Annotated in this window: 48 protein-coding genes and 6 pseudogenes (2 of these 54 cut by a window edge); 43 read left to right on the forward strand and 11 right to left on the reverse strand. The window is 63.4% G+C overall.

The annotated features are described in order from the left end of the window. The 9 genes and pseudogenes from PSPA7_RS32030 to PSPA7_RS13290 all read left to right on the forward strand — a co-directional run. A protein-coding gene (locus PSPA7_RS32030) for a MafI family immunity protein (RefSeq protein ID WP_138009455.1) crosses the window boundary here: on the forward strand, positions 1-26 show its 3' portion. Its footprint begins 223 nt before the window's first position; only the last 26 of its 249 coding nucleotides appear in the window; the start codon falls outside the window, past its left edge; its stop codon occupies positions 24-26. 287 nt (positions 27-313) lie between these two features. Continuing rightward, entirely contained in the window at positions 314-787 is a 474-nt protein-coding gene (locus PSPA7_RS32035; RefSeq protein ID WP_138009456.1) for a hypothetical protein, read from the forward strand. 470 nt (positions 788-1,257) lie between these two features. After that, positions 1,258-2,319 (forward strand): annotated as a pseudogene (locus tag PSPA7_RS13285) (DUF637 domain-containing protein); the annotation flags it as partial. Positions 2,320-2,654: 335 nt separating this feature from the next. After that, entirely contained in the window at positions 2,655-3,014 is a 360-nt protein-coding gene (locus PSPA7_RS32040) for a hypothetical protein (RefSeq protein ID WP_138009457.1), read from the forward strand. 601 nt (positions 3,015-3,615) lie between these two features. Then, on the forward strand, positions 3,616-4,149 hold the full coding sequence (locus PSPA7_RS32420; RefSeq protein WP_171941895.1) for a hypothetical protein: 534 nt from the start codon (positions 3,616-3,618) through the stop codon (positions 4,147-4,149). 233 nt (positions 4,150-4,382) lie between these two features. After that, positions 4,383-5,219, forward strand: coding sequence for a VENN motif pre-toxin domain-containing protein (locus PSPA7_RS32870; RefSeq protein WP_012075602.1), 837 nt, complete (start codon positions 4,383-4,385; stop codon positions 5,217-5,219). Beyond that, positions 5,220-5,732 carry a hypothetical protein gene (locus tag PSPA7_RS31045; RefSeq protein ID WP_071534148.1) on the forward strand — a complete coding sequence of 171 codons (513 nt, stop codon included), beginning with the start codon at positions 5,220-5,222 and terminating at the stop codon, positions 5,730-5,732. Positions 5,733-5,956: 224 nt separating this feature from the next. Further along, positions 5,957-6,163 carry a hypothetical protein gene (locus PSPA7_RS32045; RefSeq protein WP_123809523.1) on the forward strand — a complete coding sequence of 69 codons (207 nt, stop codon included), beginning with the start codon at positions 5,957-5,959 and terminating at the stop codon, positions 6,161-6,163. 180 nt (positions 6,164-6,343) lie between these two features. Further along, a pseudogene (locus PSPA7_RS13290) lies at positions 6,344-9,262 on the forward strand (DUF637 domain-containing protein); the annotation flags it as partial. A 368-nt stretch (positions 9,263-9,630) separates the two neighbouring features. Here the strand turns inward: PSPA7_RS13290 and PSPA7_RS33000 are convergent. Then, entirely contained in the window at positions 9,631-9,726 is a 96-nt protein-coding gene (locus tag PSPA7_RS33000; RefSeq protein WP_071535427.1) for a SymE family type I addiction module toxin, read from the reverse strand. 246 nt (positions 9,727-9,972) lie between these two features. Between PSPA7_RS33000 and PSPA7_RS33005 the strand changes: the two are divergent. From PSPA7_RS33005 to PSPA7_RS13320, 12 genes and pseudogenes are all read left to right on the forward strand, one after another. Further along, a pseudogene (locus PSPA7_RS33005) lies at positions 9,973-10,656 on the forward strand (hypothetical protein); the annotation flags it as partial. Positions 10,657-11,117: 461 nt separating this feature from the next. After that, positions 11,118-11,486: a ribonuclease toxin immunity protein CdiI gene (gene cdiI, locus PSPA7_RS31055; protein ID WP_058135072.1), complete on the forward strand. Its 369-nt coding sequence runs from the start codon at positions 11,118-11,120 to the stop codon at positions 11,484-11,486. A gap of 307 nt (positions 11,487-11,793) precedes the next feature. Further along, positions 11,794-12,477, forward strand: a pseudogene (locus PSPA7_RS33010) (hypothetical protein); the annotation flags it as partial. A gap of 424 nt (positions 12,478-12,901) precedes the next feature. Next, positions 12,902-13,375: a hypothetical protein gene (locus PSPA7_RS32070; protein ID WP_126523640.1), complete on the forward strand. Its 474-nt coding sequence runs from the start codon at positions 12,902-12,904 to the stop codon at positions 13,373-13,375. A gap of 334 nt (positions 13,376-13,709) precedes the next feature. Beyond that, positions 13,710-13,877, forward strand: a pseudogene (locus tag PSPA7_RS33130) (DUF637 domain-containing protein); the annotation flags it as partial. A 78-nt stretch (positions 13,878-13,955) separates the two neighbouring features. Then, positions 13,956-14,675: a ParB N-terminal domain-containing protein gene (locus tag PSPA7_RS32820; protein ID WP_187152834.1), complete on the forward strand. Its 720-nt coding sequence runs from the start codon at positions 13,956-13,958 to the stop codon at positions 14,673-14,675. Between the two features lie 494 nt (positions 14,676-15,169). Next, a pseudogene (locus PSPA7_RS13305) lies at positions 15,170-15,658 on the forward strand (transposase); the annotation flags it as partial. Positions 15,659-15,756: 98 nt separating this feature from the next. After that, positions 15,757-16,233 (forward strand): hypothetical protein, encoded by a 477-nt coding sequence (locus PSPA7_RS32080; protein ID WP_071535417.1) that lies wholly within the window; start codon positions 15,757-15,759, stop codon positions 16,231-16,233. 369 nt (positions 16,234-16,602) lie between these two features. Beyond that, entirely contained in the window at positions 16,603-17,199 is a 597-nt protein-coding gene (locus PSPA7_RS32430) for a hypothetical protein (RefSeq protein WP_170323390.1), read from the forward strand. A gap of 106 nt (positions 17,200-17,305) precedes the next feature. Next, positions 17,306-17,656, forward strand: a complete 351-nt coding sequence (locus PSPA7_RS13315; RefSeq protein ID WP_041025340.1) for a DUF596 domain-containing protein — start codon at positions 17,306-17,308, stop codon at positions 17,654-17,656. 124 nt (positions 17,657-17,780) lie between these two features. Next, entirely contained in the window at positions 17,781-17,996 is a 216-nt protein-coding gene (locus tag PSPA7_RS33015; protein ID WP_071535428.1) for a DNA/RNA non-specific endonuclease, read from the forward strand. Further along, positions 17,914-18,486 carry a transposase gene (locus tag PSPA7_RS13320; RefSeq protein WP_041025475.1) on the forward strand — a complete coding sequence of 191 codons (573 nt, stop codon included), beginning with the start codon at positions 17,914-17,916 and terminating at the stop codon, positions 18,484-18,486. Before PSPA7_RS33015 ends, PSPA7_RS13320 begins: the two co-directional genes overlap by 83 nt. A gap of 162 nt (positions 18,487-18,648) precedes the next feature. On the opposite strand, the gene PSPA7_RS13325 is transcribed toward PSPA7_RS13320, so the two are convergent. From PSPA7_RS13325 to PSPA7_RS13335, 3 genes are read right to left on the reverse strand one after another with little or no spacing between them, the layout of a single operon-like run. Continuing rightward, positions 18,649-19,188, reverse strand: a complete 540-nt coding sequence (locus PSPA7_RS13325) for a GNAT family N-acetyltransferase (protein ID WP_012075612.1) — start codon at positions 19,186-19,188, stop codon at positions 18,649-18,651. Beyond that, a complete protein-coding gene (locus PSPA7_RS13330) occupies positions 19,185-20,036 on the reverse strand; it encodes a class I SAM-dependent methyltransferase (protein ID WP_012075613.1) in 852 nt (283 codons plus the stop codon). Before PSPA7_RS13330 ends, PSPA7_RS13325 begins: the two co-directional genes overlap by 4 nt. Positions 20,037-20,088: 52 nt before the next feature. Then, entirely contained in the window at positions 20,089-20,310 is a 222-nt protein-coding gene (locus PSPA7_RS13335) for a YgdI/YgdR family lipoprotein (protein WP_003157706.1), read from the reverse strand. A 156-nt stretch (positions 20,311-20,466) separates the two neighbouring features. Between PSPA7_RS13335 and PSPA7_RS13340 the strand changes: the two genes are divergently transcribed. The 3 genes from PSPA7_RS13340 to gcsR all read left to right on the forward strand — a co-directional run bounded on the left by PSPA7_RS13340 (position 20,467) and on the right by gcsR (position 24,768). Next, positions 20,467-22,047 (forward strand): alpha/beta hydrolase, encoded by a 1,581-nt coding sequence (locus PSPA7_RS13340; RefSeq protein ID WP_012075614.1) that lies wholly within the window; start codon positions 20,467-20,469, stop codon positions 22,045-22,047. A 186-nt stretch (positions 22,048-22,233) separates the two neighbouring features. Then, a complete protein-coding gene (locus PSPA7_RS13345) occupies positions 22,234-23,151 on the forward strand; it encodes a hypothetical protein (RefSeq protein ID WP_012075615.1) in 918 nt (305 codons plus the stop codon). A gap of 81 nt (positions 23,152-23,232) precedes the next feature. Continuing rightward, on the forward strand, positions 23,233-24,768 hold the full coding sequence (gcsR, locus tag PSPA7_RS13350) for a transcriptional regulator GcsR (RefSeq protein ID WP_012075616.1): 1,536 nt from the start codon (positions 23,233-23,235) through the stop codon (positions 24,766-24,768). Between the two features lie 7 nt (positions 24,769-24,775). On the opposite strand, the gene PSPA7_RS13355 is transcribed toward gcsR, so the two are convergent. Continuing rightward, positions 24,776-26,518 carry an amidohydrolase gene (locus tag PSPA7_RS13355; protein WP_012075617.1) on the reverse strand — a complete coding sequence of 581 codons (1,743 nt, stop codon included), beginning with the start codon at positions 26,516-26,518 and terminating at the stop codon, positions 24,776-24,778. Between the two features lie 117 nt (positions 26,519-26,635). On the opposite strand from PSPA7_RS13355, the gene PSPA7_RS13360 reads away from it, so the two are divergent. From PSPA7_RS13360 to gcvT, 6 genes are all read left to right on the forward strand, one after another. Next, positions 26,636-27,559 carry a LysR family transcriptional regulator gene (locus PSPA7_RS13360; RefSeq protein WP_003157858.1) on the forward strand — a complete coding sequence of 308 codons (924 nt, stop codon included), beginning with the start codon at positions 26,636-26,638 and terminating at the stop codon, positions 27,557-27,559. Positions 27,560-27,817: 258 nt separating this feature from the next. Beyond that, a complete protein-coding gene (gene gcvH / locus PSPA7_RS13365; RefSeq protein WP_012075618.1) occupies positions 27,818-28,201 on the forward strand; it encodes a glycine cleavage system protein GcvH in 384 nt (127 codons plus the stop codon). A gap of 10 nt (positions 28,202-28,211) precedes the next feature. Continuing rightward, a complete protein-coding gene (gene gcvP / locus PSPA7_RS13370) occupies positions 28,212-31,091 on the forward strand; it encodes an aminomethyl-transferring glycine dehydrogenase (RefSeq protein ID WP_012075619.1) in 2,880 nt (959 codons plus the stop codon). Between the two features lie 142 nt (positions 31,092-31,233). After that, entirely contained in the window at positions 31,234-32,490 is a 1,257-nt protein-coding gene (gene glyA / locus PSPA7_RS13375; RefSeq protein WP_012075621.1) for a serine hydroxymethyltransferase, read from the forward strand. Between the two features lie 47 nt (positions 32,491-32,537). Next, positions 32,538-33,914 carry an L-serine ammonia-lyase gene (locus tag PSPA7_RS13380; RefSeq protein ID WP_041025476.1) on the forward strand — a complete coding sequence of 459 codons (1,377 nt, stop codon included), beginning with the start codon at positions 32,538-32,540 and terminating at the stop codon, positions 33,912-33,914. Positions 33,915-34,006: 92 nt separating this feature from the next. After that, a complete protein-coding gene (gene gcvT / locus PSPA7_RS13385) occupies positions 34,007-35,128 on the forward strand; it encodes a glycine cleavage system aminomethyltransferase GcvT (protein ID WP_012075623.1) in 1,122 nt (373 codons plus the stop codon). A 110-nt stretch (positions 35,129-35,238) separates the two neighbouring features. Here gcvT and PSPA7_RS13390 read toward each other — a convergent pair whose 3' ends face one another. After that, positions 35,239-36,111, reverse strand: coding sequence for a hypothetical protein (locus PSPA7_RS13390; RefSeq protein ID WP_041025341.1), 873 nt, complete (start codon positions 36,109-36,111; stop codon positions 35,239-35,241). Next, positions 36,108-37,082: a polysaccharide deacetylase family protein gene (locus tag PSPA7_RS13395; RefSeq protein WP_012075625.1), complete on the reverse strand. Its 975-nt coding sequence runs from the start codon at positions 37,080-37,082 to the stop codon at positions 36,108-36,110. The genes PSPA7_RS13390 and PSPA7_RS13395 overlap by 4 nt, the downstream gene beginning before the upstream one ends. 684 nt (positions 37,083-37,766) lie before the next feature. On the opposite strand from PSPA7_RS13395, the gene hflK (PSPA7_RS13400) reads away from it, so the two are divergent. The 6 genes from hflK (PSPA7_RS13400) to PSPA7_RS13425 all read left to right on the forward strand — a co-directional run bounded on the left by hflK (PSPA7_RS13400) (position 37,767) and on the right by PSPA7_RS13425 (position 44,967). Then, positions 37,767-39,764 (forward strand): protease modulator HflK, encoded by a 1,998-nt coding sequence (hflK, locus tag PSPA7_RS13400; RefSeq protein WP_012075627.1) that lies wholly within the window; start codon positions 37,767-37,769, stop codon positions 39,762-39,764. Between the two features lie 11 nt (positions 39,765-39,775). Continuing rightward, positions 39,776-40,795, forward strand: a complete 1,020-nt coding sequence (gene hflC / locus PSPA7_RS13405) for a protease modulator HflC (protein ID WP_012075628.1) — start codon at positions 39,776-39,778, stop codon at positions 40,793-40,795. Continuing rightward, positions 40,792-41,832, forward strand: coding sequence for a protease modulator HflK (gene hflK / locus PSPA7_RS13410; protein ID WP_012075629.1), 1,041 nt, complete (start codon positions 40,792-40,794; stop codon positions 41,830-41,832). The genes hflC and hflK (PSPA7_RS13410) overlap by 4 nt, the downstream gene beginning before the upstream one ends. A gap of 147 nt (positions 41,833-41,979) precedes the next feature. Beyond that, positions 41,980-42,414, forward strand: coding sequence for a hypothetical protein (locus tag PSPA7_RS13415; protein ID WP_012075630.1), 435 nt, complete (start codon positions 41,980-41,982; stop codon positions 42,412-42,414). 28 nt (positions 42,415-42,442) lie between these two features. Beyond that, on the forward strand, positions 42,443-44,425 hold the full coding sequence (locus PSPA7_RS13420) for a heavy metal translocating P-type ATPase (protein WP_012075631.1): 1,983 nt from the start codon (positions 42,443-42,445) through the stop codon (positions 44,423-44,425). Then, positions 44,422-44,967 carry a DUF4946 domain-containing protein gene (locus tag PSPA7_RS13425; RefSeq protein WP_012075632.1) on the forward strand — a complete coding sequence of 182 codons (546 nt, stop codon included), beginning with the start codon at positions 44,422-44,424 and terminating at the stop codon, positions 44,965-44,967. Before PSPA7_RS13420 ends, PSPA7_RS13425 begins: the two co-directional genes overlap by 4 nt. 152 nt (positions 44,968-45,119) lie before the next feature. On the opposite strand, the gene PSPA7_RS13430 is transcribed toward PSPA7_RS13425, so the two are convergent. Together PSPA7_RS13430 and PSPA7_RS13435 are read right to left on the reverse strand one after the other, a co-directional pair. Beyond that, positions 45,120-45,389 carry a PA2433 domain-containing protein gene (locus PSPA7_RS13430; protein WP_003156891.1) on the reverse strand — a complete coding sequence of 90 codons (270 nt, stop codon included), beginning with the start codon at positions 45,387-45,389 and terminating at the stop codon, positions 45,120-45,122. Positions 45,390-45,505: 116 nt separating this feature from the next. Then, positions 45,506-46,420 (reverse strand): LysR family transcriptional regulator, encoded by a 915-nt coding sequence (locus PSPA7_RS13435; RefSeq protein WP_003156892.1) that lies wholly within the window; start codon positions 46,418-46,420, stop codon positions 45,506-45,508. A gap of 400 nt (positions 46,421-46,820) precedes the next feature. Here PSPA7_RS13435 and PSPA7_RS13440 point away from each other — a divergent pair, with 400 nt between their 5' ends. From PSPA7_RS13440 to PSPA7_RS13450, 3 genes are read left to right on the forward strand one after another with little or no spacing between them, the layout of a single operon-like run. Beyond that, on the forward strand, positions 46,821-48,995 hold the full coding sequence (locus PSPA7_RS13440; protein WP_012075633.1) for an FUSC family protein: 2,175 nt from the start codon (positions 46,821-46,823) through the stop codon (positions 48,993-48,995). Then, positions 48,985-49,194, forward strand: a complete 210-nt coding sequence (locus PSPA7_RS13445; RefSeq protein WP_012075634.1) for a DUF1656 domain-containing protein — start codon at positions 48,985-48,987, stop codon at positions 49,192-49,194. Before PSPA7_RS13440 ends, PSPA7_RS13445 begins: the two co-directional genes overlap by 11 nt. Further along, the gene (locus PSPA7_RS13450) at positions 49,191-50,195 is read left to right on the forward strand and encodes an HlyD family secretion protein (RefSeq protein WP_012075635.1); all 1,005 of its coding nucleotides are present in this window, start codon (positions 49,191-49,193) and stop codon (positions 50,193-50,195) included. The genes PSPA7_RS13445 and PSPA7_RS13450 overlap by 4 nt, the downstream gene beginning before the upstream one ends. 43 nt (positions 50,196-50,238) lie before the next feature. Here PSPA7_RS13450 and PSPA7_RS13455 read toward each other — a convergent pair whose 3' ends face one another. Then, positions 50,239-50,484 carry a hypothetical protein gene (locus PSPA7_RS13455; protein WP_003156704.1) on the reverse strand — a complete coding sequence of 82 codons (246 nt, stop codon included), beginning with the start codon at positions 50,482-50,484 and terminating at the stop codon, positions 50,239-50,241. Positions 50,485-50,744: 260 nt separating this feature from the next. Here PSPA7_RS13455 and ppk2 point away from each other — a divergent pair, with 260 nt between their 5' ends. Continuing rightward, positions 50,745-51,659, forward strand: coding sequence for a polyphosphate kinase 2 (gene ppk2 / locus PSPA7_RS13460; protein WP_012075636.1), 915 nt, complete (start codon positions 50,745-50,747; stop codon positions 51,657-51,659). A 155-nt stretch (positions 51,660-51,814) separates the two neighbouring features. Beyond that, the gene (locus PSPA7_RS13465) at positions 51,815-52,828 is read left to right on the forward strand and encodes a GNAT family N-acetyltransferase (protein WP_012075637.1); all 1,014 of its coding nucleotides are present in this window, start codon (positions 51,815-51,817) and stop codon (positions 52,826-52,828) included. Positions 52,829-52,906: 78 nt separating this feature from the next. On the opposite strand, the gene pvdS is transcribed toward PSPA7_RS13465, so the two are convergent. Beyond that, positions 52,907-53,470 carry a pyoverdine signaling pathway sigma factor PvdS gene (gene pvdS, locus PSPA7_RS13470; RefSeq protein WP_003156700.1) on the reverse strand — a complete coding sequence of 188 codons (564 nt, stop codon included), beginning with the start codon at positions 53,468-53,470 and terminating at the stop codon, positions 52,907-52,909. Positions 53,471-54,103: 633 nt separating this feature from the next. Between pvdS and PSPA7_RS13475 the strand changes: the two genes are divergently transcribed. Together PSPA7_RS13475 and pvdL are read left to right on the forward strand one after the other, a co-directional pair. Beyond that, entirely contained in the window at positions 54,104-54,868 is a 765-nt protein-coding gene (locus tag PSPA7_RS13475; protein ID WP_012075638.1) for a thioesterase II family protein, read from the forward strand. 91 nt (positions 54,869-54,959) lie between these two features. Next, positions 54,960-56,906: the 5' end (the start) of a pyoverdine non-ribosomal peptide synthetase/polyketide synthase PvdL gene (pvdL, locus tag PSPA7_RS13480; RefSeq protein ID WP_012075639.1), read on the forward strand. The gene runs 11,082 nt beyond the window's last position; only the first 1,947 of its 13,029 coding nucleotides appear in the window; it begins with the start codon at positions 54,960-54,962; its stop codon lies off the right edge, out of view.

Here is a 56,906-nt window from a genome sequence, read left to right on the forward strand (position 1 = left end):
AATTGCAAGATTTAAAGTCCTTGTAGTTCCTTTGGTGCAAAAACGACAGGTGAAGCTGTCACTCAGATCCCCGGCCGAGTACAGTCGCGGATAAAGAATAAAGGGGGCAGATTTATTTTCTCTACTTTAATCTTCTGAGCAAAGGCTCCAGCGCAGATGCCGTAAAAAACTTCACGATGCCTAGGTAAGGGCGCATGGTTTAGCGAATTATTTGCTTTGAGCGTTTCAGCGCGGGCGCAGTCGCCGAAATTAGAGTAGTAAAAATAAATCTTTCCCCTTTTCTACTGATTTCTGACAAGCTGGAGGGGTTGCGATGAGCGCTTCTGCTGCTAAAAAAGAGAGTATGCCACTGCTTGATTTTATCGAGTCTCTTGGTGAAACGGAGTGGCGGAAATGCGTAAATAGCCAGTACACCAATAAAGAGCACGGAGTATGGGTGATAAAAGATCAGTCGGGCCACCCACCAATAGTTTCGTTTCGATTTAAAGAAGAAGACCTTACAGTAATTTCTCGCTTGCGGGTGGCGATAGAAAGTTACCAGGGGAAGATTAAGTGGGCTCTTGATGAACATAAGCGCGATGGTCTTCCTGGTACAAATTGGACCATAACTCCTAACCGTTTGCTTGAGGTCTGGGATCGTGCCCGTGAGTTGAATTTGGCGCCTAACCAATATATGGAAAAATATGAGCCTGATTTTGGCCCGATTGCCTATGAGGATATCCTCGGTTTGACAGAGCACATCCGGCGAGCCTTTCCTGAAGTTACAAATGAAAACCCCAGCCAATGAGCTGGGGTTTTTATTGTCTGTAAATTAAAGGGGACAGATTTATTTTCGCCACTCTAAATCTAAAAAGCAGGTAGGCTTCCTCCTTTCAGTAACTTCCTGCTCTTTAACAATTTGCCTTTTCTGTTTTAAGAAGAGCGGTGGGCGGCAGCGGGGTTTCGGTGGTCGTGCCGCTGACCTCGCAACTGCCGCCCGACCTGGCGCGCCGGCAGGTCAACCCGGTCACCCTGCCCGGTTTCAGCCTGCCGCAGGGCGACAACGGCCTGTTCCGCCTCAGCTCGCGCTTCGCCGAGGACGGCAACGCCAGCGCCGCGCTCGGTGCCGGCGCCGACCGCACCCAGGGCGGCAGCGGCGTCTCGGTCGGCCAGCAGGGCGCCGGCAACGCCGCCGGTACCTGGCAGGGCCAGGGCGTGCGAGTCGACGGCCTGGCTGGCGCGGCCAACGCCCAGGGCCAGGGCGGCAGCGCGCTCGGCGCTGGTGTTGGTCGCTTCGCTGCCAATCAGGCGATGCAGAACGCTACATCCACTGTATTGAGCCAGGCCTTGGGCCAGGGCGGGAGCCTGAATGAGGCGCTGAAGAGCGCGCTCTACAACAGTTTCGCGGCGGCAGGTTTCAACTTCGTCGGCGATATCGGCCAGGAATACAGCCTGAAGCCAGGCGATCCGTCGATGGTGACCATGCACGCCCTGATGGGTGGCCTGGCGGCGCAGGTCAGCGGTGGCGATTTCGCCACGGGCGCCGCGGCAGCTGGCGCCAATGAAGCGCTGGTGGCCAAGCTAGACCAGGCCTTCAAGAGCTTGAGCCCTGAGAACCGTGAAGCCATGGTCACTATGGGGTCGCAATTGGTTGGTGTTCTGGCTACGGCGGTACGCGATCCTGATGCGACAGGCAAGGCTCTGGAAAGCGCTGCTTGGGTAGCGAAGAACTCGACGCAATACAACTTCCTGAACCATCAGGATGTGGCCGATCTGGATAATGCCTTGCAGAAATGCAAGTCCCAGGGAAATTGCCGTCAGGTAGAGGAAGAGTTCAAGGCGCGTAGCGACGAGAACCGGCGGAGGTTGAATGGCTGCGTGGCTGTGGGCAATTGCGCGGAGATTCGTGCGGAGATCGATGCGGGGTCTAGGGCTCTCAACGAGCTGGTGGCCCGGCAGGAAACAGCTAATCCGGGAGGAAGTGACAGCGATATAGCCTACGGTTTCCTGATGGGCCGAAACGTCGTCGACTGGACGACGGCTGGTCAGTTGCACCTGGAGCAGACCGCCAACCTCTGGTGGAACGGCAATCCACAGTGGCAGAAGGAAGTCGGTGCATACCTGGACCAGACGGGGTTCAATCCGTTCGGAATCGGCGTTCCGGCAATGGGCGGTGCCGCTGGCAAGGTATCGGCCAAGGCGCTCATGAATGCGCTGAAGGCGGGAGAGTTGCCCAAAGGAGAGGTGGTCCCAGGAAAGGCTAATCTGCCTACCATTGGGGCGTTGGCGGATGCTGAGGCGGGGATGCCTTATACCCATCCGGTTAAGCTCGGTGCCAAAGGACTTTCATCGGTCAAGCATGCGTCTGGAGTAGAGCTTCCTAAAAGCCAGGCGCAGATGATTGCTAACTTTGAGACTGCGGGTTACCCATCAAAACCTGTAGTCTCACCAACTAGCGGTAACGTGGTTGGCACGCAATATACTTTGCCCGATGGCTCGCGTGTTCGTGTGATGCAAGCGGATGGGCGTAGTCCTCAAAGAGCGTCGTTTGAAAATGCTAATGGTGGGCCAATAGACCCGACGACGGGTAAGCCACCGCAGCCACCGAAAGGGCTTTCTAAAGCTGAAAGGAAACAGTGGATTAGAGAAAGAACCCATATTGAGCAGGTAGACTAATGTTTGACTTATTAAGGCTTGTTATATCCTTCCTCCCGCTTTGCATTAAAACTGTTGAGTGGGATGGTGATTCCTTGGTTATCTCTGGCGACAATTGGAGCTTTATCACTAGTAGTGCTTGGAGAATATCTCAAGGTAAAGAGCTATTGTTTGCATGTTGGGATGATCAAGTAGATACACGTACAGAAGGATTAGTAGGGCTTTCAATTGTTGATATGTCATGGGTTACGAGTGGCCAGCCTATTGATCCGTCATTTATCCTTTCTGATGGCAGAAGGCTAGATGTATTCTGTTCTTCCTTTTCTGAGCCTTGGGTGATGAATCTCCCGGATAATAGTGTTTATGTTGGAAATTCATAGGTGCAAAAGCGACTGCTAATGCCGAAGGAGCGGCTCTACCGGCTGGGTATCGTGAGGGATCATCGGCGGTTAAATAAAGGGGATAGATTTATTTTCTCTATTCTGATTTTTCTAGCATGGAGGCTCCAGCGCAGATGCCGTAAAGAAACTTCGCGATGCCTAGGTAAGGGCGCATGGTTTGACGAGTTATTGCTTTGAGTAGTTCGGCGTGGGCGCAGTCGCCGAAATTAGAGTAGGAAAAATAAATCTGTCCCCTTTTCTCTATACGCATCCGGTGAAGCCTGCTGTAAAAAGCGTAGTGGATGATCTTGGGGGGTAGTTCTAAGATTACTGAGTTGCCTAAAGCAACCCGCAATAGCCCGAGGAATACCCAAACAGATCAGTCAGCATCGGATGCAATTAAGAACCTAGTATCTGCGGGATTCAAGAATACTCCAAGTAAAGACGGTACGGTCAATGTACTTAATAAAGGAGATAAAACATACACGTTCTACTCAAGATCAAAAGCTACGGGGCTACCTTCTGCGGAACTAAAGATAGGTGGAGATAGTAAGAAAAATATTGCTGTAAAGATTCGTTTTGAAAATCCTTAGGGTGTAATATGAATAGTTCCTGTCAGCATGTTTTATGTGGTTTGGTGGACTTTTCAAAGAAGCTTCCAGATAATGTTGTTAAGGTAAAGAAAGGGATGACATTTTTTGTTGAGAGATCGGCTCTATATAGTTTGAGTATTTTAAAATTGTTATTTTTTGTTAGCGTTAATAGTAGTGCGAAAAAAATATTTTTCTGCTTTTTGGTAGCCCAAAAAAATAAATTTGAGATCTCCTCGGTTTATGAGGTTGATCTGCTTGAAATTAATTTTACTGAGATAGAGAATAGGCTGTGCGCTTTATATGAAAAGCATGTTTTAGTTGGAGAGGTAGGTAGAATAGTAGCTTTTTCAGATATGGTTTCATGGGTTCTGTATGAAGAGGTTTTAGAAGAGTTAGGGGTTTTGGTTATGTTGGATGAAACGAAATCTGTATATTCAAATTTTGATTTTGGCGAGTTCGTTAGTAGAGAGTTTATGATGGAGCAGGCTGATTTGGGTTTATACCGTAAAGAGTACGTAGATAAACTTATTTCTAATTATTAACATAAAGGAAGAATTTTTATTTTCCCTATCCTAACTTCTGAACACGGAGGCTCCAGCGCAGGCTCCGTCAAGGGGGCGATATGCCTAGGTAAGGGAGAATGGTTTAACGAGTTATTTGCTTTGAGTGTTTCTGCGTGGCGCAGTTTCTGAAATTAGAGTAGAGAAAATAAATCTGACCCCTTTTTTACTCTGCGGGGGGCGCAGGAGCGGCGGGGAGCGAACTGGCGGCGCAGGTGATCAGCGAGCGACTGTACGGAACCCGGGACAGCTCGACGCTGAACGAAGCGCAGAAGCAGACTATCACCGCGCTGGCCAGCCTGGCCGGCGGATTGGCCGGCTCCGTTGTCAATGGGAGCAGCGGAGGAGCCATTGCCGGGGCCGCAGGCGGGAAGAACGCAACGGAAAACAACTTCCTTGGCGGCGGAACCCCGCCGGGCTTGATCAGCTACGGTCAGGCAGCGAGCTCCTTGACCGAGTACATGCGCAAGAACGGGGCGACAGCCGAGGAGATCACCCAGGCGCAACGTGATCTGGCCCAGGGACAGGGCTTCGATGGCGTACAGCCAGCGAATGAGTTCATCAAGGCCTGGGGCGAGGCCATGGTTGCGGAGGCTGCCGGCCTTGGGATTGTTGCGGGGTTGGGTAGGTTTGGGTTGTGGGTTGGGAAAGGGGCGGGAGAAACTGCCATAGCCGTTCCCGGTCGTGTCCAATCTCGTATAAATATTGCCAATGGCCGCACAGCAACTACACCGCTTCGCGATACCGGAAGGCCAGTATCTGCGGGGTTTGACCATGTTCTACAAGGGCATTTCGGAGTAGAGGTTTCCAACTCACGGTCTGTGTTCACTATCACTCCGAGTGAACTGAAGGATGTACTTCAGAGCAGCCCTGTTGTTAAGTCACCAGTTATGGCATTGCCTGATGGGCAATTCGTGAGGACCGTTGATGTAGGTAAAGTAATTGGCACTACCAATTTAAAGGATGGAGGAGTGCCCACCTCGGTATTAAAAATATTTACTGACAGAGCTGGTAATTTGATCACAACCTTCCCAATCAAGGCGGTGGATTAATTGAGCTATCTTCCAATACGTGTATGGACTGACTTTCAATCAGCTGTAAGACTGCTGAGCGCTGAGGCTTCTCCAAAAGAAGTTCTTGATTTAATTCTAAATTGGATAAAAAGGAATAGAAAATTTTTCCTGTCTGGCTCATTTGCTGTTTATGGGTTTGAGGAGTTCCTGGGTCTAAGTGGAGAGGAGATGCCTGTTAACTTTTCAAATTTTTCATCATCCGAGTTAGAGAATTTTAAGAAATTTACTTTCAAATATCAGGCTAAGGATGTGGACTATATTGCGCAATTTTTAAGAGATGTTATTGAGGCTTTGATAACTGTAGAGGTTGATAAAAAATGTCCTAATTGTAATTCTGAAGGGATGCATGTCTTTATAGGGAAGTATAATAACCTAGTGGCTTATCAATGCAATGTGTGTGGGCACTCGCAATACTCGGACGGCTCAAAAGTAGAAGTCGGCGGTTTGGAGTTTATAACGGAGAGAAAGCTTCGAGATCTAAAGTTAATTTAAAATTTCATAAAGATGAATGATTTATTTTTCCTGCTCTAACTTCTGAGTATGGAGACATCCGCGATTCCTAGGCAAGGGCGAGGGCGCTGATGTCGAGTGAATCAGTTCTCTCAAAAAGTCGGAATTAAGTGTCGGGGTAATATGTCTAGTCATTATTAGTCACCGGCACCTGCTGCATCGAAAGTGGGTTTGTCACAAGAAAATTTTTCTCCGCATGATGACTAATGGAAGCCATGATTGACGATTCGATTTTTGAAAAAATTGATAATCTGATTGGCAGGTTGTCAGTCAGTAGGTCTACGGTAGATGAAAATGAGCTTTGCCGTGTTGCGAGGGTTTTGCCTGGCGATAGGGAGTTAGATGTTATAGAGAGGCTGAAAAACAAAGGGGACGTATTTATTTTTGCTGCTCTAAAGATAAAAGGCAGGTAGGTTTTCCCCGTTCAGTAATTTCTTGCTCTTTAAAAATTTACCTTTTCGATTTAGAAGAAGAGCACCGTGCAAGACCTCCCTGTCGCCACATCCGCAGAGTCCTGAACCCCCGGCCCTGTCATCCCTGACGGGTCGCTCGCCGGGGCAACGCATGCGTTGCCTGTTTCCGACTCGCCCCACAAGGACCAACTGCACCTGCAGCTGGGCGTAGGTTTGAGCGCAGAGCAGATGGCGGCGCTGACGCACGATATCGTGTGGCTGGAAGAGGTCGAGGTGAAGGGCGAGAAAGTCCTCGCGCCGGTGGTCTACCTGGCCCAGGCGGAGGGTCGGCTGGCACCCAACGGCGCGCTGATCCAGGGCCGCGACGTGAAGCTGGTGAGCGGCGGCGACCTGCATAACGTCGGCACCCTGCGCGCGCGGAACGACCTCAGCGCGACAGCCGACAACCTCGACAACAGCGGCCTGATCGAGGCCGGCAAGCGCCTCGACCTGCTCGCCGGCGACTCGATCCGCAACCGCCAGGGCGGGGTCATCGCCGGGCGCGACGTGACCCTGGCGGCGGCGGCGAACGAGGAGCATGCCTACAGCAAGACCAGGAAGGTCACCTACCAGGAAGACAAGGTCGCCCAGCAAGGCACCCGCGTGGAGGCTGGCGGCGACCTGGCGATCAATGCCGGACAGGACCTGCGCCTGATCGCGAGCCAGGCCAGCGCCGGCGACGAGGCCTACCTGGTGGCCGGCGACAAGCTGGAACTGCTGGCCGCCAACGACAGCAGCTACTACCTGTACGACAAGAAGAAGAAAGGCGACTTCGGCCGCAAGGAAACCCGGCGCGACGAAGTCACCGACGTCAAGGCGGTGGGCAGCCAGATCAGCAGCGGCGGCGACCTCACCCTGCTCAGCGGCGGCGACCAGACCTACCAGGGCGCGAAGCTGGAATCGGGCAACGACCTGGCCATCGTCAGCGGCGGCGCGGTGACCTTCGAGGCGGTGAAGGACCTGCACCAGGAAAGCCACGAGAAGAGCAAGGGCGACCTGGCGTGGCAGTCGTCGAAGGGCAAGGGCCAGACCGACGAAACCGTACGCCAGACCCAGATCGTGGCCCAGGGGAATCTGGCGATCAAGGCCGTGGAAGGGCTGAAGATCGACCTCAAGCACATCGACCAGAAGACCGTGAGCCAGACCATCGACGCGATGGTGCAGGCGGATCCGCAACTGGCGTGGCTGAAGCAGATGGAGCAGCGCGGCGATGTGGATTGGCGGCGCGTGCAGGAACTGCATGACAGCTGGAAGTACAGCAACTCCGGGCTGGGCGTCGGCGCGCAGTTGGCGATAGCGATCGTCGTGACTTACTTCACGGCGGGCGCAGCCAGCGGGGCGATTGCAACGGCCGGGGCCGGAACCTCCATGGCAGGCGCGACCGCAGCCGCTACCGCTACGACTTCGGCGGGCTGGTTGAACGCGGCAGGTACCGCAGCGCTCAGCGGCATGGCCAGCAATGGAGCGATCAGCACCATCAACAACCGGGGAAACCTGGGGGATGTCGTCAAGGACGTGACCTCCAGCGATGCGCTGAGGGGCTATGTAGTCGCTGGCACAACTGCGGGGCTGACTGCCGGCGTCTACGACAAATGGACCTCGACCCAGACCGGCACCTCGACCGCTCTACCGAACACCGGGGCCGTGGCGCCCGCCGCAGGGTTGGGCACCTGGCAAGGCGTGGGCCAGTTCACCTCGAACCAGTTGCTGCAGAATGGTACTTCGGTGCTGTTGGACCGGGCGCTGGGCGGCAAGGGCAGCCTGGGCGATGCGTTGCAAAACAGCCTGGCAAATGCCTTTGCGGCCTACGGCTTCAAGCTGATTGGCGACACCACCCATGGCGTGCTGGACGACGGCAGCCTCGGCAAGATCGGCTTGCACGCCCTGATGGGAGGTCTGGCCGCCGAAGCGGTCGGTGGCGATTTCCGTACCGGAGCCCTGGCTGCGGGAGTCAACGAGGCGCTGGTGGATAGCCTCGCCAAGCAATACGCCAGCCTGCCCATCGATGACAAGAAGGGCCTGCTGATCATGAGTTCGCAGTTGATCGGCGTGCTGGCGGCTTCGACGCAGGGCGATGCGGACGCCAAGAGCTTGCAGACGGGAGCCTGGGTGGCGGGGAATGCCACCCAACACAACTACCTCAGTCATTGGCAGGAGGAGAAGAAGCGGCAGGAGGTCGATGGCTGCAAGGACAAACCGCTCTGCAAAACCGGAATAGAAGCCAAATGGGCAATTATTTCGGCCCAGCAGGATGTCGGTATCGTCGTAGGTGTTGGAGGAGGCATCGGTCTTTCGACGGCTGAAACCGCAGTAGGTGTTTATGAACTGGTCAAGAACTGGAGGGAAACCTATGCAGCTCTGGAGCAGTTGGCCACTTCGCCAGAGTTCCGGCAGCAATTTGGCGATAACTACCTGAAGGGGCTGGAGGAGCGCGCCGCATTCTTGACCCAGGCATACGAGGATGCCGGCTGGCAAGGTTCGGTCACAGCTGGTGTCGAGGGCGGTAGGTTCGCTGCGGAACTTGTTGGCGTTCTGACGGCAGTGAAAGGTGGCGCGCAGATAACCGCCAAGCTGCCAACAGCAGCCAAGAACCTGGTCAACGCGATTGCGGAGTCACCTGTTTCCGGTAGTATGAGTTCGCAGCTCGGGGCAGTGGGGGATTTGGGTAGGCTGGGTGGGGGTCCAAAAGCAACTGGGACTGCTGCTGAAGCGGCTATTCAAGTTCCTGGGCGTGTTCAGTCACGCGTTAACTTGATGACTGGTGACAAAAGTGCGGGTTGGGAGCACGTTGTAAGTCGTCACTTCAATCCAGAGGTAAATGCAAGCCAATTCACTATAGGGCAGGCTGAGCTTCGCACTTTGCTTCAAAGTAAAGAGGTGGTGAGTGCGCCTGTAACGCGAATGTTAGAAAGTGCGCAAGGTATTCGATATGTTCGAGAAGTGAATCTCAGTGGGCCTATTGGTATTGATAAGTTCAGTGGTCAGCCTACCTCTACCATGACTGTTCTTACTGATAGGTTTGGTAACTTAATAACGACTACTCCGGGGGTTGTTAAGTGAAATTAATTGGAAGCCTTGCGGAGCAATCTTGTCGTGAAGAGCTATCTAAGTCATGGGGCGGGCTTAGAGAGTCGGGAAATCAGTTGTTCTCTATCTTGGCGGACAGGCTCGGCTTGATTGGTAGCGCATTTGTGTTGAGTTGGACGCCTGAGCAAGCTGAGGATTTATATACGATCCTAGTTAATGGGAGTGAAGTGGTTTGGCTTGAGGTTTCAAGGTCTAATGGGGAGGTAGTGGATTTTCAAGCTACTAGTGTGAAGGAGTACGAGAGGTCGCTTCGTTCACGACAGAGTAGGATCAAATTGGCGGTTGCTCTTGATTTAGCACGTCAGCATTGAAAAGCCCCGGCCTTGCCGGGGCTATTTATTTCACTCTGCGGTAATCACCAAGCAGCCCTGCATGACTCTGATTCTGATTTTCTCGTTGACCTCGAATCCAGCCAGCGAATAAAGGGGGCAGCGAATAAGGGGACAGACTTATTTTCCCTACCCTATTTCTGGAAGCATAAAGGGGGCGGATTTATTTTCACTGCTCTAGAACTAAAAGGTAGGTAGATTTCCCGTTCAGTAATTCCCTGTTCTTTAAAAATTTACTTTTTCGATTTTAAAAGAAGAGCACTGACCTCCCTTTCGCTACTTCCGCAGAGTCCTGAACCTCCGGCCCCGCCACCCCTGGCGGGTCGCTCGCCGGGGCAACGTATGCGTTGCCTGGAGAAGAAGGGCCTGCTGACCATGAGTTCGCAGTTGATCGGCGTGCTGGCGGCTTCGACGCAGGGCGATGCGGACGCCAAGAGCTTGCAGACGGGGGCCTGGGTGGCGGGGAATGCCACCCAACACAACTACCTCAGTCATTGGCAGGAGGAGAAGAAGCGGCAGGAGGTCGATGGCTGCCAGGACAAACCGCTCTGCAAAACCGGAATAGAAGCCAAATGGGCAATTATTTCGGCCCAGCAGGATGTCGGTATCGTCGTAGGTGTTGGAGGAGGCATCGGTCTTTCGACAGCTGAAACCGCAGTGGGTGTTTATGAACTGGTCAAGAACTGGAGGGAAACCTATGCAGCTCTGGAGCAGTTGGCCACTTCGCCAGAGTTCCGGCAGCAATTTGGCGATAACTACCTGAAGGGGCTGGAGGAGCGCGCCGCATTCTTGACCCAGGCATACGAGGATGCCGGCTGGCAAGGTTCGGTCACAGCTGGTGTCGAGGGCGGTAGGTTCGCTGCGGAACTTGTTGGCGTTCTGACGGCAGTGAAAGGTGGCGCGCAGATAACCGCCAAGCTGCCAACAGCAGCCAAGAACCTGGTCAACGCGATTGCGGAGTCACCTGTTTCCGGTAGTATGAGTTCGCAACTCGGGGCAGTGGGGGACTTGGGTCGGCTGGGTGGGGGGGCAAAAGGAACTGCTAATTTCCCGGAAGGGATGAGCTTCAATCCCAACATCAAGAATCACCTCAGCAATTTTGATGGCCTGACGCAGAAGAGTGGGATTAGCGGTACTCATAACCTAGATGCTTTCTCTCAGGCGGCATCCAGTAATGGGGTGAAGGTACTTAGTGAAACTCCTGGCTCGGTTAAGGGAATTACGACGATTGAATATCAGATTCCTGCATATGATCGTACTGGGAATGTAATTGGCTATAAAGCGCAGCCTTTTACTAAAACTGTATATGATCCTAAAGTTATTTCTGATCAGAAGGTTCTAGATCTCGGGCAGCAAGCTGCTGCCAGTGGTTATGTAAAAGCGGTAGCTAGTGGTGATCGTTATTATGATAGTACGGCTGGAGGTATCACCTTTAGAGTTTATCTGGATGAAAGAACAGGAGCTGTCCTTAATTTTCATCCGAAATAATAGGTGGTTCTATGAATGAATTATTTGGTCAGCCATACAACGAGGCTGACCCGTGCTGGGTAGTTATGTGCTACATGGATATAATGTACTCGGATGGTAGGTTTATTAGAGCCATTGAGTGCATTGTAAATAGGTGGGGCTATAGCACGGATGGGGCGTACTGTAATTTTCCTGATGAAAACAGTCCGTTTGATGAGGAGCACTTTGAGGGGGTTGAGTTTTCTTATGGCTATCCCCCTAAGGATGAAGACACCATTGTTGTGAGCGAGGCTGTTTGTTCTAAGTTCATTCGGCTCGCTTGTGAAAAGTATCTTCAGCGCCATCCTGAAGATACTGAGAAAGTAAAAGAGCTTTTAGATAAACTCTCTTTCTGGCCGTAAAGGGGACAGATCTGAATGGTACTTACTTAACCCTTTTCGGATGACCGTGTTTCTTGATCGCTGCCCGAGCAGATTGACGTGTGCAGGTCAGTAATAAGCATAAAGGGGACGGATTTATTTTCACTGCTCTAGAACTAAAAGGTAGGTAGATCTTCCCCGTTCAGTAATTCCCTGTTTTTTAAAAATTTACTTTTTCGATTTTAAAAGAAGAGCACTGACCTCCCTTTCGCTACTTCCGCAGAGTCCTGAACCTCCGGCCCCGCCATCCCTGGCGGGTCGCTCGCCGGGGCAACGTATGCGTTGCCTGGAGAAGAAGGGCCTGCTGACCATGAGTTCGCAGTTGATCGGCGTGCTGGCAGCTTCGACGCAGGGCGATGCGGACGCCAAGAGCTTGCAGACGGGGGCCTGGGTGGCGGGGAATGCCACCCAACACAACTACCTCAGTCATTGGCAGGAGGAGAAGAAGCGGCAGGAGGTCGATGGCTGCAAGGACAAACCACTCTGCAAAACCGGAATAGAAGCCAAATGGGCAATTATTTCGGCCCAGCAGGATGTCGGTATCGTCGTAGGTGTTGGAGGAGGCATCGGTCTTTCGACAGCTGAAACCGCAGTGGGTGTTTATGAACTGGTCAAGAACTGGAGGGAAACCTATGCAGCTCTGGAGCAGTTGGCCACTTCGCCAGAGTTCCGGCAGCAATTTGGCGATAACTACCTGAAGGGGCTGGAGGAGCGCGCCGCATTCTTGACCCAGGCATACGAGGATGCCGGCTGGCAAGGTTCGGTCACAGCTGGTGTCGAGGGCGGTAGGTTCGCTGCGGAACTTGTTGGCGTTCTGACGGCAGTGAAAGGTGGCGCGCAGATAACCGCCAAGCTGCCAACAGCAGCCAAGAACCTGGTCAACGCGATTGCGGAGTCACCGGTTTCCGGTAGTATGAGTTCGCAGCTCGGGGCAGTGGGGGATTTGGGTAAGCTGGGTGGGGGTGCAAAAGGGACTGCGACTGCCGGAAAAGTGGCCGATGAGTTCATTCCACCAGGAATGGAACGTCCGTTCCGTCCAGTTAATCCGGAGTTCCCACCAAACAAAGCTGTAGTGGATGCGATGGAAAGCCCGCGCATTAAAGGAATGACGGCTTGTGATGGTACAGACTGCTCAGAAATTGCGAGTAAGTTGCTTGCGGCAGCAGGCGGGAAGGGGAAAGTTATTGAGGTTAGGCCAACTCAGCGGAGTAACCTAAATTTGTATGATTATGGTAATGAAGTCCCAGGGCAAGCTTATCACCAAGTCTATACAGATGGGCGGTACGTGTATGACCCTCGGCTGTCATCTCAGCCAATACCTAAGGCGACTGGGAACAGCATATAAAAGGCATGAATCCTGATGGGGTCACTATTTCTGATAAGTTGCAGGGGTTGCGATGAATACTCCTGAAATCAAAAGAGAAAGTAGCTCCTTGCTCGAGTTAATCGAGGCTCTCGGTGAAACTGAATGGCGAAAATGTGTAAATAGCCAATTTGTCAATAAAGAGCGTGGGGAATGGGTGATTAAAGATCAGTCCTCACATCCTCCTAGGGTTTGGTTTAGATTCATACAGGAAGATCCCGCCATAATTTCGCGCCTGCGAGTGGCTATAGAAAGCTATCAGGGGAGAGTTAAGTGGGTTCTTGATGATCATAAGAGGGTTGATCTTCCTAGAACAAATTGGGGTATAGTGCCGAGCCGCTTATTAGAAGTCTGGGAACTTGCTCGTGCGTTAGATTTAGCCCCTAATCAATATATAGCTAAATACGAGCCGGAATTCGGGCCGATTGCCTATGAAGATATCATTGATCTGACAGAGCACATCCGCCGAGCCTTTCCTGAAGTTACAAGCAAAAGCCCCAGCTTATGAGCTGGGGTTTCCTTTGCGCACTAGTATGCGTCCGGCCATCACATCTTCCCGACGCAACCGTCTAATGCCATAGCGAATAAAGGGGACCGAATAAAGGGGACAGATTTATTTTTCCTACCCTAATTTTCTGAGCAGGGAGGCTCCAGTGCAGACGTCGTAAGGAGCCTCCGCGATGCCTAGGCAGAGGCGAGTGGTTTTACTGAACTATCCGCTTCACGTGGTTCAGTGTGGGGAAGATCGGCAGTGGTATACAGTGGAAATGAGAACTATAAGCACTAGTCAACGTTAGAGTAGGGAAAATAAATCTGTCCCCTTTTCTCCCGACAACTTAGGTGATGCAATGGCCGGTCAAGCAACAAACTTGGCTATGGCTGCTGGATTCAATCTCATCGGTGATTGGGCTGATGGAAAGTTTGATTCTGGCTCTCCGCAAAAAGTTATGGCGCATGCCTTGATGGGAGGATTGCTCGCCCAGGCAACAGGTGGAGACTTCAAAACTGGGGCTATGGCAGCAGGGGCTAACGAAGCGCTTGTCAATGTGCTGTCTAACATGGCCGGTGGCGAAGAAAAGCTAGAGCTTATGGCCTCACAGCTAACAGGTCTTCTTGCTGCTACTGTAGTTGATGGAGATGTTGCGAAAGGGGCAGAGATTGCCAAGAACGCAACGGCCTACAATCAGCAGGTTCACCGGGACGCTCTGAGTCGACTGAAAAGAGGAATGAGTGCGCTTCATGAACAAGGCAAGTATGCTGATCTCGAGCCGGAGGCAGTGCTTGCTGACCTGCAAAAAATAGCCAGTGGCGAAGCCAAAAGCGTTTCGGATTTGAACCCGAAAGTGGTTCAGTTTCTGAATAGTGAATTTTCTCCTGCGAGCCTGAGAGAAACGTTGTTCGAGCCGGAGTCCTGGGAAGAATATGCTGCGATAGCCGTCGACGTACTTTATCCAACGCCTGGGGGGAAGGCAGCAGCTATTGAGAAGGCAGGTGGTAAGCTGTCTAAAGAGGCGTTGGAAGCTCTGGAGAAGAAGTTTTCTGAAAGCACTAAACAGGAACTTAAGTCAAAATTTTTACAGGAAGACCCAAGGAATCTAATTCCTACTCAGACTAAGGCCGAAATGTCAGGCTCGCAGATTAAAAGGATTGTGAAAAGCATTAAGGAGAGCGGATTTGATCAAGAAAAACCAGTAGACGTTTGGCGTAATCCAAAAACCGGGCGCCTTGAAATTCAAGATGGACATCATCGAACGGAGGCAGCAAAGAAGGCCGGATTAGATAAAATACCTGTAAGCATATGGGAGTGAATACTTGTGGCTAGATATTCGGTGGCTTTTGCATTACCTATCGGGACAGATGTTAGTTTTTCAGAGGATGGGTGGGAGTTTAAATCTCCCGCCCCTCTATCTTTAAATGTTAAGTCTGAATTTATTTCGAAATTTAACCTTGAGCTTATAGAGTGCTATTCTGGAGTGGAGAAATTTTCCGTTGACGGGCTGGAGTTTTTGGTTTTTTATAATGATCTGCACGCTATAGAGCATATTTATTTTAAAATATACGATAAATCTTTTCTGGTTAAACTGAGGGAATATTGGAGTGATAATTTAAGAAATTATTGTTATTTATTCTTTCCCGGAGAATAATTTGTTTCTACCATAAGTGGGTGGGTTTATTCTTGACACTCTAAAACTAAAAGGTAGGTTTCCCCCGTTCGGACACATAAAGGGGACAGATTTATTTTCCCTACTCTAATTTTCTAAGCAAGGAGGCTCCAGCGCAGACGCCGTAAGGAGGCTCCGCGATGCCTAGGCAAGGGCGAGTGGTTTTACCGAATTATCCGCTTCACGTGGTCCAGCGGGGACACAATCGGCAAGTGGTATTCGCCGAGGACGAGGACTACCAGCGTTACCTCTCCGATCTACGGGACCTCAAGGATGCCTTTGGTATCAAGGTCTACGCATTTTGCCTGATGACCAACCATGTCCATCTGCTCTTGGCGCCTGGTGATTCGCTGTCTGGCTTGGCGCAACTGATGAAAACGCTGGCGGCGCGCACGACACGATATCGGAATCGCTTGGAGGGTCGTTTCGGAACGTTGTGGGAAAGTCGCTATAAATCGAGTGTCGTACAGAGCGATGCCTACCTGCTGGCGTGTTGCCGGTATATCGAACTGAACCCTGTTCGGGCGCGGATGGTGGACGATGTAGCGGCCTATCCCTGGTCAAGTTATGGGCTGCGGGCGGATTGGTTGAAGGAGCCAAACTGGTTGGATATGGATCCTTGCTTCATTGGAGATTAGAGTACAAAGCCCGACGGGACCTTTGTGACAATTATGAAGGATGGAATAAATAATACTTCCGTAAAGAATGCGCTGAAAGGCAGTCCACAATGATTAATGTTTCCGAAGATTTTAAGAATTGGTTGGTTAGTTGCATAGGGCTCCGGCTGCTCCTGGCTTTGGGTTTGTTCCATGTATTTGAGTTGAAGAAAAACGGCGCCCCACAGGCAGTAAGTCTTTTTTTTGATGGTCGGGAGGGGAGCGGAACTTTAATGTGTGCTCCCGATGGCGCGTCTATAGCTTACAACTCAGATGCTGTTTCAGAATGCGACTTGGGGGAGTTTGGAGCGGAAAAAATTTTCTCATTGGTGAATGATGAGAGTTTTTCGTCAGTCATAGGAGAAGAGTTGATTTTGGTCTCGCTAATTATATCATCCGTTGAAGGCTCAGTTGCTGGGGTGTCTCTCCAATTTGGAAACTTCCAATCTTTGAGTCTGATTAACCTGGGTGATGAGCTATTTATTTACAAAGAGATACCCCCTGAAATTGTTAAGTGTGAAGGGCTAGAGTTTGTGAGGCTCTCTTGATGTAGAAAATCTTTTTCTCAAAATAAGTGAGAAAATAAAGAGGGCGTATTTATTTTTGCTGCTCTAAAACTAAAAGGCAGGTAGGTTTACCTCCTTTCAGTAATTCCCTGTTCTTTAAAAATTTACCTTTTCAGTTTTAGAAGAAAAGCACTGTGCAGGACCTCCCTGTCGCTACTTCCGCATAGTCCTGAACCCCCGGCCTCGCTATCCCTGGCGGGTCGCTCGCCGAGGCAACGCATGCGTTGCCTGTTTCCGACTCGCCCTACAAGGACAAGCTCCAGCTGCAACTGGGCGTGGGTTTGAGCGCAGAGCCGATGGCGGCGCTGAACCCCGCCGGGCTTGATCAGCTACGGTCAGGCAGCGAGTTCCTTGACCGAGTACATGCGCAAGAACGGGGCGACAGCCGAGGATATCACCCAGGCGCAACGTGATCTGGCCCAGGGACAGGGCTTCGATGGCGTACAGCCAGCGAATGAGTTCATCAAGGCCTGGGGCGAGGCCATGGTTGCGGAGGCTGCCGGCCTTGGGATTGTTGCGGGGTTGGGTAGGTTTGGGTTGTGGGTTGGGAAAGGGGAGCAGGCTGCAAAAGCGACTGGGAATCCGGTAGTTGATGCTGAAAAAGCTGCCCTGGACCGCATTGCACAGAACCCCAAAAGCCCTGATCTGGCAGGCAAGCAGCCTGGCACTGTGCTGCAAACGCAATCACAGAAGAGAATTGATGATCTCGCTGTGCAATACAACACCAAGTCAATTGAGCCGAAGGATTTTCAATTGAATTTGGGTGGTAAGGTATTGAAGACCGATCCTCAGGTTAGCAAGGGGGCACCGGTCTATATGGGGGCTACCACATCCGATGTGATGTCTTACTTTAGGCAGTTGGCTGGGGTTGAAAATATGCCTGCAGCTAAAGTTATCCCTGGGAAGGGGCAATATATACAGCCAAAACTGACGCCGGAGCTCGAATAACCCTTCGAGACTTTTCCACGTCTTCGCAGCAGACGGGGGCTTCTTGGACTATAGATGTTATGGATAAGTCCATTAATGGCGGAAGAATGGTGGAGATCAAGTTCAAATGATTAGAGATATCTATGAGTCGGTGTTGCGAAGCGCATTTGGGCTCTCAATGGGCGTTATATGGCAGCATATGACGGTTGAGCTTCTTGATTCGTCTGTTGAGTACGTGCACCGAGTTAATCTGTTCTTCTCTCTGATGGAATGTTTGATGTTGGAGGGGAATATAAAGCTTGCGCATGATGGCCTTTTCCTTGTTGGTACTATCCAAGATCAGTTAAACGTGCTCAAGGACGCGTGGCCTGAATATCCCGGCGAAGACGATCTTGATGGCTTCGGGCTTTGGTTTGTCACAGAGGCCCCTGCTGGGGTTGTATGGATAGACTCGGATGGGAAGGAGTTTTGGACGTAGTTTTTAAATTCAGGTTGCTGCAAAAGGAACTGGAACGGCGCTGCGTGAAGTAGAAGTTAGCTCTGGCAGCAAAGGGGTATGGACTAAGGAACTCAACAAACCAGAGCCGAACACGATTTATAAAGTGGACGGGAACAAGACCTATCAGACAGATAGTCTTGGGCGTGTTGAGAAGGTTGAGTCCAACCTCTCGCTGACGAAGAGTGACCGGAATACTTATCAGCAGTGCATTGCTGGTAAATGCGGGGTTAGTGGCGATGAAAGTGGCCACGGCCTTTGGTATCAAGGTCTACGCATTTTGCCTGATGACCAACCATGTCCATCTGCTCTTGGCGCCTAGTGATTCGCTGTCTGGCTTGGCGCAACTGATGAAAACGCTAGTGGCGCGCACGACACGATATCGGAATCGCTTGGAGGAGCGTTCCGGAACGTTGTGGGAAAGTCGCTATAAATCGAGTGTCGTACAGAGCGATGCCTACCTGCTGGCGTGTTGCCGGTACATCGAACTGAACCCTGTTCGGGCGCGGATGGTGGACGATGTGGCGGCCTATCCCTGGTCAAGTTATGGGCTGCGGGCGGATTGGTTGAAGGAGCCAAACTGGTTGGATATGGATCCCTGCTTCATTGAGCTAGGTCAGACGGCCGAAGAGCGATATCGGCGATACGTAACGTTCGTGAAAGAGGCGATATCGGCCGAGGAATTGAAGCTGATTCGCGAGGCGGTTCAGCGTGGACAACTGACGGGCAATCAACGGTTCGTGGACGAGATCGAGCGGGTAGCCGGGGTGAGAATAGAGCGGCGTGGGCAAGGGCGACCGAGATTAGAGTAGGGAAAATAAATCTGTCCCCTTTTCTGCTTCTCTATGGATTCGTGATGCTCTGTTAGAACTCTGAATGAGCGTATTCGAATGATTTGATGATCACCTGCAAAGAATTTCCTTTTTATCTGTTCACCAGCTTACAGTCCGCAATAAGACTCGATCCTCGGTGCGCTACTTGCTACCCCCTAACCCATAGACCAGATGAACATCCTCCGGCTCCAACCGATACAACTCCTCATCCGGCTGCATGCACAGTCGGCATCCGAGTCTCGTATAAAAATCCACCGTGTTCTGCGACGGCGTAGCCGAAACGTAGAGCGCGCTGGCGCCGAGGTGGCGGGCCTGGGTGGTGGCGCGGTGGAAGAGGTGGGCGCCGAGGCCGCGGCGGCGGTAGGCGTGGCTGAGGTGGAGGAACTTCAGTTGCAGCCAGTCGCGCTCGGGGCCGAGGCGGCGCGGGTCGAGGACCACCGCGCCGATCAGGCGGCCCTGGTCGAACAGGCCGAGGAACCAGCCGCCGCGGTCGAAGCAGTCGAGCAGGATCGGCGTGTAGTGCTCGGCCTCGCCCTCCGGCCAGCCGCGCATGTCGTAGAACTCGGGGCGCAGCACCAGTTGGCCGGCCTCGACGGAATACAAGTGTTCGATCACTTCGCTGCGGTCGATCTCCCAGACCAGGGGGATTTCGTCGCGGCGCAGCAGGCGTTCTTCGGTCATCGTGGTTTCCTTGCGCTGAGGCCGTACATCAGCGGCAGGCGCGGACGATCGGCGGGCGGCAGCATGCGTCCGCCGCCGCCGTCGCGCATACCGTCGAAGCCGGCCCAGCCGTTGGCGTAGGGGTATTCCTCCAGCCGTTCGAGTTGCAGGCCGGCGCCGAGCAGGGCGCCGATCACATCGGCCAGGCCCCACTGGAACTCGTAGCTGGGATGAGGGTTGCTGAAGTTCTCGACGCCGGCGCGGTAACCGGAGGGCGCCAGGCTGGCGCCGGACTCGGCGACGTAGTCGCTGACGCCGCTCTCGGCGATGGGCTCGCGGCTGAAGTAGTCGTAGGCCGGTTGCCAGTGAGGGTCGAAGTACAGGGCGAAAGGATGGAACTCTACCAGGACGAAGCGCCCGCCGGGAACCAGTACCTGGGCGATGCCGTCGGCCCAGCGCTTGAGGTCGGAGAGCCAGACCAGCGTGCCGTAGGAGGCGAAGACCCGCTCGAAGCGTTCGCCACGGGTGGCGGCAACGGGCAGCCAACGGAGGATGTCGTCGCGCTGGAAGTCGGCGGCGATGCCGCTGTCGCGGGACAACTGGCGGGCGAAGTCGATGGCGCTGTCGGCGATGTCCACTCCTGTGACGAGCGCGCCGAGGCGCGCCAGGCTCAGGCTGTCCTGTCCGGCGTTGCATTGCAGGTGCAGCAGGCTCAGGCCGTCGAGGTGGCCGAGCAACTCCAGTTCCTCGGGATAGAGGGTGGAACCGCCGTTGCGGAAGAAGGCGGCCTGGTCGGCCTTGTGGCTGTTGTGCGCCTGGGTGGCGGCGTTCCACGACAGCCGGTTGGCCTCGTGCAGGTCGGATCGCATGGTTCGACTCCTTCCCTGGAGTGCGCCACCGCGCGGGTGGCGGGTCCGGGGATTACATGTCCTTGATGCTGCGCACCTGGTCCTTGTTGACGCGGGTGCGCTTGCCGTCCAGTTGCTCCAGTTCGTAGAAGCCGGAACTACGATCATAGCGCGGGGTATCCACCGCCTGGATCTCGCGGCCATCGTTGAGGGTGACGATGGTCGGGGTGGAGCAGCCGGCCAGGACGGCGAATGCGGAGGAGAGCAACAGGGCGGGCAGGAGACGGGCAGTCATCGGAATTTTCCTTCGGACGGTTTTCGAGGCGGCGGATTCTACTCCAGTCGCGGCGCAACCGCTCTAGCCGGGATCACAGCGGCAAATTTCCGTTGCGGCTGCACGTCTCTTCCGGTGAGCCGCCCGGATGGCGGCGCCTAACCGAAGGGAGATTCCATGTCTGCCGTTTCCACCTCGTTGTTGCTTTTCCTCAACCTGCTGACCCCGGCCCAGGCCGCCCAGCCCGTGTCGCTGGCCGATGGCCGCATCGAGATCGCTGCCGGCGAGAGCCGCCAGCGCTACCTCGACCTTGCCCCCGGCGAGTTGCAGTTGCTCGACCTGGAGGTCGACCGCGGCCGCGTCCGCCTGCGCGCTACCACGCCCGACGGCAAGGCGTTGCGCGCGACGGAGCTGGCCGGACGCCAGTCGCTCGGCCTGCAGGCCGGTGAGCGCCAGGGCCTGCGCCTGACCTTCAGCGCCGACGAAGACACCGCGCTGACCCTGACCCCCACCCAGCGCCTCACCCCGCAGACCCCGGCGCTGGCCTCGCCGGCGCCGCAGAGCCCGACCCTGCAACGCCTGCAGGCGGAGCTTGCGGAAAAGCGCCCCGGCGCGCTGAAGGCGTTCTGGAAGCAGGTGGCGAAGCAGGGCACGCCGCTGGTGGAGCCGCTGGATGCCGAACGTGTGCTGGTCACCTTCCTCTGGCGCCAGCAGCGTCCCGGCGACGTGCGCCTGCTGTGGCCGACCCCGGAGCTCAACACCCGCCGCTTCGAGGCCCTGGCCGGCAGCGACGTGCGCTACCTGAGCCTGCCGCTGCCCCGCGACGCGCGGGTTTCCTACCAGCTCAGCGCCGACCTGCCGGACCTGCAACAGGCCGATCGCGGCACCTTGCGCCTGGCGTTGCAGGCGGCGGCGCGGCCGGACCCGCTGAGCCGCACGCCGTGGCTCAACAGCCGCGCGCTGCCGCGGGCCGAGCAGGCCTCGCTGGTGCAGCTCGGCGGCGCCCCTGCCGAGACCTGGGACCAGCCGCGCAAGGACGTGCCGCGCGGCAAGGTGGAGCGCCTCGGCTATACCAGCCAGGCCCTGGCCAACCAGCGCCAGCTGACGCTCTACACGCCGCCGGGCTACGACCCAGAGGGCCAGCGCTATCCGCTGCTGGTGCTGTTCGACGAGGACCACTACGCGCGCGACGTACCGACCCCGACCATCCTCGACAACCTGATCGCCGCCGGGCGCATCCGCCCGACCCTGGCGGTGATGGTCGGCAATGTCGACGCCAGCAGCCGGGGCCGCGAGCTGCCCTGCAACGAGGCCTTCGCCGACATGCTCGCCCATGAGCTGCTGCCCTGGTTGCAGCAGCGCTATGCATTGAGCGAGGAGCCTGCCGATCGCGTGCTTTCCGGTTCCAGCTACGGCGGGCTGGCCTCGGGCTGCATCGCCTACCGTTACCCGGAACGCTTCGGCAAGGTGCTGAGCCTGTCCGGCTCGTTCTGGTGGGGGCCGGACGAGCAGCAGCCGCAGTGGCTGGTACGGCAGTTCGCCGCTGGCGAGCGTTTGCCGCTGGCGTTCTTCCTCAGTTCCGGCCTGCTCGAGGAGCCCGAGGCGGACGGCATTCTCGGCAGCAACCGCAGCCTTCGCGCGGCGCTGCAAGGCAAGGGCTACCCGCTGCACTACCGCGAGTTCCCCGGCGGCCACGACTACGCGGCGTGGAGCCTGGAGCTTGCCGAAGGATTGCAGGCCTTGTTGCCGGCGCATTGAGCAGGCTGGCTGGCGTGGGGCGGTTATCCGCCGTGCCGGGGTCAGGAGGTGGGAGAGGCCGTCCGGACTGGGCTCGCGATGCCCACTGCGTTGCGGAATCGGAAAAAATCGCTCAAGGCCATTTGCCAGCGTCGGCGAATAGGGGACAATCGGCGTTCGCCCAATCGAACGACAAGGATGTTCTCGATGCGCCGACTCTTGCGCCCGCTATTCTGCGCCGTGCTCTTCTGCCTCTACCCAGCGTTGGTCCAGGCTGCCGCCGAAAGCGAAATCCTCGCGCTGTTCCAGCGCTGGCAGGCCGCTCACGAACAACGCAGCGACAAGGCCCTGGAAGGGGTCTATGCGCCGCGCCTGGACTACTATGGCCGGGTCCAGGCGCGCGAGCGCACCCTCTCCGCCAAGCAGGCCTTCTTCGCCCGCCATCCCGACTTCGAGCAGCGCATCGTCGCTGCGCCGCAGATCGTGCCGGGTGACGAGGAGGGCCGCTACGAGGTGCGCTTCGTCAAGCAGGTGCGCCTCGACGGGCGCCTGCGCAACTATCCGGGGCTGCTCCTGGCCGAGCGCGCCGGGCCGGGCGATAGCTGGCGCTTCGTCGGCGAGAGCGACGAGATCACCCGCTACGCCGTCGATCCGCGGCGCACCCCGCTGGTTCGCGGCCGCTTCGCCGGGGCCGAGCCGGAATTCGCCTGGGTGGTGGCGCACGCGCCGAACAGCGCCGCGCTCTGCGATGAGTACGAAGACTGCCGCTGCGACCTCTGGAGCGCCGACGCGCGCGTCCCGCCCAAGCCGCTGGGCAGTTGCACCGGCGCGGTACTCAGCGTGCTCGGCGGCCTCGACGACAGCGGCCGCGAGCACCTGCAACTGCTGCGTACCTGGTGGACCAGCACCTGGACCAGGTCGTCGCTGCTGGAAATCCGCGACGGCCAGTGGGTGCGGGTGCTGCCGGACATCTCCACCACCTGGGACGATGCCGAGGCCGAGCTGGTGCTGTACAAGGCCGACCCGCGGCAGCCGGGCCGAGTGCTGGTGACCGAAACCGCGATGGACGACGAGGGCGACTGGAGCCACCGCACCCGCAGCGAGGCGCTGCGCCCCGTACCCTGACGCCGGCCCCTTGGGCTGGGCGGCGCCAGGCCGTACAATCGACGGCTTCATGGCGAGCGTCGCCGCAGTCCAGGTTCCCGCATGCGCATCCACGTCTCCTTCATCGATCGTGTCGGCATCACCCAGGAGGTGCTGGCGCTGCTGGGCGGGCGCAACCTGAACCTGGACGCGGTGGAGATGGTGCCGCCGAACGTCTACATCGACGCGCCGACCCTCAGTCCCGAAGTGCTCGAGGAACTGCGCGCAGCGCTGCTGGGCATCCGTGGCGTGCAGGCGATGACCGTGGTCGACATCCTGCCCGGCCAGCGCCGCCGCCTGCAGCTCGATGCGTTGCTGGCGGCGATGGCCGATCCGGTGCTGGCAGTGGACGGCAAGGGCCTGGTGCTGCTGGCCAACCCGGCCTTCAGCGAGCGCTGCGGACGCGACCCGGCCGGCGAGCGGCTGGCCAGCCTGTTCGACGATGAAACCCTGGAGGATGCACTGGTCGAGCAGGGCTTCCGCCTGCCGCTGCGCGAAGTGACCTTCATGGGCCAGGCCCTGCTGCTCGATGCCACGCCGATCACCGAAGGGCCGGGCGAGGGCGAGCGGCACCTGGCCGGCGGGCTGTTGACCCTCTACGAACCGAACCGCATCGGCGAGCGCCTGGCGGCCTTGCACCATGACCATGCCGAGGGTTTCGAGATGCTCCTCGGCGATTCCCAGCCAATCCGCACCCTGAAGACCCGCGCGCAGCGCGTGGCGGCGCTCGACGCGCCGCTGCTGATCCACGGTGAGACCGGTACCGGCAAGGAACTGGTGGCGCGCGGCTGCCACGCCCTGAGTGCACGACACAACTCGCCGTTCCTGGCGCTGAACTGCGCGGCGTTGCCGGAGAACCTGGCCGAGAGCGAGCTGTTCGGCTACGCCCCCGGTGCCTTCACCGGCGCCCAGCGCGGCGGCAAGCCGGGCCTGCTGGAGCTGGCCCACCAGGGCACGGTGTTCCTCGACGAGATCGGCGAGATGTCCCCCTATCTGCAGGCCAAGCTGCTGCGCTTCCTCAGCGACGGCAGCTTCCGCCGGGTCGGCGGCGACCGCGAGGTGAGGGTCGACGTGCGGATCCTCAGCGCCACCCACCGCGACCTGGAGAAGATGGTCGCCGAGGGCAGCTTCCGCGAGGACCTGTTCTACCGCCTCAACGTGCTCAGCCTGGAAGTCCCGCCGTTGCGCGAGCGCGGCCACGACATCCTGCTGCTGGCGCGGCACTTCATGCAGCAGGCCTGCGCGCAGATCCAGCGCCCGGTGTGCCGGCTGGCGCCGGGCACCTACCCGGCGCTGCTGAGCAACCGCTGGCCGGGCAACGTGCGCCAGTTGCAGAACGTGATCTTCCGCGCCGCGGCGATCTGCGAGAGCAGCCTGGTGGATATCGGCGACCTGGAGATCGCCGGCACCGCCGTGGCGCGGCAGAACGACGGCGAGGTGGGCAGCCTGGAGGAGGCGGTGGAGGGCTTCGAGAAAGCCCTGCTGGAGAAGCTCTACGTCAGCTATCCATCGACCCGCCAACTGGCGGCGCGCCTGCAGACCTCGCACACCGCCATCGCCCACCGCCTGCGCAAGTACGGTATCGGTCCGCGCGGCTGAGGCAGGCTCAACCCTCGCTGGAATACACCGGCTTGCCGGCGAACCAGGTCTTCAGCACCTTGGTTTCGCCCAGTTGCGTCTCCGGCACCTCGAACACGTCGCGGTCGAGGACGATGAAGTCCGCCTGCTTGCCCGGTTCCAGGCTGCCGATCCGGCGTTCCAGGCCGATGGTCCGCGCGGCGTTGCGGGTGTAGGCGTAGAACATGGTCTGGCGGTCCAGGCGTTCGCCGGCGTTGAGCACGCCTTGCGGGCCCTTGCGGGTCACCGCCTGCTGGATGGCCTTCCACGGCGACAGGCTGGACACCGGCCAGTCGCTGGCCCCGGCGATGGTCGCGCCCTTGCTCAGCAGGGAGTGCGCCGGGTACTGGTAGCGGTAGGCGAAGGCGCTGATGTAGGGCTTCATCAGGTCCACCGTGGTTTCGTCGGCGGCGGCCCAGTACAGCTGCATCGAGGCGATCACGCCGAGCGGCCTGAAGCGCTCGAACTCCTTGGGATTGACCAGTTGCAGGTGGGTGATCGAGTGGGCGATGCCGCTGTCGCGGTCGCGCCGCGCCTGCTGCATGCCGTTCAGCGCCTCGCGCACCGCGCGGTCGCCGATGGCGTGGACGTGGACCAGCCAGCCGCGGGCGTCGGCGGCGCTGACCAGTTCGCCGAAGTGCGCCGGGTCGATCAGCAGTTCGCCCTTCTTCCGGCTGTTGCGGTAGGGCTCGAGGAGCGCGGCGGTCTGCGCCGGGTACTCCGGAACGCCGTCGGCGAACACCTTGATCCCCGGCAGGGTCAGGTTGGGGCTGCCGAGGAAGCGCTGGCGCACCTTGTCCAGCACCTCGAGGTCGGCCGGCCGGCTGCGCGGGTTGGCGACCAGGAGGGCGGCGACGTGGGCACTGAGCTCGCCGCCCTTGGCCAGCCGCTGGTAGACCGGTAGCACGCCGACGGTGTTCTCGTCGGGCCTGAGGCTGAACAGGGCATCGCCCGGCGAGCCATTGGCGGCCGGGTCCATCCACGCGGTCAGGCCCAGCGAGTTGCTGTAGCGCACCGCGCTGCGTCCGGCCTCGAGCATCCGTTCCGCGCTCGGCGCCGGCAGCACCGCGAGCACCGCGTCGAGGCCGGCATCGGCGAGGAAGCCGTTGGGGGTGAAGTCGGCGTCGTGGCCGATGGTGTTGCGTTGCTCCTCGGGCAGGGCGCGGACCCGCGCGGCGTCGATACCGGCGCGTTTCAGCATGGCGGCGTTGGCCCAGCCGGTGTGGTGGTCGCTGCCGATGAAGGCCAGCGGCTGGCCGGCCCATTCGCCGTGGTCGAAGCGCGCGCGGAAGTCCTTGACCTGGCTCCAGTAGGCACTGTGCATGCCGCTGACATCGAGCATGTCGCCATGTCGCGCCTTGCCGTTGTCGCGCCAGGCGCGCAGGCGCCGTTCCAGTTCGTCGAGGCCGACCTGTTCGTTGCCCATGTCCGCGCCGGCCAGCTCCAGGCCGCCGAACACCGCGTGCGAGTGGGTGTCGATCAGGCCGGGCATCAGGCGCCTGCCGCCGAGATCGACGACCTGGCTGTCGCCATCGGCCAGGGTGCGCAGCCTGGCCTCGTCGCCGACCGCGATGATCCGCCCGTCCTCCACCGCCAGGGCTTCGGCGAAAGGCTGCTGCGGATTGGCGGTGAAGATCCTGGCGTTGACCAGCAGCAGGTCGGCGGCGGCGAGGGCGTGCAGGGGCAGGGCCAGACAGGCCCCGGCGAGGAGGGTGGGTATCCGTGGCTTCATGGTGGTTTCCTTTGTTTCTTGCTCTTGTGTAGCGTGACCCGGGCGAGACTAGCCAAAGCGCCGGGCCGGCAGAACCGGGCGAGGCGCACAACACTTGTGCCGGAACGGAAGGAGTCGATGGACAAATTGAATGCCCTGGCGATGTTCGTCGCCACTGCCGAAACCGGTAGCTTCAGCCGTGGCGCCGAGCGCCTGGGGAAGACTCCGTCGGCGCTGACCAAGGCCGTCGCCCACCTGGAAGCGGAACTCGGCGCCCGCCTGTTCGAGCGCACCACGCGCAGCCTGGCGCTGACCGAGGCCGGGCAGATCTACCTGGAGGCGGCCCGCCAGTCCCTGGAGACGCTGCGCACGGCGGGGCAGGAGATCGAACTGCTGGAGTCGGAGTTGCGTGGCGAACTGCGCCTCGCCGCGCCGCCGTCGTTCGCCGCGGCGTTCCTCCAGCAGGCCTGCGCCAGCTTCCTCGAGGCGCATCCGCGGATCAGCCTGCGGGTGGACCTCGACGAAACCTTCCTCGACCTCAGCGAGGGCGGCTACGACCTCGGCCTGCGCGACGGCCCCATCGACCTGCCGGGGCTGGTGGCGCGGCCGCTGGCGCCGAACCAGATCGTGCTTTGCGCGAGCCCCGCCTACCTGGCGCGACAACCCGCGCCGCAAGGCCCGGAAGATTTCGAGCGGCACGCCTGGCTGGTGTTCCAGCACCCGTCCCTGGACCAGCACTTCTGGTGGATGGAGCGCGGCGGCATACGCCAGCGCATCGACCAGCCGCGCCCGCGACTGGCCAGCGACAACTACGACTTCCTGCTCGCCCACCTGCTGGCCGGGCTGGGCCTGCAGTTCTGCCCGCAATGGAGCGTCGCGCCGCTGCTCGCCGAAGGGCGGCTGGTGCGCCTGCTCGGCGACCATCACTTCGACCCGGGGCCGTTCGGGCCTTCCATCCATGTCCTCTATCCGGGGCACCGGCGCAACACGCGCAAGGTCCGCGCGTTTCTCGAGCACCTGCGCGCCAGCCTGGAACGGCAAGGGCTCTGCGAGCGGCTGTAACGCTTCGGCTACGACTGGAACGAATTCGTTCCGATCGCGCGAAAATCCTTTGCCATCAGGCGTTTGCCCCTGGGCTCGGGAAATGTCCGGTGGGTCTGTAACGGAAACGTTCCAGAAAGGCGGGTGCGGGTTTCCCGCCGCCCGGGGCCAGCCCCCGGGCGGCGGGGGCGGGCGCCGCTTGGCACCTTGCTTGCTACGGGCTGCCGCAGAACAAAGTCCCGTCCCGACCGGGCGACCCGCTGACAATGAGGATCCAGCATGAGCAAGTTGCGCTTTACCACCGACCACGAATGGCTGCGCCAGGACGACGACGGGCTGCTGACCGTCGGCATCACCGCCTACGCCCAGGACGCCCTCGGTGACGTGGTATTCGTGCAGTTGCCGGAGCTCGGCGAACACGCCGCCGGCAGCGAAGTGGCGGTGCTGGAGTCGGTCAAGGCCGCCAGCAACATCCTGATGCCGCTGGACGGCGAGGTGGTGGCGATCAACGACGCGCTGCCGGATACCCCGGAGCTGGTCAACCAGGATCCGCTCGGCGAGGCCTGGTTCTTCCGCTTCCGCCCGGCCGACGCCGGCGCCTGGGAAAAGCTGCTCGACCAGGCCGCCTACGACCGCCTGCTCAACGCCAACGCCGACGCCTGAGGATCCCGTCATGACCGATAACCTGAACCTCGGCGCCATCGACCTGGGCACCGACGACGAATTCATCGCCCGCCATATCGGCCCGCGCGCCGCCGACACCCAGGCCATGCTCCAGCGCCTGGGCTACGATTCGCTGGACGCGCTGATCGGCAACGTGATCCCGGAAAGCATCAAGGGCAGCAGCGTGCTCGACCTGCCGGCCGGCATGGGCGAGGCCGAGGCGCTGGCCAGCCTGAAGGCCATCGCCGGGCGCAACCGCGCGTTCCGCTCCTTCATCGGCCAGGGCTACTACAACTGCCACACCCCGGCGCCGATCCTGCGCAATCTGCTGGAGAACCCGGCCTGGTACACCGCCTACACGCCGTACCAGCCGGAAATCTCCCAGGGCCGCCTGGAAGCCCTGCTGAATTTCCAGACCCTGGTCAGCGACCTCTCCGGCTTGCCGATCGCCAACGCCTCGATGCTCGACGAGGCGACCGCCGCCGCCGAGGCCATGACCTTCTGCAAGCGCCTGTCGAAGAACCGTACCAGCCAGGCGTTCTTCGCCTCCCGCCATTGCCACCCGCAGACCCTCGACGTGCTGCGCACCCGTGCCGAGCCGCTGGGCATCGAGGTGGTGGTCGGCGACGAAAGCGCCATCGAGGACTTCTCCGCCTACTTCGGCGCGTTGCTGCAATACCCCACCTGCGACGGCGAGATCGTCGACTACCGTGAGCTGGTCAGCCGCTTCCATGCGGTCGATGCGCTGGTCGCGGTGGCCGCCGACCTGCTGGCGCTGACCCTGCTGACCCCGCCGGGCGAGTTCGGCGCCGACGTGGCCATCGGCAGCGCCCAGCGCTTCGGCGTGCCGCTCGGCTTCGGCGGCCCGCACGCGGCCTATTTCGCCACCCGCGACGCGTTCAAGCGGGACATGCCGGGGCGCCTGGTCGGCGTCTCCATCGACCGCCACGGCAAGCCGGCCTACCGCCTGGCCATGCAGACCCGCGAGCAGCACATCCGCCGCGAGAAGGCCACCAGCAACATCTGCACCGCCCAGGTGCTGCTGGCCAACATCGCCAGCATGTTCGCCGTCTACCACGGCCCGCAGGGCCTGCTGCGCATCGCCCGGCGCACCCACCGGCTGACCGCGATCCTCGCCGCCGGCCTGGAGCGCCTGGGCGTGGCCGTCGAGCAGAAGCACTTCTTCGACACCCTGAGCCTGGCCACCGGCGCGCGCACCGCGGCGATCCACGCCAGGGCCCGCGCCGCCGGGATCAACCTGCGCGAGATCGATGCCGGCCGTCTCGGCCTGTCGCTCGACGAGACCGTCCGCCAGGCCGATGTGGAGACCCTCTGGGGCCTGCTGGCCGAAGAGGGCCAGGCGCTCCCGGACTTCGCCGCCCTTGCCGCCAGCAGCGGCGACCGCCTGCCGGCCGCGCTGTTGCGCCAGTCGGCGATCCTCGGCCACCCGATCTTCAACCGCCATCACTCGGAAACCGAGCTGATGCGCTACCTGCGCAAGCTGGCGGACAAGGACCTGGCGCTGGACCGCACGATGATCCCGCTGGGCTCCTGCACCATGAAGCTGAACGCCGCCAGCGAGATGATCCCGGTGACCTGGGCCGAATTCGGCAACCTGCACCCGTTCGCCCCGGCCGAGCAGAGCGAAGGCTACCGCCAGCTCACCGACGAGCTGGAGGCGATGCTCTGCGCCGCCACCGGCTACGACGCCGTGTCGCTGCAACCCAACGCCGGCTCCCAGGGCGAGTACGCCGGCCTGATGGCGATCCGCGCCTATCACCACAGCCGCGGCGACAGCCAGCGCGACATCTGCCTGATCCCGTCCTCCGCCCACGGCACCAACCCGGCCACCGCGAGCATGGTCGGCATGCGCGTGGTGGTGGTGGCCTGCGACGCGCGCGGCAACGTCGATGTCGACGACCTGCGCGCCAAGGCCAGCGAGCACAAGGAGCGCCTGGCCGCGCTGATGATCACCTATCCGTCGACCCACGGCGTGTTCGAGGAAGCGATCCGCGAGATCTGCGCCATCGTCCACGACTGCGGCGGCCAGGTGTACATCGATGGCGCCAACATGAACGCCATGGTCGGCCTCTGTGCCCCGGGCAAGTTCGGTGGCGACGTTTCCCACCTGAACCTGCACAAGACCTTCTGCATTCCCCACGGCGGCGGCGGCCCGGGCGTCGGCCCGATCGGCGTGCGCGCGCACCTGGCGCCGTTCCTCCCCGGCCATGGCCGCAGCGAGCGCAAGGACGGCGCGGTGAGCGCGGCGCCCTACGGCAGCGCGAGCATCCTGCCGATCACCTGGATGTACATCCGCATGATGGGCGGCGAAGGCCTCAAGCGCGCTTCGGAAATGGCCATCCTCAATGCCAACTACATCGCCCATCGCCTGGAAGAGCACTACCCGGTGCTCTACGCCGGCGGCAACGGCCTGGTCGCCCACGAATGCATCCTCGACCTGCGGCCGCTCAAGGACAGCAGCGGGATCAGCGTCGACGACGTGGCCAAGCGCCTGATGGACTTCGGCTTCCATGCGCCGACCATGTCCTTCCCGGTGGCCGGCACGCTGATGATCGAGCCCACCGAGAGCGAGCCGAAGGCCGAGCTGGATCGCTTCTGCGACGCGATGATCCGTATCCGCGAGGAGATCCGCGCGGTCGAGCGCGGCGAACTGGACAAGGACGACAACCCGCTGAAGAACGCGCCGCACACCGCCGCCGAGCTGCTGGGCGAATGGAACCATGCCTACAGCCGCGAGCAGGCCGCCTATCCGCTGGCCAGCCTGGTGGAGGCCAAGTACTGGCCGCCGGTGGGCCGCGTCGACAACGTCTACGGCGACCGCAACCTGACCTGCTCCTGCCCGCCCATCGAGGCGTACAGCGAGGAGTGACGGACGAGGAGGGCGCCGCCAGCGGCGGCGTCCTTCCGTTTCCGGCGATACCCCTTTCCCGGCGCCGCGCTTGCGTAGCGGCGCCGCGGCCACGCTCGCGCCAGCGAGCGTCCTGACACCGACACGACAAGAGGCCAGCGCCATGTTCAGCAAGCATGACCAGATCCGCGGCTACGACGACGAACTGCTCGCCGCGATGGACGCCGAAGACCGGCGGCAGGAAGACCACATCGAACTGATCGCCTCGGAGAACTACGCCAGCAAGCGGGTCATGCAGGCGCAGGGCAGCGGCCTGACCAACAAGTATGCCGAGGGCTATCCGGGCAAGCGCTACTACGGCGGCTGCGAACACGTCGACAAGGTCGAGCGGCTGGCCATCGACCGCGCCAGGCAACTGTTCGGCGCCGACTACGCCAACGTCCAGCCGCACTCCGGCTCCTCGGCCAACGCCGCGGTGTACCTGGCGCTGCTCAACGCCGGCGACACCATCCTCGGCATGAGCCTGGCCCATGGCGGTCATCTCACCCACGGCGCCAAGGTGTCCTCCTCCGGCAAGCTGTACAACGCCGTGCAGTACGGCCTGGACACCGCCACCGGGCTGATCGACTACGACGAAGTCGAGCGCCTGGCCGTGGAGCATAAGCCGAAGATGATCGTCGCCGGCTTCTCCGCCTACTCCAAGACCCTCGACTTCCCGCGCTTCCGCGCCATCGCCGACAAGGTCGGCGCGCTGCTGTTCGTCGACATGGCCCACGTCGCCGGGCTGGTCGCCGCCGGCCTCTACCCGAACCCGATCCCCTTCGCCGACGTGGTCACCACCACCACCCACAAGACCCTGCGCGGCCCGCGCGGCGGCCTGATCCTGGCGCGCGCCAACGAGGAGATCGAGAAGAAGCTCAACTCCGCGGTATTCCCCGGCGCCCAGGGCGGCCCGCTGATGCACGTGATCGCGGCCAAGGCGGTGTGCTTCAAGGAAGCGCTGGAACCGGGCTTCAAAGACTACCAGGCGCAGGTGATCCGCAACGCCCGAGCGATGGCCGAGGTATTCATCGGGCGCGGCTACGACGTGGTTTCCGGCGGTACCGACAACCACCTGATGCTGATCAGCCTGGTGAAGCAGGGCCTGACCGGCAAGGCCGCCGACGCTGCGCTCGGCGCGGCGCACATCACGGTGAACAAGAACGCCGTGCCGAACGACCCGCAGAGCCCGTTCGTCACCTCCGGCATCCGCATCGGCACCCCGGCGGTGACCACTCGCGGTTTCCGCGAGGGCGAGTGCCGAGAACTGGCCGGCTGGATCTGCGACATCCTCGACGACATCGACAATCCCGAGGTCAGCGAACGGGTCAGGGGCCAGGTCGGCGAATTCTGCCGGCACTTCCCGGTCTACGCTGATTGAACAGGAGCGCCGCCGTGGTGGCGGCCAATCCGCAAGCGGAGACGAGCATGTCCCTGAGTGTCTTCGATCTGTTCAAGATCGGTATCGGGCCGTCCAGCTCCCACACCGTAGGGCCGATGCGTGCCGCCGCGCGCTTCGCCGAGGGGCTGAGGCGCGAGGGGCTGCTGGAGGCCACCGCCAGCGTCAGGGTCGAGCTGTACGGCTCGCTCGGCGCCACCGGCAAGGGCCACGGCAGCGACAAGGCGGTACTGCTCGGCCTGGAGGGCGAGCAGCCGGATACGGTGGATACCGCCGCGATTCCCGCCCGGCTCGATGCCATCCGCGCCAGCGGCGAGCTGCGCCTGCTCGGCGAGCGGCCGATCCGTTTCGTCGAGAAGGAACACCTGGCGCTGATCCGCAAGCCGCTGGCCTACCATCCCAACGGCATGGTCTTCCGTGCCTTCGACGCCGCCGGCCTGCAGGTGCGCAGCCGCGAGTACTACTCGGTGGGTGGTGGCTTCGTGGTCGACGACGAAGCCGCCGGCCTCGACCGTATCGTCGAGGACCGCACGCCGCTGGCGTTTCCCTTCAAGACCGCGCGGCAACTGCTCGACCATTGCGCCCGCGAAGGCCTGTCGATCAGCCGGTTGATGGCCGAGAACGAGAAGGCCTGGCGCCCCGCCGAGGAAACCCGCGCCGGCCTGCTGCGTATCTGGCAGGTGATGCAGGACTGCGTCGAGGCTGGCTGCCGCAACGAGGGCATCATGCCCGGCGGACTGAAGGTCAGGCGCCGCGCGGCGGCGCTCTACCGCCAGTTGTGCCAGCGGCCGGAGGCCGGCCTGCGCGACGCTCTCAGTGTGCTCGACTGGGTCAACCTCTACGCCCTGGCGGTGAACGAGGAGAACGCCAGCGGCGGCCGCGTGGTGACCGCGCCGACCAACGGCGCGGCGGGAATCATTCCGGCGGTGCTGCATTACTACGCGCGCTTCATCCCGGGAGCCGACGACGACGGCGTGGTGCGCTTCCTGCTCACCGCGGCGGCGATCGGCATCCTCTACAAGGAAAACGCCTCGATCTCCGGCGCCGAGGTCGGTTGCCAGGGCGAGGTCGGGGTGGCCTGTTCGATGGCCGCCGGGGCGCTCTGCGAAGTGCTCGGCGGTAGCGTGCAGCAGGTCGAGAACGCCGCCGAGATCGGCATGGAGCACAACCTCGGGCTGACCTGCGACCCGGTCGGCGGGCTGGTCCAGGTGCCCTGCATCGAACGCAACGCGATGGCTTCGGTGAAGGCGATCAACGCGGCACGCATGGCCTTGCGCGGCGATGGCCAGCACTTCATCTCTCTCGACAAGGTCATCCGCACCATGCGCCAGACCGGCGCCGACATGAAAAGCAAATACAAGGAAACCGCGCGCGGCGGCCTCGCCGTGAACATCATCGAATGCTGAACCGCGCCGCTGCGCCGGCGCTTCTTTTTTCTTTCCCGACAATCGATCGCGGCTCTCCGGCAGAAGGAGACCGGGATGCCATGGAGTGAAGCATGACCGCAGAAACCCTCGCCAAGACGCCCCTGCACGCCCTGCACCTGGAACTGGGGGCGAAGATGGTGCCCTTCGCCGGCTACGACATGCCGGTGCAGTACCCGGCCGGAGTACTCAAGGAGCACCTGCACACCCGCGAGCAGGCCGGTCTGTTCGATGTCTCGCACATGGGCCAGATCCGCCTGGCGGGCGCCGATGCGGCGCTGGCGCTGGAAAGCCTGGTGCCGGTGGACATCCTCGACCTGCCGGTGGGCCAGCAGCGCTACGCATTGTTCACCGACGAGCAGGGCGGGATCCTCGACGACCTGATGGTGGCCAACCTCGGCGATTGCCTGCTGCTGGTGGTCAACGCCGCCTGCAAGCACCAGGACCTGGCGCACCTGCGTCGGCACCTGGAGGGCCGCTGCAGCGTCGAGCCGCTGTTCGAGGAGCGTGCCTTGCTCGCCCTCCAGGGCCCGGCGGCGGTGCGCGTGCTGGAGCGCCTGGCGCCGCAGGTGGCGCAGATGACCTTCATGCAGTTCGCTCGCGTCGAGCTGCTCGGCCAGGACTGCTACGTCAGCCGCTCCGGCTACACCGGTGAAGACGGCTACGAGATCTCCGTGCCCGCCGAGCACGCCGAGGCCCTGGCCCGGCGCCTGCTGGCCGAGCCGGAAGTGGCGCCGATCGGCCTCGGCGCGCGCGACTCGCTGCGCCTGGAAGCCGGCCTGTGCCTCTACGGCCACGACATGGACAGCGCCACCACGCCGGTCGAAGCCAGCCTCGGCTGGGCCATTTCCAAGGCGCGCCGCGCCGACGGTGTGCGCGCCGGCGGCTTCCCCGGCGCCGAGCGGATCTTCGCCCAGCAGGCGCAGGGCGTCGCCAGCAAGCGCGTCGGTTTCCTGCCGCAGGGGCGGATGCCGGTGCGCGAGGGCGCCGAGATCGTCGACGCCGACGGCCGGGTGATCGGCAAGGTCAGCAGCGGCGGTTTCGGCCCGACCCTCAACGCGCCGCTGGCCATGGGCTACGTGCCGAGCGCGCTGGCCGGGCTGGGCAGCGAGGTGACGGCGATGGTGCGTGGCAAGCCGGTGACCCTGGTGGTCAGCAAGATGCCGTTCGTGGCGCAGCGCTATTACCGAGGCTGACTCGCGGCGCCCTTCGCCGCTCGTGCGGGGGAGGGCGCGCCTGCCGGGAGCGGGCGGGCCGCGGTTCGGCCCAGTGCCTTTTTTCCACCGCGCTGCGTCGGCGCTGACGTTCAGGAATGCTTCGGCCGTTGCCGTTGCAGGCCCAGCTTCTTGGCCCGGTGGAACACCGCCGCGCGGCTCTTGCCGGTCTGCTGGGCACACCACAGCGAGCCGCGTTGCTGGTAGTGCTGGCGCAACAGGTCCTCTTCGGATTTGCTCCAGGTCGCATTGCCGCGATCGCGCTGGCTGTGCGGGGAAAGCTCCTCGGCCTTGCTGGCGACGCTCTGGTAGCTGCGCCCGAGCATGTAGGCGCACCAGGCCAGGCTGCGCTTGCTGCCGTGGCGGCGGATGAACTCGACCTCTTCACTGGACCAGGCGGCCGGCGTCGTCGGCGTCGCCTTGCGGTCCAGGGTACGGGCCAGGGCCGCGCGGGCGCGGGCCACCGCCTGGTCGCCGGGATTGTTCCGCCGGGTCACGCCGAGGGCGCGGCGCCAGCGCCCGACCAGGCTCGGGCTGAAGCCCCACCAGAACTGCACCGACTCGGCGCATTCGGTACGCACCGCGCGCAACAGGTCGCCGCAGAGAATCGGCGAAGGTCGACCGCTGCGCTTGCGTGTCGGCCAGCGGAACAGCCCGTCGGTGAAGCCGCCGACTTCGACGGCGCCTTCCAGTTCGTCGACCAGCCAGTCGCCGGGGATCACCAGGGGACTGGTGTAGGGCGCGCCGAGCAGCAGGTGATTGATGGTAGCGACAGAGGTAGGGGTGTCTGCAGTCATGGGACGATCCTTGCTGATACCGGGCCAGTCGTGCCGGCCATATCCCTGAGAGCGGCGCCGCTGCGTGGCCGGCGACGTCGCGTTCGCTTCCCGTGGTTCGGGTGGTGTTCCGGCGTGTGGCGACTGCCTGTCGCCCCATGCCCGGAAGAGGCGGGATGCCGCACTCATGCACGGACTCCGCGATACAGCTGCCAGGCCAGCCGGCCGGGGCGGGCGGCGATGGCGGCATCGACCTCGATCCGCGGCAGGTCCAGTGGATCGCCGCGGGAGTCGACCAGCCCGCGGCGGGCGCCGAAGGCGAAGCGATAGCCGAGCCGCCCGAGGCTCGCGCGCAGCTGTGGGCTGGCCTGGGTCGCGCCGGGCATGGGGCGGGCCCGGCAGTACACCGGCAGAGGAGCGTTGCACTGCTGCTGGAGTAGGCGATGGGCGTGGCCAAGGGTTTCCGGTTCCGCGCAGAAGCTGTCCGGCGCTTGCGGGCCCTGGCCGTAGAGGCCGAAGCGGACCAGGCCGGAGTTCTCCAGGCGGCGGAGTTGCCCCCAGTCGGGAGTGGCCTGCGCGTCGGCGGGCGGACAGGCCGCGCGCAATGCCTGCCGGGAGGCCGGGTCGAGGCGTTCGAGCTTGCCCAGCAGGGCCGCGAGGTGGCGGCTGCGCCGGACATCGTCGCGCGTCCGCTCGAGCACCGGCGCGAGCGCCGGGCCGCAATAACGCTGCAACAGTTCCAGCAGCGGCGCGGCGGCGACCGTGTCGGCCTGCCACAGCGTGTCGCCTACGGCTTCGCGCCAGCCGCGCGGATCGCCGCCGAGGAAGACGCTGGCGGGCATCTCGTAGCGCTCCAGCAGGGGATAGACCTGCTCGACCAGCTCCGGCGTGCTGCCGTCGAGGCTCAACGCTATGCGCAGATCGTTTGCCGAAGGCCGCTCCAGCAGATGCTCCAGAGGCACGCAGAGGAAGTGCCGTTGCAGCCAGAGCAGCAGGTTTTCCAGGCTTCGCCGCTCGAGGCAACGGCCCTGGCGGTGCGGCAGAGCCGCCAGGCGAGGCTCGGCGGCCAGTCGCCCGAGGCGCAGGACGATGCCGTTCTGGCGCAGGCGGCGCTGGCCCGCGGCGGAGTTCAGGTAGGTCATGCCGATCAGGCGCTGCATGGCGAGCCCCTGCTCATTCGCGCCGCATCACCGGCGGCCCGTCGGCGGCGCCGGCAGGCTTGTCGGCAACCTCCTGGCCGGCGCCTGCGGGGTGGGCATGCGGACCCGGGTGGTCGATTCAGTCATGAGCGGGCCTCCTCGGAAGGGTTGCTGCGAGCACGACGACGCGTGGCCTTGAACCAGGGCTTTGCCGGCGAACCCGGCGGTTGATCGATGGGGACTGCATGGCACCGGAAACGCTACAAAGGATCGATATGATTCTTTTTTGACGCTAACACAGTCGATAGACGTTTTATTGACGCCCTGCCTCTGTTGTAAAACCGTCAGGCTATGCCAAACGGCTGCCCGAGAAGGGGCGCAGGCCTGGAGCGACAAGCCTTTGCGGGGACGGGAGCGGCGTGGAGAACGGTATTCGGATTGGTTATAAGAAATCCGATTTGCATGGAATTTGCCGACGAATGGTCGCTTCTCGGGAGGAGTTGCTGGGTTTGCCTGGCGGCGTGGAACCTTTCGCTTGCCTCCAGAGAGAGGAGAGGAGCGCCATAGAGCCTTTCTTTCTCCGTCAAGGGCGGAGCTTGCAGACTGTTTTGCAAAACATGACAACTTTTTAACGCGCATTGTTATAAAGTTTCGCCCTTTCTGCCGGTAACCGTCCGGCAGGGTCCGGTTTCTGCGGGAGTGAAGATGAGAGTCGACCTGGATGCCGAAGTCGCCGCCGAGGCGCTGCCACGTTTCCAGCAGGCGCCGCGGCAGTTGCGCCAGTTGTGGTGGTGGGGGCTGGCCAGCGTGGGGCTGGGGGGCGCCTGCGCCTTGCTGGGCTTCTTCGTCAGCCTGTTCGCCGCGGACTCGCTCTGGCCTCCGCTGCTGTACAACCTCGGCGCGGCCTGGCTGGTGCTGTTCGCCGGGCTGCACGCGGCCTACCGCGTCGCGGCCTGGCGCTGCGTCGCCCTGGGCGCCGAGGCCAGTGCGCGGCCAGCCTGGCTGTGCTGGCCGCGGGCGGATCTCGAGCCCGTTCCCGATACGGCCTACGAACGCTTGCTGGAGCGCCTTGGCCAGGCCGTCGCCGGGGGCCTGGCCCAGCTTGGCCAGGCCGCCCTCTGGCTGGCGGCGAGCGCAGCGCTGGCGCTGGGCCTGGTGGCGGCCGGCTGGCGCCTGGACCTGCCGCCGACGAATTCCGGGCAGGCGGCCGACCTCGGCATCGGTTTCTGCCTGCTGCTGGCCTTCGCGGTGCTGGTGCTGGAACGCCGCTTCGCCGCCCAGGGCGAGATGCAGTGGCCGGAGGCGTCGTCGCTCGGGCAACTGGCGCGGGTGCTGATCGGTACGCTGCTGCTCGCCGCCTTCGGTCTGTTCCTGGCCCGCCAGGGACAGCCGTGGGCGCCGCGCCTGGCGGTGCTGCTCGGCCTGCTGCCGGGCGTAGTGGCGCTGGAGCTGCTGGGCAGGGCGATCCTGGCGATGTTCGCGCCGCCGCGCGCCGGTCTCGAGCCGCGCCTGGTCGCGACCAGCCTGCTGGCCGACCTGTTGCGCTGGCCGCCGCGTCCGTTGCAGCGTCTGCAGAACGAATTGCACCAGCGTTTCGGCATCGACCTGCGCCAGGTCTGGGCGTTCGGCTTCATGCGCCGGGCCTTCCTGCCGGTGCTGGCGGTGGTGTCGCTGAGCGGCTGGCTGCTCAGCGGCGTGCGCGAGATCGGCATGGACGCGCGTGGCGTCTACGAGCGCTTCGGCAAGCCGGTCGCGGTACTCGGCCCCGGCCTCCACCTGGGGTTGCCCTGGCCGCTGGGGCGGGTGCTGGCGGTGGAGAACGGCGTAGTCCATGAACTGGCCACCAGCGTCGCCACCGGCAACGGCGAAGCCGAGCCATTGGCGCCCGCCGAGGGCCCGGCGCCGGACAGTGCCAACCGCCTGTGGGACGCCTCCCATGTCAGCGAAAAGTCCCAGGTCATCGCCAGCCTGGCCGACCACCGGCAGAGCTTCCAGATCGTCAACATGGACGTGCGCATCGTCTACCGCATCGGCCTCGATGATGCGGCGGCACTGGCGGCGACCTACCGCAGCGGCGATCTCCCGGCGCTGGTGCGCAGCACCGCCAGCCGCGTGCTGGTGCACGCCTTCGCCTCGCGGACCCTCGACGAAGTGCTGGGCGAACAGCGCGCCGGGCTCGCCGGGGAAGTCGGCCAGGCCGTGCAGGCCGAGCTGGATCGTCTTGGCAGCGGGGTCGAAGTGCTCGGCGCCGCGATCGAGGCGATCCACCCGCCGGCCGGCGCGGCGAATGCCTATCATGCGGTGCAGGCCGCGCAGATTACCGCCCGGGCGCTGATCGCCCGCGAGCGCGGACAGGCCGCCGCACAGCGCAACGAGGCGCAGTTGCGGGCCAGCGTGGCGCACGACCAGGCCAGCGCGCAGGCGCGCGAAACCCTCGCCGTCGCGCAGGTGGCCGAGCGCCGCTTCGCCGCCGAGCGCCAGGGCTATGCCGAGGCCGGCCAGGCCTTCCTGCTGGAAGCCTATTACCAGCAACTCGGCCTCGGTCTGGGCAAGGCCCGGCTGCTGCTGGTCGATCACCGCATCGCCGGTACGGGCGCGCCGACCATCGACTTGCGCGGTCTCGGCCTCGGTCGCCTGGATTCCCCGTCTTCGTCCCGTCCGCCCGCCGTCCCGGCGCGCGCGGCCGGGCAACCCGCACCATGAGGAGCGCCTTCTTGAGCCCCGGACATTCCCACTCGCACGGCCATCCCCACCATCATCACGATCACGATCACGATCACGATCACGATCACGCCTCCGCGCCGCCATGGCGGCGCCTGCTGGTCGCCGCCCTGCTGGTGCTGTTCGTGATCACTGCCGCCTGTCTGGTGCAGGTACGTTCGGGCGAGGCGATGGTGATCACCCGTTTCGGCAATCCGGCGCGGGTCCTGCTCGAACCCGGACTGGCCTGGCGCCTGCCGCTGCCGTTCGAGAACGCGATCCCGGTCGACCTGCGCCTGCGCACCACCTCCAGCGGCCTGCAGGATGTCGGCACCCGCGACGGCCTGCGGATCATCGTCCAGGCCTACGTGGCTTGGCAGGTGCAGGGCGATGCCGGGAATGTCCAGCGCTTCATGCGCGCGGTGCGCAACCAGCCGGACGAAGCCGCGCGGCAATTGCGCACCTTCGTCGGCTCGGCGCTGGAGACCACCGCCAGCGCCTACGACCTGGCCGACCTGGTGAACACCGAGGCGTCGCGGGTGCGCATCGGCGATTTCGAGGCGCGCCTGCGCGAGCAGATCGACAGCCAGTTGCTGGCGACCTATGGGGTCAGGGTGGTGCAGGTCGGTATCGAGCGCCTGACCTTGCCCAGCGTGACCCTCGGCGCCACTGTCGACCGCATGCGCGCCGAGCGCGAGACCATCGCCACCGAGCGTACCGCCGAGGGCCGGCGCCAGGCCGCGGAGATCCGTTCGGCGGCGGAGCGCGACGCGCGGGTGATCCAGGCCGAGGCTTCGGTGAAAGCCGCGGAGATCGAGGCCCAGGCACGGGTCGAGGCGGCGCGCATCTACGGCAAGGCCTATGCCGGCTCGCCACAGCTGTACAACCTGCTGCGCTCGCTCGACACCCTCGGCACCATCGTCAACGGCGACACCCGCCTGGTGCTGCGTACCGACGCCGCGCCGTTCCGCGTGCTGGTCGACGGGCCGCCGACGCTTCCCGCCGAAGCAGCGGCCAACGGGCGCCGGCCATGAGCGGCGATTCGCGCGAAGGGCTGCGCGGTCCCTGGCTGCAGGCCGGACGGCTGGCGTTCCTGGGGCTGTTCGCGGTGACTCTGCTGGCGGCGCTGGCCTGGGCGTTTTCCAACGTCCGCCAGGTCGGCCCGGAGAACCGCGCCGTGGTGCTGCGCCTGGGCGCGCTGGAACGCCTGGCCGGTCCCGGCCTGCTGCTGGCCTGGCCGCGGCCGCTGGAACAGGTGGTGCTGCTGCCGTCGACGGAGCAGGTGATGGAACGCCGCGTCGAGGGCCTGTTGCGCTCCGAGCAGGCGCGTCGCGCCGACCTCGACGTCAGCCTGTCCAGCGACGCGCTGGCCGGTTCCGGCTACCTGCTGACCGGCGATGCCGGGGTGGTGCAGCTGGACGTGCGGGTGTTCTACAAGGTCGACGATCCCTACGCCTACGTCCTGCAGGGCGCGCACGTGCTGCCGGCGCTGGACCGGCTGGTGGCGCGCAATGCCGTGCAGGTCTGCGCCGCGCGCGACCTGGACAGCATCCTGGTGGCGCGCCCGGAACTGCTCGGCAACGATGCGGCGGTGGCCGAGCGCCGCGAACGCCTGCGCGGCGACCTGGTGCGGGGCATCAACCGCAGCCTGGCGGCGCTGGCCGAGGCCGGTGGCGGGCTGGGCATCCAGGTGGTGCGGGTCGACGTGCAGTCGAGCCTGCCGCGCAATGCGGTGAGCGCCTTCAACGCGGTGCTGACCGCCAGCCAGCTGGCCGAGCAGAATATCGCCAAGGCGCGCACCGAGGCGGCGCGGCTGACCCAGGCCGCCACCGAGGGCGCCGACCGTACCCTGCAGGTCGCCCGCGCCGAGGCCGGCGAGCGGCTGGCCAGGGCGCGCCGCGACAGCGCCAGCATCGTCGGCCTGAGCCCGGCGCTGGGCGCCACCGATCCCGGCCTGCTCTGGCGCCTGTACCGCGAACGGGTGCCGGCGATCCTCGGCAAGGCCGGCTCGGTCGACAGCGTCGATCCGCGTGACGACGGCCGCCTGATCCTGCAAGGCGGGCAACCATGAACCGCGGACCGGAGGCGCCCTTCGCGGGCTGTGAAACAATGGACGGACAAGCGAACGTGAAACGGCTACCCTGCGTCGGCATCAACTCTCGGCATGCGCCAGCGAAGCGCCGCGCCGAGTCGAACAACCAGGCGAACGGGACGGGCAATGACGGCAGGCGGTATTCCATTCACGGGCGACGGCGCGCGGTTGTCCCGGGGCAAGGCGCTATTGTGCGGGCTGGTGTTGCTGCTGGGCAGCTCCCAGACACTGGCGCGGCAGTTGCCAAGCGATCTGCTGGTGGGCTTCGTGGCCAGCGCGCAATACCCGGTCATCACCCTGAAGAAGCCCAGGCAGAGCCTGCTGCGCAGCGTGCTCACCCTGGGCCTGGGAAAGAAGACCGTCAGCTATCGGGTGGCGCCTTCGGTACGCATCCGCACGGCGCAGAACCTGTTCATCGTCTATGGTCGGATGCCCCAGCTCAGGGGCAGCTTCGTCGGCCTGAAGAGCGACGCCAACGGCCAGGTCAAGCAGATCTGGGAACTGACCGAAAAGGAAGCCCGCGACTACGTGCGGCGGCCGGACGCGCGCTTCCCCCAATAGCCGCCGCGGCTCGCCCCGGGAGGTGCGCATGAGCGAGCCGACCGCCCACGGCAGCCATGGCGGCTGCGCGCATCACCATCATCACTTGCCGTTCGGCGGCGGCCTGCTCAGCCGCGCCGAGCAGCGCCGCGCCGCCCGCCAGCTGAGCCTGGCGATGCTCGCCCTCGGCCTGTTGCTGCTCGGCCTGGCCTGGCGCTGGCTGGCGGCGGACCAGGCCGGGGTCAGCCAGATCCTGCTCGGCGTGGCCTCCCTGCTGGTGGCGCTGCCGGTTGCGCGCTCGGCCTGGGACAGCCTGCGCCATCCGAGCCTGCACGGCGTCACCGACCAGTTGATCGCCCTGGCCATGCTCGGCGCCTGGGCCAGTGGCGACCTGCTGACCGCCGCGCTGCTGCCGATCATCATGATCTTCGGCCACGTGCTGGAGGAGCGCAGCGTGATCGGCTCCCGGGAGGCCATCGCCGCCCTCGGCGAACTGACCCGCAGCCATGCCCGGCGGATCGAGGCCGACGGCAGCCTGAGCGAGGTGGACAACGCCATCCTGCGTCCGGGCGACCAGGTGGAGGTACGCGCCGGCGACCGGGTTCCGGCCGACGGTCGGGTCCTGCACGGCGAGGCCAGCCTCGACACCGCGCCGCTCACCGGCGAGTCGGTGCCACTGGAAGTGGCGCCGGGGATGGAGGTCTACGGCGGCGCGATCAATCTCGACGGCCTGCTGCGCATCGAGGTGACCCGTACCGGCGATGCCTCGACGCTGGGCAAGGTGATCGGCCTGATGCAGCAGGCCGAACGCGCCAAGCCGCCGATCACTCGCCTGCTGGAGCGCCATGCCGGGCAATACCTGCTGCTGGTGCTGATGATCGCGGCGGTCACCTGGTTCGTCACCAGCGACGCCCAGGCCATGCTCGCGGTGCTGGTCGCCGCCTGCCCCTGCGCCCTGGTGCTGTCGGCGCCGGCCACCGCCATCGCCGGCATCGCCGTGGCCGCGCGACACGGGATCCTGATCCGCAGTTCGGCGTTCCTCGAAGAACTGGCGGACCTGACCTCGCTGGTGGTCGACAAGACCGGCACCCTGACCCACGGCAGCCTGCGCCTGCAGGACCTGCGCCTGGTCGGCGCCAGCCGCGACGAGGTGCTGCGCCTGGCCGCCAGCCTCGGCGCCGCCAGCAGCCACCCGGTGAGCCGTGCGCTGGCGGCCCTGGCGGCGCATGATGCCTACCACCCGCTGAGCGATATCCGCGAACGCCAGGGATTCGGCGTGATCGCACGAACAGAGGCGGGCGAAGCCGCCCTTGGTCGCCCCGAGCTGTTCCGGCAACTGGGCATCGATACCGGCGAGGTGCCGGCGCACGAGGGACCGATTGCCGGCATCGCCCTGGCCGGGCGCTTCCTCGGCTGGCTGTTGCTGGCCGACAGCGTGCGCGCGGAGGCCGCCGAGGCCCTGGCCGAGCTGCGTGAGCTGGGGCTGGGCCGGCAGTTGTTGCTGACTGGCGATCGCCAGGCGGTAGCCGATGCCGTGGCGCGGCAGGTGCGGGTCAGCCAGGTGGTGGCGCAGGCCTTGCCGGAGGACAAGTTGCGCCAGGTCGGCGCGGAGATCGGCAGCGGCTTCCGGCCGATGGTGGTGGGCGACGGCATCAACGATTCGCTGGCGTTGAAGGCCGGCGTGGTCGGCGTGGCGATGGGCGCCGGCGGCGCCGACATCGCCCTGGCCTCGGCGGATATCGTGCTGATCGGCAGCGACCTGCGCCGGCTCGGCACCTGCGTGCGGCTCAGCCGGCAGTGTCGGCGGACCCTGCAGGTCAACGTGGCGATCGGTCTCGGCTGGACCCTGGCGATCGTCGCCGCGGCAGCCTTCGGCCTGCTCGGCGCGGCCGGGGCGATGGTCGCGGCGCTGCTGCACAACCTCAGCACCTTGCTGGTGCTGGGCAACGCCGGACGCCTGCTGCGTTTCGAGGAGCCGCTCGGGCAGCCCCGGGCGGCGATGGTAGTAGGTGAAGAGGAGGGTACCGCGTGAGACGGGAGAAAACGCGACGCACTGGCTGGCGCTGGCTGGCCCTGGTGGTTGGCGCGCTTTCCGCGCTGAGCCTGGCCGAGGCGTCGATGGCTCGCTGGCCGGCGGGCTGGCAGGTGAGCGACCTGCCCGCCGCGCAACCCGGCCAGGCCGGCGCCGGCCAGCGCCAGCGCGCGGTCAAGCTGCAGGCCGACGGCTCCCAGGCGTTGGTGATGGAGGTGACGCGGATGCCGCTGCAGAGCGGCCAGGAGGTGAACCTGGAGAAGGTCCTCGGGCATATGCGCAAGCTGGTTCAGATCGAATTCCTGCGCAACGGCCTGCAGACCGCCTGCAGCTCGCCCGAGTCTTCCTCCACCGGTGGGCTGGCGGCGCTGGAAACCACCTGCACCGTTCGCCAGCGCGGCGCCGTGGTGATGAAGCAGACCCTGCTCGCCGCGGCCGGCAGGAACTCGGCCTACTCGCTGTCCTATGCCGGCCTGGCCGACGCCTACGATGCAAGCCAGGCGGAAATCCGCGCGGTACGGGAAAGCCTGCGCTTCGAGTGAGCGAAATCGGACGCGGCCGGGGCGGGGGACGGGAGTGTCGGCGGATAACGCCTGCGGCGTTGTTCGCCCTCAGGAGGGTTACGTCGGCGCAGGGCGGATGACCGCTTGCGGTTATCCGCCAATGCCGGCCTCCGCCTCGCGTCTGCCGCGGGTCACTTCTTCCCGGTGTTCTGCAGGATCTGCAAGGCCTGGGTGGTGGCGGTGATGCAGCCCTTGGTATCGCCGCTGGCCTGGTCCTGCTTCGCCTTGGCTTGCAGTTCCTTGACCTCGGTGACCCGTGCGCCGGTGACCGAGGTCTTGTCGCGCACGGCGAGGATGTCGTCGAGCTTCTGCAGGTTGGCGCCGCACAGGTCGGTGCTTTCGGCGGCGTGGGCGGTGCCGCCGAGCAGGGCGGCGGCGATGAGCAGGGTACGCGTGATCATGGCTGTTCTCCTGGGTGGGGCCGGATATGGCCGGACGGGGAGAGACGACGGGCTCCGCAGAGTCTTCTCCGCATGCCTTTCATCTGACCGGGGCGTCGCCGCAATGGTTCGGTCGTTCAGCCATTGCCCCAGGGTGGCGTGGACAGCGCCTGTTGCAGGTGCTGGATGAACGCCTTGACCTTCGGCGACATCGCCGCCGCCCGCGAATACATCGCGTAGATGACATCGTCGAGCGGCCGCAGGCCGGGCGCGGCGTCGACCAGGCGACCGCTGCCCAGATCCTCGGCGACGATGAACAGCGGCAGCAGCGCCAGCCCCTGGCCGCGCAGGGCGGCGTCGCGCATGGCCTGGCCATTGTTGCTGTTGAAGCGTCCGCGCGGCGAGATGGCGCGCGGCTTGTCGCCGGGATAGGCGGGCTCGAAGGTCCAGACCTGGCTCGGCGAGGCGTTGTTGTAGCCCAGACACTCGTGCTGCATGAGTTGCTCGAGGGTTTCCACGCTGCCGTGGCGTTGCGCGTAGTCCGGGCTGCAACAGACCACCCGCTGGCTGTTGGCCAGCGGCCGGGCGATCAGCGAGCTGTCATCCAGGCGAGTGACGCGGATGCTCAGGTCGTAGCCTTCCTTTTCGAAGTCGGTGAGGCGGTCGTCCATCTGCAGGACGATCTCCAGGCGCGGGTGCTGGCTCATGAAGTCGGCGATGATCGGCGACAGCCACAGGGTACCGAAGCTCATCGGGGTGACGATGCGCAGTTCGCCACACAGGTCGTTCTCGCGCAGGGCGACGATCTCCGCAGCGTTGTTGAGTTCCTGCAGCGAGGCCTTGGCGGCCTTGTAGAAGAAGTGCCCGGCCTCGGTCGGCTCGACATTGCGGGTGGTGCGGTAGAGCAGGCGCACGCCGAGGCGTTTTTCCAGGTCGCTGACGCGCTTGCTGATCACCGACTTGGACAGGCTCATGCGCTCGGCCGCCGACGTCACGCTGTTGAGCTCGGCGACGTTGAGGAAGGCTTCGATGTCGTCGAAGCGCAGGCTCATGGGCAGGCTCGCAACACAGTGGCATTCGCTCGACGCATTCTCGGCTCCTCCTCGTCGGTTTCCTTTGGCCGCTCTATCCGCTTGATTTCGCAAGCTAAATCGATCCAGCCCGGAGCAAGCTTAACCAATCGAAAGGGTGTGCAGCGTTCGTTCTGAGCGAAAACGGTTTTCGCCTGGAAGCGCTATCGATACGGCCGCCAGGGCTTTTACCCTGTAGCGGCGACCGCGTCGCTCCGTGGCCGGCCAAGCCTGCCCGCCCCCGTAGGCGGCCACGGATTTTCTTTCGCCTTCTAGACTTGAGGCGGACACCGTCTTAGCCCGAGCGAGAAACCAGCATGTCGATTCGCCTGTTCGTCGCGTCGCCCCCGGCCTGTCACCCAGCGGAGGTGCGGGGCCCGGCATGGAGGGGCTGAAGCTCTACGCGCGGATGCTCTGGCGGCCACCGCGGGAAACCCTGCTGTTCGCCCTGCGCACCGTCGTCGCCGGCCTGCTGACCCTGTACCTGGCCTTCCTGTTCGACCTGGAGCAGCCGAAGTGGGCGCTGATGACCGTGGTCATCGTCAGCCAGCCGCTGGCCGGGATGGCCTTGAAGCGCAGCTTCGCCCAGGTCTTCGGGACCTTCGCCGGGGCCGTGGTGGCGGTGCTGATCATGGCGCTGTTCGCCCAGCAGCCGTTGCCGTTCTTCATCGCCCTGAGCCTCTGGCTGGCGCTCTGTACCGCCGGCGGCACGCTGCTGCGCTACACCGATTCGCACGCCTTCGTGCTCAGCGGCTTCACCGCGGTGATCGTCGCGGTGCTGTCGATTCCCGATCCGGAAAACACCTTCATGCTCGCCGTGGTGCGGGTCACCGAGACCCTGCTGGGTGTCGCCTGCGTGGCCCTGGTCAGCCTGCTCAGCGCGCGTCCGCAGGCGGTGGCGAAGGGCTATTTCGCCCAGGTCGACGGCCTGATCCGCAGTACCGCGCGGCACGCCGCGGCGGTGATCCGCGGCGACGAGGGCGACGAGTCGTTCAACCAGCGGCAGATGCAACTGGTCGCCAGCATCACCGCGCTGGACGGCCTGCGCCGGCACCTCTACTTCGATGCGCCGAACCTGCGCCGCGCCGATGGCCTGGTGCAGTTGCTGGGCAACCTGCTGGTGCTCATGGCCTCGCGGCTGTTGCTGTTGCGCCAGCATCGCCTGCTGGTGCGGGCGCACTGGGTCGGGCCGTTGCCGGCGGATATCCAGGCGCTGCTGGATCGTGCGTTGCGGGTGCTGGACGCGTTGGCCGAGCAGGGGCGTGCGGTACCGTCCGAGGTGCTGGAGGAATTCCAGACGGTACGCCAGGCCTTCGACGCCGCGGCGGCGCGCGCGGAATCCTACGACGAGGCGCTGAGCCCGGCGTTGCGTCCGCAGGTGGCGATCCTGCGCTGGGAGTATGCGCGGCTGTTCCAGCGCCTGGGCGAAGTGCTCGAACTCAACGATGCGATTCAGTCCGGCCGCCAGGCCAGCAGTTTCTACCGCCGTGGCCAGGCGCAGGCGCTGCATCTGGACTGGGCGCTGGCCTCGATGAATGCCGTGCGCGCTTTCGTCGCCTTGTCCTGCGCTGCCTGGCTGTGGATCACCAGCGCCTGGAACGGCGCCCTCAGCAGCCTGTTGCTGGTCGGCGTGATGTGCTCGCTGATGGCGACCTTTCCGCGTCCGCTGCTGGCGGCGCAGAATTTCCTGCGCGGGCTGCTGCTGGCGATCCTGATTTCGGCGGCGCTGCTGTTCGTGCTGTTGCCGGCATCCGCCGACTTCGAATGGCTGGCGCTGTGGATGGCGTTGCTGCTGTACCTGGTCGCGATCGGCCTGAGCAGCCCGCTGACCGCCGGCATCGCCATGGGCATCGGCCTGGAGACCTTGCTGATGGTGGCGCTGCAGAACATCGCGGTGTACTACAGCGACGCCTCGCAGTGGTTCGAGTTCGTCGGTGGTTTCCTGGCCGCGGCGGTCCTCGCGCTGGCGGTGTTCGCCCTGGTCTATCCGTTCCGCGCCGACCCGCGCCTGCGCCGCCTGCTGTACCTGTCGCGCCAGGACGTCGCGGAAATGTCGCGCTGCGAGGCCAGCGAGGCGCAGCGCTTCGCCTTCGAGACACGGATGATCGATCGCCTGGCGGTGATGGTCGGCCTGTTGCCGGCGAGCCAGGATGCCCGTTCGGCGGAGCGCTTCCAGTGCGCCCTGGGCTGCGTGGTGATGGGCGTGGCGTTGAATCGCCTGCGCGAGCCGCTGCATGACGCCGGGGTGGTGCCGCTGGAGTTGCAGCCGCTGCTGCGCGAGGCGCTGCGCGAGATCGCCGCCTACGTGGCCGGCGGTGCGGGCGCCCCGCGACACGACCTCGCGCTGGCCGCCCTGCGGCGTTTCGGCCGGGGCCTGGAGGCTTTGCTGGCGCAGCCGTCGAACAACCTGGGGGCGACGCGGCAGCGCTTCATCATGAATGTCGCGGTACTGATCCTGCAGCAGTCGCTGCAACGCTATCGGACGCTGCTGGAGGAGGACCGCGGCACACCGGCGGTCGTCGAAGAGCGAGAAGAGGAGGGCGGACATGCCCGCTGATGTCGAGATCGGCGGCGCCTACCTGCCGCCGATCGCCCAGGCGCTGTTGCTGGCCTGGCTGATCTTCCTGCTGCTCAACCCGCTGTTGCGGCGCCTCGGCGTGCTGCAGCGGGTGTGGCACGAAGCGTTGTTCCAGGGCGCGTTGTACTGCGCGATCTGCGCTGGTCTGATCCTGTGGATGGGGGGCATGTCCCGATGAATCTGTTGCAAGGCAAATGGCCGCGCCTGGCCACGCTGCTGGCGGTGCTGGTGGCGGCGGCGCTGGTGTTTCTCGCCTGGGAACGCTACACCCGCACGCCATGGACCCGTGACGCGCGGGTCCGCGCCGATGTGGTGACACTGTCGGCGGACGTTTCCGGGCTGATCACCCGCTTGCCGCTGAGCGACAACCAGCCAGTGGAGAAGGGCGACCTGCTGCTCAGCATCGACCCGGCGCGCTATGAGCTGGCGGTACTGCGCGCCGAGCGCGCGGTGAGCGTGGCGCGGGCGGCGCTGGGCGAGTCGCGGGCGGCGATCGAGGCCAGCCAGGCCCGGTTGCGCCAGCGCCGCAGCGAGGCGCAGCGGCGCTCGGCATTGCAGAAACGCTCGGTGCTGTCGGTGGAGGAGAACGAAAAGGCCCAGACCGACGTCAGCCTGGCCCAGGCCGAGCTGTTGAGGAACCAGGCCAGCCTCGGTCTCGCCGAGGCCAACGTGGAGCTTGCCGATGCGGCGCTGCAGCAGGCGCGCCTCGACCTCGAGCGCACCCGGGTGCGAGCCCCGGTCAGTGGCTACGTGACCAACCTGCAGACCCGCGAAGGCGACTATGCCCACGCCGGGGTGCCCCTGCTGGCGCTGGTGGATCGCGATTCGTTCTATGTCAGCGGCTACTTCGAGGAGACCAAGCTGCCGGGGATCCGCATAGGCAGCCGGGCGCGGGTCGAACTGATGAGTGGCGAGCGCTTCGACGGGCGCGTGCAGAGCATCGCCCATGCCATCACCGACCGGGAGAATGCCGAGGGCTCGCGCCTGCTGGCGAACATCAACCCGAGCTATACCTGGGTCAAGCTGGCCCAGCGGATTCCCGTGCGCATCGCCATCGACCCCGCCTATCTGCAGCGCAACACGCTGCGCGCCGGGGTGACCGCGAGCATCCGCGTGCTTCCCGCGCAAGGCGCCGCCGGAGAAGACGCCGGGGCGCCGGAGACTGCCGCGCGGCCCTGAGTCAGGCCCGGCGGGTCAGTCGTCCCTGGCTATGCGACAGGGGCTAGGGCTGTTCGCGGATGATCTCCGCCAGTTGCAGGATCAGTCGTTCGTCCGCCTGGTTGCCGGCCTGCCGGCGGAATTGCCTGGCCTCCTCCCGGGCGCGCTGGAAGGCCGCGTCGACGCTGGTCTGCCCATGGCTGTCGCGGATCCACAGGTAGAGGCCGACGATCAGGCTCTGCAGGGTAGCGAGGTCGCTGCTCTGGGCGTTCAGCGCATCGATGAGCTGTTGTCTGGTAAATGCTTGCATGGATGATCTCCGTTGATTGGGCGCAGCAAGGCGCGTTTCTTCCCGGTGGACGCCGGGGCTCGGAGCATGTTGAAAGTGCGAAGAGGCTGGCCAGCTTCCGCTAAGTCACTCAAATGATTAAGGAATTTTCTGACTCGTGGTCGCCGGTCGGTGTCCGTCGCCAGCCGGTGCGCTCCCGCCATTCATCGAATCGTCATGAAACTGCCATGAGGGCGCGCCTAGCATTCGCGGTATTTTCGGCAGGACGTGGAGAGCACCGCATGGACTCCTATGGCGATACCTCGGGCCGACTCGGCCGTGACTGGCTCGATCGGCACGACGAGGAACTGGAGCAGGAGCTGCTCGACGACGAGCTGAACCTGGACGAGCTGTTCGGCCCCGAGCAGGAGGACGCGCCTGGCGAACTCGGCCGGCGCCGCTACTTTCGCGAGCTGTTCCGCCTGCAGCGGGAGCTGGTGAAGCTGCAGAACTGGGTGGTGCATACCGGCCACAAGGTGGTGATTCTCTTCGAGGGCCGCGACGCGGCAGGCAAGGGCGGGGTGATCAAGCGCATCACCCAGCGCCTCAACCCGCGTGTCTGCCGGGTCGCCGCGCTGCCCGCGCCGAACGACCGCGAGCGGACCCAGTGGTACTTCCAGCGCTACGTCTCGCACCTGCCGGCTGGCGGCGAGATCGTCCTGTTCGACCGCAGCTGGTACAACCGCGCCGGGGTCGAGCGGGTCATGGGTTTCTGCAACGACGAGCAGTACGAGGAGTTCTTCCGCAGCGTGCCGGAGTTCGAGAAGATGCTGGCGCGCTCGGGCATCCAGCTGCTCAAGTACTGGTTCTCGATCTCCGACGCCGAGCAGCACCTGCGCTTCCTCAGCCGCATCCACGATCCGCTCAAGCAATGGAAGCTCAGCCCGATGGATCTCGAGTCGCGGCGGCGCTGGGAGGCCTACACCAAGGCCAAGGAAACCATGCTCGAGCGTACCCACATCCCCGAGGCGCCATGGTGGGTAGTGCAGGCCGACGACAAGAAGCGTGCGCGGCTGAACTGCATCCACCACCTGTTGCAGCAGATGCCCTACCGGGAAGTTCCGCAGCCGCCAGTGCACCTGCCGGAGCGCCTGCGCCATGCCGATTACGTCAGGCATCCGACGCCCGGCGAGATCATCATCCCGGAAGTCTACTGAGCCTCGCGGCACCGCATGCTTCGCCCACCCGGGTCGTCCCTTGTTCCGCCGGCCCGCGCCTGGGATGGGCACTGCCGCCTAGACCGCGCGAGCGCTTAAATTTCCGCCGCCACATGACGTTCCTCTGAGAACAACTCCGTGTCTCGAGTCCGATCATGCCCCTGTTGAATTCCCTGACTGTATTGCCGTTGCCTGGCGGGCAGCGTTTGAGTGGTGACGAAACCGATAGCCGGCTCAGCCTCGGCCTGGATGGTGCGTTGCTGTTGCGCCTGCGCCTGGAGCGCACGGACACGGAAATACGGCTGGCGTTGGAGGAACTTCCCGGCGGCGATGCCGAGCATGCGTTGTGGGCCGCCAGCTACTGGTTGTTCGCGCGCGACCCGGAATGCCAGCGGCTCGTCTGGTCGCTGCCCTGGGTGCCGGAAAAGTCCCTGGCGAACGGTATGCTGGCCGGCACCGCCGAAGCGGGCACCTATGTCTGCGAGAGGGGTCGGTTCTGGCAGTTGCCGTGGCCCTGGCTGCCGCTTGCCCAGTCGTGCTATCCCCAGTCGATGGCGCTTACCGATGGAAAGCGTCATCCGCTGCGCCGGCCGAAGCCCAGGGGAGAGGTCTACCGGCGCTTCGATGCGCGATTGGAGTGCTGGGTATCCTTGCGTACCGTGGACATCGAGAGGGACCTGGAACGTTTCCATCGCTGGCAGAACTCGCCCAGGGTGGCGGAGTTCTGGCAGGAAGATGGAAGCCTGGAACAGCATCGCGAGCGTTTGCGCCAGCTCGAAGCCGATCCTCACGCGCTGGGGCTCATCGGCTGCTTCGATGATGAGCCCTTCGCCTATTTCGAGGCCTACTGGGCGAAGGAGGATCGCATCGCGCCGTTCTACGCGGCCGACGACTACGACCGCGGGATCCACATGCTGGTCGGCGAGGAAGCCCACCGGGGGCCGCACAAGGTCGCCTGCTGGCTGTCGGCGCTGGTCCACTACCTGTTTCTCGACGACCCGCGCTCGCAGCGGGTGGTGGCGGAGCCGCGCGCGGACAACGCGCGGATGATCGGTCACATGCACAACCTGTGCTTCCACTGCGAGAAGGAATTCGATTTTCCGCACAAGCGGGCGGCGCTGATGATCATCGGTCGCGAACGGTTCTTCGAGCGCTGTCGCCTGGCCTGAACGGGGCGGCAGGAAGAAGGGGCGGGGCGTCCGGCGGACGCCAAAGGAAACGGGCAGGCGCAATGCCTGCCCCGTGTCTCAGCGCCGGGCGCTCAGGCTCGCCAGGTTGTCGCCCTGGCGCTCGGCGGTGACCTTGCGGCAATGCACCAGGGCGTCGCGGATCATGAAGTTGACCAGGGTCGGCGAGACGCCCAGTTCCTTGGCGATGTCCTTCTGCGGCACGCCGTGCAGGCGGTACATCTCGAAGGCGTAGCGGGTGCGCCCGGGCAGCTCGGTGAGGGCGTCGGCGATGTGTTCGAGCGTCGCGTAGTTGATGTGCGAGGCTTCCGGAGAGGCGCCCTGGATCACCACGTTCAGACCTTCCTCTTCCGGTCCTGAATACTTCTGCTCGAGCGCCTGCTTGCGGTAGTGGTCGATGGCCAGGTTGCGGACGATCTGGAACAGGTAGCTGAGCTGTGCCTTGAACGACGAAGTGATCTGCGGCGCCGACTGGAGCCTGAAGAACGCATCCTGGACCACATCCTCGGCTCGTGAGCGGCAGCCGGTAATGCGGGCGGCGATCTTCACCAGGATCGTGCGGTTGTCGACGAAGGCCTGGAGGAGCGGGGTATCGCATCTGCGGGTAGACAGTTGTTCCGACATGGAAATCACCTTGCTGCGGAGGGGGCTGCAGAGCACTGGCGGTGGGGCGAACCCACACATGGCGCAACAAATTATGTTGAATGATAATGATTGTCAATTACGAAGAAATAACCAATCTCACCTTCGTTCGTGAATATTCCCTGGGCTGGCAAATGGCCGCGGTGAATGACGGGGAGAAGCAATTATTCGGTGCGCCAGCAGGATGGCCGCGCCAATGTTGCAGTCGTGCGTTGAAGACGAAATTTTTTTAATAATCTTTAGGAATCAGCCAGTTGGAAAATGGCCTTGGCGCGGGGCGGATCGTTCTCGGCGACTCCTTCGCGCCGGCCGCCAAGGCCCGCCCGGCTGCTTTCGTGACGGGCCGGAGCGGCCTGGGCTGTGCGCCGATGAGTGCCTGGCGAGCGGCACAACCCCTCAGAATGAATAGGGTGGCGCCTCTCTCCGTGGATTGCCCGTGGATTGCGGTTACATGCGCTAATTATTTGCCGTCGTTATCCGTTCCCCTCTGAGACAGCGCGGGCAGGTGCCCGGCGCGCCAGCGTGCGCAGCAGGAGACGGAAATGCCGAACGATCAGCGGGAAACCTCGGGCCCCGGCGCAAGCCTTGGCGGCAGCGCCGCACGGGAGGGCTGAGGTGAGTCCGAGCGCTTCCCTGCAACTCTTCTGCCTGCCTTATTCGGGTGCCAGCGCCGTTCTCTACAACCGTTGGCAGAGCCGGCTGCCGGCCTGGATCCGCCTGCAGCCGCTGGAGCTGCCGGGGCGCGGCCTGCGCTTCGCCGAAGCCTTGCACAACGACGCCGCCAGCCTGGTCGCGCAATTGGCCGGCGAGCTGCCGGGGCTGTTCGAAAACGCCACTCCCTACGCTTTCTTCGGCCACAGCCTGGGCGGCCTGCTGGCCTTCGAGCTGGCCCATGCCATGCGCCGGCGAGGCCTGGAAGAACCGCTGGCGCTGTTCCTTTCCGGCGTCAGCGCGCCCGCCGAGAACGATCTCAGCGGCTACCGGCGAGCCAGGGAAGACGCCGAGCTGGTCGCCGCGCTGCGTGACTACCGGGGCACCCCGGAGGCGGTCTTCAACGATCCGTCGCTGATGCAGATGCTGCTGCCGGTGGTGCGCGCCGACTTCCTCGTCACCGGCAGCTACCGCTACCAGCTCCGCGCGCCACTGGCGGCGGCGCTGCACGTGTTCGGCGGACGCGAGGACCGCCTGCGCAGTGCCGAGCTGCTCGGCTGGCTGCGCGAAGCGGGTGGCGAGTTCAGCCTCGACCTGCTCGACGGCCAGCACTTTTTCATCCGCGAGCAGGAAGCGCAGTTGCTGCGCCACCTGCGTCGCTACGCCGGGCAGCACCTGCTGCGCTGGCGCCAGGAGCGGGTGCGCGAAAGCCTGCGCGCCGCCAGTTGAAACGGACCCGTCGCAGGAGCGCCGTCATGGCGGCGCTTCCTTGCCGGCTTCCCAGAACATGATTGCAAGCCGAATTCAGGCAGGAAAACACATGATGGACGCCTTCGAACTCCCCACCACCCTGGTCCAGGCCCTGCGTCGCCGCGCCGTCCAGGAGCCCGAGCGCCTGGCGCTGCGCTTCCTCGCCGAGGACGATGGCGAAGGCGTGGTCCTCAGCTACCGCGATCTCGACCTGCGCGCGCGGAGCATCGCCGCGGCCCTGCAGGCCCATGCGCAGCTGGGCGAGCGCGCGGTGCTGCTGTTTCCCAGCGGCCCCGACTACGTCGCGGCGTTCTTCGGCTGCCTGTATGCCGGGGTCATCGCGGTGCCGGCCTATCCGCCGGAATCGGCGCGCCGCCATCACCAGGAGCGCCTGTTGTCGATCATCGCCGACGCCGAGCCGCGCCTGGTCCTCACCAGCGCCGACCTGCGCGAGCCGCTGCTGCAGATGAACGCGCAACTGTCCGCCGCCAATGCGCCGCAGCTGCTCTGCGTGGACCAGCTGGACCCGGCTGGCGCCGAGGCCTGGCAGGAGCCGGCGCTGCGCCCCGAGCACATCGCCTTCCTGCAGTACACCTCAGGTTCCACCGCGTTGCCCAAGGGCGTCCAGGTCAGCCATGGCAACCTGGTCGCCAACGAGGTGCTGATCCGCCGCGGCTTCGGCATCGGTGCCGACGACGTGATCGTCAGCTGGCTGCCGCTGTACCACGACATGGGCCTGATCGGCGGCTTGCTGCAACCGATCTTCAGCGGCGTACCCTGCGTGCTGATGTCGCCGCGCTACTTCCTCGAACGCCCGGTGCGCTGGCTGGAAGCCATCAGCCAGTATGGCGGCACCGTCAGTGGCGGCCCGGACTTCGCCTTCCGCCTGTGCAGCGAGCGGGTCGCCGAGTCGGCCTTGCAGCGTCTCGACCTGAGCGGCTGGCGGGTAGCCTTCTCCGGCTCCGAGCCGATCCGCCAGGACAGCCTGGAACGCTTCGCCGGGAAGTTCGCCGCCAGTCGCTTCGACGCGTCCAGTTTCTTCGCCTGCTACGGCCTGGCCGAGGCGACCCTGTTCGTTACCGGCGGCCAGCGCGGCCAGGGCATTCCCGCCCTGGCGGTGGATGGCGAGGCGCTGGCGCGCAACCGCATCGCCGAAGGCGAAGGCAGCGTGCTGATGTGCTGCGGCCGTAGCCAGCCGGAACACGCCGTGCGGATCGTCGACGCGGCGAGCGGCGAGGTCCTCGGCGACGACAGCGTCGGCGAGATCTGGGCCGCCGGGCCGAGCATCGCCCACGGCTACTGGCGCAACCCGGAAGCCTCGGCGAAGACCTTCGTCGAGCGCGACGGGCGCACCTGGCTGCGCACCGGCGACCTGGGCTTCCTCCGCGACGGCGAACTGTTCGTCACCGGGCGCCTGAAGGACATGCTCATCGTCCGGGGCCACAACCTCTACCCGCAGGACATCGAGCGCACCGTCGAGAGCGAGGTGCCGTCGGCGCGCAAGGGGCGGGTCGCGGCGTTCGCGGTCAAGGTCGACGGCGAGGAAGGCATCGGCATCGCCGTCGAGATCGGCCGTGGCATCCAGAAGTCGGTGCCGGCCCGCGAACTGATCGACTCGATCCGCCAGGCGGTGGCCGAGGTCTGCCAGGAAGCGCCGAAGGTGGTGGCGCTGCTCAATCCCGGCGCCTTGCCGAAAACCTCCAGCGGCAAGTTGCAACGTTCCGCCTGCCGCCTGCGCCTGGAGGACGGCAGCCTGGACAGCTACGCGCAGTTTCCCGGCCTCGAGGCGAACGAGGAACACGGCGCGACGCCGGACGACGATGAGTTGCTGGCGTGTATCGGGGAAATCTGGAAGGCCCAGCTGGGCGTGGCGCAGGTAGCGCCGCGCGACCATTTCTTCCTGCTCGGCGGCAACTCCATCGGCGCCGCCCAGGTAGTCGCCCAGGTGCGTGACAGCCTCGGCGTCGCCCTCAACCTGCGCCAGTTGTTCGAAGCGCCGACCCTGCAGGGTTTCAGC

Source organism: Pseudomonas paraeruginosa PA7 (genome assembly GCF_000017205.1).
Lineage (GTDB): Bacteria > Pseudomonadota > Gammaproteobacteria > Pseudomonadales > Pseudomonadaceae > Pseudomonas > Pseudomonas paraeruginosa.

What these genes read in the sequence shown, in the direction of transcription:
- PSPA7_RS13320 (WP_041025475.1), top strand. Translation starts at nt 17,914, where the DNA reads ATGAAAGTGGCCACGGCCTTTGGTATCAAGGTCTACGCATTTTGCCTG.
- gcvT (WP_012075623.1), top strand. Translation starts at nt 34,007, where the DNA reads ATGACCGCAGAAACCCTCGCCAAGACGCCCCTGCACGCCCTGCACCTG.
- PSPA7_RS32040 (WP_138009457.1), top strand. Translation starts at nt 2,655, where the DNA reads ATGTTTGACTTATTAAGGCTTGTTATATCCTTCCTCCCGCTTTGCATT.
- PSPA7_RS13430 (WP_003156891.1), bottom strand. Translation starts at nt 45,389, where the DNA reads ATGATCACGCGTACCCTGCTCATCGCCGCCGCCCTGCTCGGCGGCACC.
- PSPA7_RS13390 (WP_041025341.1), bottom strand. Translation starts at nt 36,111, where the DNA reads ATGAGTGCGGCATCCCGCCTCTTCCGGGCATGGGGCGACAGGCAGTCG.
- gcvH (WP_012075618.1), top strand. Translation starts at nt 27,818, where the DNA reads ATGAGCAAGTTGCGCTTTACCACCGACCACGAATGGCTGCGCCAGGAC.
- PSPA7_RS13450 (WP_012075635.1), top strand. Translation starts at nt 49,191, where the DNA reads ATGAATCTGTTGCAAGGCAAATGGCCGCGCCTGGCCACGCTGCTGGCG.
- PSPA7_RS32070 (WP_126523640.1), top strand. Translation starts at nt 12,902, where the DNA reads ATGAATACTCCTGAAATCAAAAGAGAAAGTAGCTCCTTGCTCGAGTTA.
- PSPA7_RS32080 (WP_071535417.1), top strand. Translation starts at nt 15,757, where the DNA reads ATGATTAATGTTTCCGAAGATTTTAAGAATTGGTTGGTTAGTTGCATA.
- PSPA7_RS13345 (WP_012075615.1), top strand. Translation starts at nt 22,234, where the DNA reads ATGCGCCGACTCTTGCGCCCGCTATTCTGCGCCGTGCTCTTCTGCCTC.
- PSPA7_RS32820 (WP_187152834.1), top strand. Translation starts at nt 13,956, where the DNA reads ATGGCCTCACAGCTAACAGGTCTTCTTGCTGCTACTGTAGTTGATGGA.
- PSPA7_RS13395 (WP_012075625.1), bottom strand. Translation starts at nt 37,082, where the DNA reads ATGCAGCGCCTGATCGGCATGACCTACCTGAACTCCGCCGCGGGCCAG.
- PSPA7_RS13330 (WP_012075613.1), bottom strand. Translation starts at nt 20,036, where the DNA reads ATGCGATCCGACCTGCACGAGGCCAACCGGCTGTCGTGGAACGCCGCC.
- PSPA7_RS13465 (WP_012075637.1), top strand. Translation starts at nt 51,815, where the DNA reads ATGCCCCTGTTGAATTCCCTGACTGTATTGCCGTTGCCTGGCGGGCAG.
- hflK (WP_012075629.1), top strand. Translation starts at nt 40,792, where the DNA reads ATGAGCGGCGATTCGCGCGAAGGGCTGCGCGGTCCCTGGCTGCAGGCC.
- hflK (WP_012075627.1), top strand. Translation starts at nt 37,767, where the DNA reads ATGAGAGTCGACCTGGATGCCGAAGTCGCCGCCGAGGCGCTGCCACGT.
- PSPA7_RS32420 (WP_171941895.1), top strand. Translation starts at nt 3,616, where the DNA reads ATGAATAGTTCCTGTCAGCATGTTTTATGTGGTTTGGTGGACTTTTCA.
- PSPA7_RS32035 (WP_138009456.1), top strand. Translation starts at nt 314, where the DNA reads ATGAGCGCTTCTGCTGCTAAAAAAGAGAGTATGCCACTGCTTGATTTT.
- PSPA7_RS13420 (WP_012075631.1), top strand. Translation starts at nt 42,443, where the DNA reads ATGAGCGAGCCGACCGCCCACGGCAGCCATGGCGGCTGCGCGCATCAC.
- PSPA7_RS13415 (WP_012075630.1), top strand. Translation starts at nt 41,980, where the DNA reads ATGACGGCAGGCGGTATTCCATTCACGGGCGACGGCGCGCGGTTGTCC.
- PSPA7_RS32045 (WP_123809523.1), top strand. Translation starts at nt 5,957, where the DNA reads ATGGAAGCCATGATTGACGATTCGATTTTTGAAAAAATTGATAATCTG.
- PSPA7_RS13380 (WP_041025476.1), top strand. Translation starts at nt 32,538, where the DNA reads ATGTCCCTGAGTGTCTTCGATCTGTTCAAGATCGGTATCGGGCCGTCC.
- PSPA7_RS13435 (WP_003156892.1), bottom strand. Translation starts at nt 46,420, where the DNA reads ATGAGCCTGCGCTTCGACGACATCGAAGCCTTCCTCAACGTCGCCGAG.
- gcsR (WP_012075616.1), top strand. Translation starts at nt 23,233, where the DNA reads ATGCGCATCCACGTCTCCTTCATCGATCGTGTCGGCATCACCCAGGAG.
- PSPA7_RS13325 (WP_012075612.1), bottom strand. Translation starts at nt 19,188, where the DNA reads ATGACCGAAGAACGCCTGCTGCGCCGCGACGAAATCCCCCTGGTCTGG.
- pvdS (WP_003156700.1), bottom strand. Translation starts at nt 53,470, where the DNA reads ATGTCGGAACAACTGTCTACCCGCAGATGCGATACCCCGCTCCTCCAG.
- ppk2 (WP_012075636.1), top strand. Translation starts at nt 50,745, where the DNA reads ATGGACTCCTATGGCGATACCTCGGGCCGACTCGGCCGTGACTGGCTC.
- PSPA7_RS13340 (WP_012075614.1), top strand. Translation starts at nt 20,467, where the DNA reads ATGTCTGCCGTTTCCACCTCGTTGTTGCTTTTCCTCAACCTGCTGACC.
- PSPA7_RS13355 (WP_012075617.1), bottom strand. Translation starts at nt 26,518, where the DNA reads ATGAAGCCACGGATACCCACCCTCCTCGCCGGGGCCTGTCTGGCCCTG.
- PSPA7_RS13455 (WP_003156704.1), bottom strand. Translation starts at nt 50,484, where the DNA reads ATGCAAGCATTTACCAGACAACAGCTCATCGATGCGCTGAACGCCCAG.
- PSPA7_RS13360 (WP_003157858.1), top strand. Translation starts at nt 26,636, where the DNA reads ATGGACAAATTGAATGCCCTGGCGATGTTCGTCGCCACTGCCGAAACC.
- PSPA7_RS13315 (WP_041025340.1), top strand. Translation starts at nt 17,306, where the DNA reads ATGATTAGAGATATCTATGAGTCGGTGTTGCGAAGCGCATTTGGGCTC.
- gcvP (WP_012075619.1), top strand. Translation starts at nt 28,212, where the DNA reads ATGACCGATAACCTGAACCTCGGCGCCATCGACCTGGGCACCGACGAC.
- PSPA7_RS13440 (WP_012075633.1), top strand. Translation starts at nt 46,821, where the DNA reads ATGGAGGGGCTGAAGCTCTACGCGCGGATGCTCTGGCGGCCACCGCGG.
- PSPA7_RS13445 (WP_012075634.1), top strand. Translation starts at nt 48,985, where the DNA reads ATGCCCGCTGATGTCGAGATCGGCGGCGCCTACCTGCCGCCGATCGCC.
- cdiI (WP_058135072.1), top strand. Translation starts at nt 11,118, where the DNA reads ATGAATGAATTATTTGGTCAGCCATACAACGAGGCTGACCCGTGCTGG.
- PSPA7_RS13335 (WP_003157706.1), bottom strand. Translation starts at nt 20,310, where the DNA reads ATGACTGCCCGTCTCCTGCCCGCCCTGTTGCTCTCCTCCGCATTCGCC.
- glyA (WP_012075621.1), top strand. Translation starts at nt 31,234, where the DNA reads ATGTTCAGCAAGCATGACCAGATCCGCGGCTACGACGACGAACTGCTC.